Origin of the sequence: Pontibacterium sinense (assembly GCF_015209595.1) — a bacterium.
Lineage (GTDB): Bacteria > Pseudomonadota > Gammaproteobacteria > Pseudomonadales > Balneatricaceae > Pontibacterium > Pontibacterium sinense.
Genome location: NZ_JADEYS010000002.1, coordinates 171,821 through 227,940 on the forward strand (window position 1 = coordinate 171,821; position 56,120 = coordinate 227,940).

Below are 56,120 nucleotides of genomic sequence, written 5' to 3' on the forward strand. Positions count from 1 at the left end.
TATTTTTTGCCTGCGAATTGTCGCCACCGAGTGGAGTGGACACTGGAGGAGCAACCCACCATCTGGTTGGCATTACATCTTAAAGCCGACTGAGCATTCCGACGGTGGCCTCAAAAAGGGTTGGGCGTATATGACACAAAAGATAGAGATCGTTGTTGGAGACATTACTCGACTGCAGGTAGACGCCGTTGTAAATGCGGCTAACAGTAGCTTGTTGGGTGGTGGCGGTGTGGATGGCGCTATTCATCGCTCAGCCGGTCCGGATCTATTGGCGGAATGTCGTACGCTGGGAGGCTGTGATACAGGAGATGCTAAGTTAACGGCAGGCTATAACCTTCCTGCAAAATACGTCATTCATACGGTTGGTCCCGTGTGGCGGGGAGGTGAATCAAATGAGGCTGAAATGCTGGCAAGCTGTTACCGGTGTAGTTTACGCTTAGCAGCAGACGCGGGTGTTCAGAGTATTGCCTTTCCGGCGATCAGTTGTGGTGTCTATGGGTATCCTTTGGAAGCGGCGGTAGGTATTGCGATTGCAGCAGTGAGGACTGAACTGCTGAAACTGTCTTCGATAAAACGTGTTGTTTTTTGCTGTTTCAATGATGAGATGGAGCGGCTGTATCTGCAACAGCTCGCCCCTTAGCCTGTCCCAAAAAGTGCTAGAAACGAAGTTGAGGTTACTCGACCGATTTCTCCACCGGAATCCAGTATTCCAATACTGAATCGGGATGCTCAAACGCGAATCTTTCGTCGTAAAGTTCCAATTCAGGGCCACCGCTATGACGGTATTCGCTGTTAGGCAACCAATCGCGGAAGATCGCTGACAATGTGCGTTCTATCTCGCTGATTGGACCACGGTGGATAAAACACGCATACGTCTGCTCGGGCACGTCTAAACGCTCCATTTCCTTGCAGGGCTGAGCTTTTTCGCTTTCAAACGCTGTCCAGTAAGTCAGTCCTTCAAGCTGATCATTGGCGGTAGATGAGTCTACAACTCCCCAGAATACCTTCTTTTGTATCTGTTTTTGATCCAGCTGTTTTTGAAACCTGCGCCAAAGATCGGGTAATACCTGCATATTGTTTGGTGCTGAAGAGCCGGGCGCGTTAAAGCGGGTGTTCATGCCCCACAGTGTTTTAGCGGCGTGGGTGACGATCATAGGTTCCATGAGGGTATCTCCATATGAGTGGACAAAAAGTGTTGGATCCAATCGAGGAAAAAGACCAATAAGCTCGCCGCGTAATCGATAACGCTTGGGAGCCAATCCAAAGTACTGGTTAAAGGCACGACTGAAGCTTTGTTGGTTATCAAACCCAAAGGTCAGGGCAATATCCAGAATCTGTTGCTCAGTATGTATAAGACAGATCGCGGCGGCACTAAGGCGACGGTGACGATAATATTGCGCCACGCTGTAACCAAATCGTGTCTGGAAGGTACGCTGTAGTTGCCAGCGAGACCAGTTTACAGATTCCGCCAACTGGTCAACATACAGGGATTCCGATAGGTGATCTTCTATAAAATCAACAATCTTGACCAGGCGATGTTGAGCGTTCATCTATTTTCCTCGATGAATAATTCTTCGCCCAGTATGCCTGAGGGCTGGGAAGTGGTTTTGTCTGTTTGGAGCATGTTAACGGGAAAAATAAAAATGGGCCGCATCGGCGTCCCATTCATTATGGTGATGATAAGCACCTGGATTGTCAGGTACCTGTCATATCCCGCTTAACGTTCTATCTTGATCGAACGGGGTTTCATCGCTTCCGGGATTTCACGAATGAGATCTACATGCAACAGGCCGTTTTCCATATGCGCTTTCATGACTTTGACATGATCCGCCAGTTGGAAACGACGCTCAAAGTTACGTGCTGCAATACCCTGGTATAGATACTGATGCTGATCTTTGTCGACGTGTTTAGTGCCTGCAATCAGTAAGGTCGAATTTTCGCTTTGTATGTCCAGCTCTTCGATGGTGAAACCTGCGACCGCCATCGTGATGCGATACGCGTTTTCGCCCAGGAGTTCGATGTTGTAGGGCGGGTAGCTTGGCTGGTTGTCGTTGCGGCTGGCGTTGTCGAGCATAGACGCTAAACGATCAAAGCCAATAGCGGAACGATAAAGGGGAGAAAGGTCGAAATCACGCATGTACATATCCTCATCAAGCAATATGGAACTTCAGATAGTGTGCCTGCCCTTAAGCGCTGCATATCATCAATGCCAGCAGTTATTAGGTCAGGTATGGAAGCGGGCCTTACAGTTAAGCACCCGCTTAATCACTATCTGTGGGCTGAATAGGATATTTCAAGGATCAGCGTGTAAGGGAATTAACTTTTACCGCTAAATTCGTCGACATCGTTGGTGATGTTGACCTCTGTAAACGCTGAAGGGATACGATAATCGTGTACACGCTCCCAGCCGTCACCTTCCGGTGCACGCTCCCATACAGTGCCTGCGTTGTATTCAACCAGATCTGTAATGGACGGGTCGAGTTTGACCATTTTATCTACGTCCACCGGAATCAGGTTGGTTATTTCATCTTCCAGATATTCTGGTGTTTCGTAGCCAGTGAACATACGCCATCCGGTATCATTCAGATGCTCAGGTACGGTTTTATACATGAAGCGTACTGGGAGCTTCTCTTCAAAGACCATTTTTGACACCAGTGCCAGAAACCCATTCTTGGTCTGGTTGGTTTCGTCGTCAGCGGAAGCGGGCTTATCGATATCAGGTGATTTCATAACATCTCGTCGTGGCGGGTAAAACAAGGTGCATATTGTAATACGTGTTCCGGGCAAGGGAAACGAAACCAAGGCTCATAATGCGCGCTGAGGCTGTGAAGATAGTTAGACTTTTTGCTAGGGTTGAGTATCAATATATTGTAATGCGAATCGTTCGCATATAAGGTTTGCGCCTAACCCCTTTAAATATTTAACTTTTTTACTTTTGGATCCTGGGATGGGTAGCTTTCAGAAAGCGTCAACGACATGGATTGGATCTCAACAAACCCTATCGTCAGCAGATTCACTTGATGAAGCACTAGGTGTTACACATTACAGTGCTGAGTATCAGCCCATCGTTAGTTTGAATAGCCAGCAGGTGTTTGCGTATGAGGCACTGGCTCGGTTTTATAACGTCAATCAGGCACCCGTATCGCCGATCACCGTGTTTCAGGCGTTACACAGCAACAGTAAGTTACTGGGGCGTACTGAATTACAGCTTAAGTGGTTGCAGATCGCGGCTGCGCCCGCAAATACACATCTGTTCATTAATCTTGATCCTCATGCCCTAACGGAAGAGGTTCGGTCATCCATGCTGGAGCTTCTGACGCCGACTAAAAGGCTGGTGGTCGAGCTAATCGAAAACTGTGATTTACAGGATTCTCACGCCAGCATGATGTTGCTCGAATCGCTCCATGATCAAGGGATCAGCAGCGCACTGGACGACATTGGGGCGAGTGAATCAATGTTATCAATCGATTTGATGGTGGCGGTCGATTATATGAAGTTTGATAGGCGGTGGGTTGCGTTGCTGGATGAGCCAGATTACGAAAGACTCTTTCGTCATCTGCTAACGTTTGCGCGTGCCAGTGGCCGAAAAACCGTACTGGAGGGCGTTGAGACCGAGGCGCAGTTGATGCGTTTACAGGATTACCCATTGGATTTCGTACAAGGATTTTTATACCGCGCTCAATTTTTGAGTACCCCACGCTTTGATCTGGGGTTGAGCTGGGATCACTGATGCTGTCAGAAAAGGAGCGTGTCTATCGTGGAATCAATAAAAATAATATGGGCAGCACTGTCATAGTGCTGCCCATATAGTTTTGTAGGTCTTTCGGGTGAAGTCAGACCTTAAACCGAGATGTCATGCTTTGTAGATTGCTCGCCAGCTGAGACAGTGAGGCCGAAGCATTCTGCGTTGCCCGGCTACCCTCAACAACAGTACTGCCCAGCGATTTAAACTGCTGAACTTTGCCTCGGACTTCTTCCATATCATTACGTGCATCACTTGCCAGCGTCGCAGCTTCTTCGCATTCGCCGCTCAGGCTGTGAATGGTATGTTGGATAGAAGACAAGCTTTCGACGGTTGCCTGGGCGAGCTGTACAGAATCCCGTGCTTTAGATTGGTTAGATTCCATTGTATTCATGGATGCAGTAATCGAGGAAACAATGGTCTCCAGCATGGCGTTGATCTCAACAGTCGACTGGTGAGTACGTGTCGCCAGCGTACGTACTTCATCGGCAACGACCGCAAAACCACGACCGGATTCGCCCGCACGGGCAGCTTCGATTGCGGCGTTGAGCGCCAAAAGGTTGGTCTGATCAGCGATATCTGCAATGGTGCTGACAACACTGGAGACCTGATCGCCGGCATCACGCAACTCCATCAGCATGCTAGCCGTGGTTTCGATATCGCCCGCCAGCGCTTCGATGCTAGCGGAGGTGCGTTCAACTTCACCGGCGCCTGACTGAACCTCAGACGCGCCTTTGCGGGCGGACTCCGAGGCTAGGGCGGAGCGTTCCACGCCACGTTCGATCTGCTGCTCAAGCTGCATCATGACATCCATCAGGTTGTCGATTTGCTGATTCAGGTGGTTGATCGCCTGATCTGAACTGGACGCCGTATCCGTGAGTGAGGTGACTGAGGAGCTGATACCTTTAGTGGCGCTGGATACTTCAGCCATGCCATTGCGGAACAGTTCCAGTAATTCGTTGATGCTGCTGGATGCACGACCGACTTCATCGCCACTTGTCTGAGGCAGCTGAATCGTTAAATCCTGATCGCGAGATACTTTAAGTAAACCCGTTGCCAGTTCACTGATCGGGTTGGCCACTTGCTTGCGGGCAAAGATATAAGCAAGCAGGGCAACGATCACAATGCTTGATACCAGTAAAATAATCAGCTGCACGGTTCCGGCCATATCATCGATGATAGTCATCGAGCTGTCGCTGGCCGATTTGCTCACTTGTGTATTGATCTGACTGAGCTGTTCTAGCGCGCTGCTGGCATTTGCGGAGAGTGTGCCGAGTTCGTTACGTGCACTATCCCAATTGATCGTGCCTGCGGACATAGTATTACGCAATTGATCCAGAGATTGGTCCATATCATTCAAGCTACGGGAGAGGCTCTCAAGGCGGATGCCACCGCTGGACTGTAAAGCACGAACAGCCTGACCACGTATCTGATTGATGGTGTCGCGGCGTTGGTCGTACGTCGCCACGTCGATAGTTGTGCCATACAGGGAATACGCTGCGATCTCTAATTTACCAACCGATGCACTAATGCGCTCCAGTTGACTTAGCTGTGGTAACGTCCGGTCAACAAAGGTGGTTACCTCACTTTGTACGGAGCGTGTTGTATTGGTCAGTGCGAATGCAGCGATCACGGTGATCACCAGCACGGCGGCATATCCTAAAAAGACCTTGGTACTGATAGATCCGAAAATCTTCGCCATCTGTTGCTTCCTTTATTACTATGCTTTTGCACGTATTATTAGAGACCTGTCTCATCGGCTTCACCAAGAAGCCACGAAACTGACAATAACCAACTGTAATCTATAGATTTTGTACAGATTTCAGTAAATCGCAACCACCTTACAGAGATAATTGGATGAATATACCTGATCAAAACTTCGATCCGACTCATATAGAAGGGTATCACGCCCACATTTATTACGGTGATCAGGTTCAGCGTCAGGTTGCAGCAGATATTCGTGACGCAATTGAAACGTGTTTTGATGTTGTGCTGGGGCGCTGGCGTGATAAACCGGTTGGGCCGCACCCTATGCCGATGTATCAGGTTGCCTTTGATAAGAGCGTACTGCCTGAGATTTTGCCATGGTTAATGGCCGTAAGAGGGCCGTTATCCATATTGATACATTGCTGTACCGGGCGTAGTGATCTGCTTGATCATACTGCTGGTGCGCTTTGGTTAGGCGATTCGTTAGTGCTGGATACAGCGTTTTTTGGCAATGAAGTTGGCCGTAGCGCTTGAAGTCGTCGAGATGTGCGGCAAGAGGCCAATAAATGAATCTGCAAGAAGAAGTATCCGCTGAATGTCCGTACTGTGGTGAAATTATCACGTTGCTGGTGGATTGTTCGGAGTCTAAACAGCAATATATTGAGGACTGTGAAGTCTGCTGTCGCCCAATGAACGTGAGTGTGATCATTGATCATGAAGGGTGGCCTCAGGTTCAGCTAAGCCACGAAAATGACTAATACACCAGTATCATCGGTAAGCGGTCACCAAAAAATGTTACTCTTGCCAGCCTAATTCCGATTCTACTCAGTTCAGGTGCCAGAATGGGCCGCTCCCTTTACGCTTCAACCGCAGTGACTCCTACCCAAAACACCGATCAGCATGAAACCGTATTAGCGTTTCTTGTCGCCCGTTTTCCCCGGATAACAGAACATGTCTGGCTGGAGCGCATGCAACAGGGGTATGTGCATTGGGAGGATGATAGTCTGATTAAAGAGGACACTCCTTTTAGAGCCAACGCAAAGGTCATGTATTACCGGGATGTGCCCGATGAGCCGGTGATTCCGTTTAAAGAGACGGTGATTTTTCAAGACGATGAACTGCTGGTGGCGTGTAAGCCTCACTTTCTGCCCGTTACCCCGGGTGGTGTATACGTAGAGCAGTGTTTACTAAATCGCTTGCGCCAGCAGACCGGTATTACTGCACTGACCCCGATACATCGTATTGATCGTGATACGGCAGGATTGGTGATGTTTTCTGTCAATCCGGAGACGCGTGGTTGCTATCAGCAAATGTTTGCGGAGGGGACAGTTAAAAAAACCTATCATGCAGTGGCTGCCTGTGACGATGATTCAATTGTGGATCAGCGATGGCTGATTGAAAACAGGATGGAGAAAGCAGAACAGTGGTTCCGTATGGCGATTACGGACGGAGATATCAATGCCCGTTCTACGGTGGCCTGTTTAAGCGTGCAGTCAGCGCGCGGACTGTTCGAGTTGAGTCCAATCACGGGAAAAACCCATCAGCTTCGTGTGCATATGGATAGTCTGGGTTTCCCGATCGAGAATGATCGTTTGTATCCTATTGCGTTGCCTCAGACAGCTGATGACTATAATAAGCCCCTGCAGTTGTTGGCGCGTGAAGTTACGTTTGTAGACCCGGTGACAGGTCAGGCTCGCCACTTTATATCCACCCGTGAATTAGCCTGGGGTGGTTAGTCAGCATCTGAAACCAAGCCCGTCATCAAATTTCCCTTTAGTTATTTAGCGTTCAATCGTAAAAGAAATTGTCGCGCCTTGATGGTTCCTGCCGCTTTCTCGTTTTTGGGCCGAAACCACGCCCTTTGCCTAGTTGGCGTGTGTTTGGTGTGACTGATAGTATGTTGTTGGATTGTATCTCAGCGAATTAGCTGAAGAAGGTGTTGTTTGATGATTGGTAGTACCTTGAGGTGGTTTGTTGCGGCGCTGCTATGTATTCAGGTGGCGTATGGCAACGACAAGGTTGTATTGCAGCTTAAGTGGGAACATGAGTTCCAGTTTGCCGGATATTATGCGGCACTCTGGCAAGGATATTATGATGAAGCAGGGCTTGAGGTAGAGATACGGCCTGCTTCTGGACCCGGTGGGCAGTTAAAAGCACCGGTAAAAGAGTTAGTTTCCGGTGAAGCGGATTTTGCAATTGGTGCGTTGGATATCCTCGTCCATCGTGACCGGGGCGAAGATCTTGTTGTGCTTGCCCCGATCTTTCAGCGCAGCCCTCATTCTGTTTTTGCACTGCCCGGTACCCAACTGACCAGTGTTGACGATCTTGCAAAACTGACTGTCGCGACCCCCTTTGATGATTTTACCCGTGCGGAAGTGCAGGCACTTTTTCACTCCCGTCATATTGATCTCGCCGATACCCGATTTGTCGATGACCCTCCCACCATTAGTACTTTGCTAGAGAACAAAGCCCAGGCTATCGCGACGTACAGTATTTCTGCCCAGTATGAAGCGCGCGAGCGAGGCATTTCATTACATGAACTTTCGCCATCTGAGTTCGGTCTGGATTTTTACGGCGATACCTTGTTTACCCACCAGCGCGTGATCGAATCCGATCCGGAAAAAGTTGAGCGTTTTGTGCGTGCCAGCCTGAAAGGTTGGGAATATGCGCTCACACACAAAGAGGAAATTGCGCAGCGAATCGCTCGTGAGTTACCCCGGTATTTGTTTAGCTATCAGGATCTGGAAGGGTATAACCTGGCCTTTTCTGATGTCATCGATACCTATATGGCGTATCCCTACACCGAGATTGGTCACAACAATAGCCTGCGTTGGGAGCGAATGGTTAGCAACCTGCGTGCTATAGGAATGATCAAGAAAGATATGGATGTTGATGACCTCATATTTGATATCAATAGTTCCGAGGAGCTGGACGTGAGCAGCACCCAGACACTGGTGCTAATCGGACTAGGCCTGTTGCTGATATGCAGTTTCTACTATGGGCGACGTCTTAAATATGTCTGGTTGCTCTATCTTTTGGCTCTGGGGGTGATCTATGTGGCTGAACAGAGTGTAGAAGCCCAGTTGGAACGGGACCATTTCAAAGATCTGGAAGTCGACGTGCTGCAGCAGTTGAATGCGGTTGCCGCGAATATGTCAGGTATCGTGAACCGAAACCTGGCATATGTCAGTGGTATGTCGGCACATGTTGCCGTCAATCCCGACATTGACCAGATTCAGTTCAATCGGTACAGCGAAGCGATTTTCCGACAAAAGCCGTTGTTAATTAACTTGGCGGCGGCTCCAGATATGGTGATCGATCTGGTTTATCCGCTAAAGGGTAATCAGAGAGCGCTGGGGCTGGATTATCGTACTAAGGCGGATCAGTTGGACGTGGTCATGCGGGTTCGTAATAGTGGTCGCTTGGCGGTCGCGGGTCCGATTGATCTTGTGCAAGGTGGATTAGCATTTATTGCCCGAGCCGGTGTGAAGTCAGTTGATGAGTTCGGTGAAGAGTATTTCTGGGGGATCCTGTCGGCGCCGTTTCTAGCCAATGATCTGTATCGCAAGGCGGGTCTGTTTGAACCTGATATTTCTGTCGATATTGCAATTCGTGGGCGTGATGGCTTGGGTCGAAACGGTGAGACGTTCTATGGTGACAGTGCATTGTTTGAGGATTCACGCTCACTGAGGTCAACGATTCGTGTTGGTGATGGAACCTGGCAATTTGCGGCCCGTCCGAAAGAGGGATGGAATTACAATCGCCAAGGTGTAGTACTGTTACGTGGCTTTGCCGGATCACTGGGGTTACTGCTATTTCTATTCCTCCTGTGGCAACGACGACAGATTGATGCGCAGCGTTTGTATGAGCAGAAGATTCATGACAACGAAGGCTTGCTGCGTGAGATGAGTAAGGTTGCGAATATTAACGGTTGGAAGATTCCTGCTGGCCAGTCGCAATTGCTCTGGAGTAGTCACGCGTCCAGTATTTTGGGTATCTCTGAGCGTGAGCAAGGCTGGGGTATGGAGAGTATCCTTGAATTGTTTGATGAACATCAGGCCAACAAATTAAGGCTAGCGTTGCTTGATGCAATGGAGCAGGGAAAATCCTTTGATATCGAGCTGAGCCTAAATATTACTGGCACCGAACACCGTTGGATACGCTGGATTGGAAATGCGGAACAGCGTGACAAGGGGCAATACGAAGTCACCGGTGCAGTGCAAGATATTACCGAGCGTAAAAAATTCAGTGAGGTGGTAGAGCGGCAGGCAAATTACGATCTGTTAACCGGATTACCCAACCGCTCCTACTTTTATGAAAATCTCAAATGGTCGGTGGCAGCGGCTCAGCGCACCAATACCCAGCTTGCGGTGTTGTTTATCGATTTGGACAAGTTTAAACCGGTGAATGACAACTATGGCCATGTTGCCGGTGACAAGTTATTGCAAAGTGTCGCTCAGCGCATTCGTAACAGTTTGCGGGAGTCTGATTTTGTAGCGCGTATTAGCGGCGATGAATTTACTGTTGTGTTGCGTCAGATTACTAATGAATACGCCCCCATTGATGTAGCAGAGAAGCTTCTTACTGAGATACGAAAACCCTATGCGATTATGGATCGTCAAATATACTGCGGTGCGAGTATTGGTATCTCGGTGTTCCCTGACGACAGCGTTGAAGCAGATAACCTGATCTCGAAAGCGGATTACGCAATGTACGAGGTCAAACGCAGTGGACGTAATGGCTGTCAGTACTTCACGCACGCCATGCAGGAACGCTCCGAGAGTCGTCATAAGCTATATACCCGTCTGCAACAGGCGATTGCTGATAAGCTGCTTTATGTTGTATATCAACCCATCATTGACCTTAGGTCTGGCGAAATTACTAAGTGTGAGGCGCTGGTGCGCTGGCGTGATATCGATGGGCGTGACATTCCACCTTCTGAGTTTATTGCTCTGGCGGAAGAGACCAGTCTGGTGAATGAGATAGATCGTTTTGTTTTGGCGGAGGCGGGCGATTTTATCTATCGCTTAGAGCAACATGTTGGACAGCGGATTGCGTTGTCCGTGAACGTATCACCACGGGTGTTTTCCTCTACCGAAGCGGCGATGAAAAGCTGGCTTCAGTTGGCGATGGATGTCGCGTCGCGCGTTGATCTCACCATTGAGATAACCGAACGCATGTTGATCGATGGGCCTGACAAGGCGTTGTGCGTACTGAACGAACTGAAAAACAGCGGAGCAACCATCGCAATCGATGATTTTGGTACGGGTTACTCTTCGCTGAGTTACCTGACGCAGCTGCCGATCGACTTTATCAAAATTGATAAATCCTTCGTACAGCAGGTCAACGAGAACAGATCGTCCCGCATGCTGGTGGACACGGTTGTGAACTTGGCAAAAAATCTCGATCTGCAATTGATCGGAGAGGGTGTGGAAACAACTGAAAATCTGAAAATGTTGCGGGATAAGGGGTGCGATTTTGCCCAGGGCTATTTGCTTGGTAAACCGATGACGGGTGATGAACTTCAGTGCAGAGTGGCTGAGTCATCTCCGGTATTTTGAGATCCGAACGGGGCTGCTTGAGTTCTACGTTGATCTGGATACTGCTTCACCGATGTATACTGGGGTAGTATGCAGGAAAAGAATAAGAATAAGCGGAGCACGGGAGGTGCTTATGAATCGCGTAACACGGCCTTTTCATCAGTCAGATTTACAGATTTTGGTTAACGATCTAGCGCCTTTGTACGGTGATCGTATCCATCTGTCGCAGGCGGTTCGAGAACAACATGGACAGGGTGAAGACAGTTACGGCTGCATGCCACCTGATGTTGTGATCTATCCCTTTTGTACCGAAGAGGTAGCGCAGATTGTGCGTCTCTGTCATCAGTATCATATTCCTGTGATCCCCTACGGTACGGGCACCTCTGTTGAAGGCCATCTTCTTGCCACACAAGGTGGGGTTTGTCTTGATCTGTCAGAGATGGATCAGATCGTCGAAATCAATCCGCAAGACATGGATTGCCGTGTTCAGGCTGGTGTCACCCGCGAAGAACTCAATAAAGCACTGCGCTACGATGGCTTGTTCTTTCCTATTGATCCGGGTGCAAATGCCAGTATTGGCGGCATGGCGTCTACACGTGCATCCGGAACAAATGCGGTACGGTATGGCACGATGCGTGAAGCGGTACTTGGCCTCACGGTCGTGACGCCTCAGGGAGAGATCATCCGTACCGGGACGCGGGCACGCAAAAGCGCGGCGGGTTATGACCTGACACGCATGTATGTGGGGGCCGAAGGCACACTTGGGGTGATTACTGAGGTGCAGCTTCGCCTTCATCCTGTGCCAGAGCAAATTCGGTCGGCTGTATGCAGCTTCGAAAACTTAGAAGGTGCAGTCTATACGGTTATCGAAGCGATGCAGGCCGCGATTCCCATGGCGCGAATCGAACTACTCAATAATTTGCAGATGAAAGCCTGTATTAAGTACTCAAAACTGGAAGGCTTTGCAGAAGCGCCTACACTGTTTCTGGAGTTTCATGGTTCGCCTGTAGGCGTTCAGGAACAGATTGATCTATTTGAAGAAATTGCAGGCAGTAATGGCGGCACCCAATTCCGCTGGGCAGACAACACCGAAGACAGAAACGCGCTTTGGACGGCCCGACACAACGCCTATTTTGCAGCCCAGTCGCTGAAGCCAGGGGCTAAAGCGATTACCACGGATGTGTGTGTACCTATCTCGCGGCTTGCCGATTGTATTCTGGCTGCGGAAGAAGCGGCGAAAGAAAGTGATCTGTTATGCCCAATCGTTGGGCATGTTGGTGACGGTAATTTTCATCTGCTAATTGTTTTCAATCCGGCTGACTGTGACGAGCTTGAAGCAGCACGGAAATTGTCTGCTAAAGTTGTTGAGGGTGCTTTGGCCGTAGGCGGCACCTGTACAGGTGAACATGGGATTGGGAGTGGTAAAAAAGAGTATCTGCGTACCGAACATGGTAATGCAGTGGAGATCATGGCGACGCTGAAGCGGGCGCTGGATCCGAATAATATTATGAACCCGGGAAAGGTGCTGGATATTTAGCATCGTTTGCAGTTGTTCTGGCAGCCTGGGCGGAGTTGTACGGGTGTATCGACGTTGTAATCTGCATCCGGTTGATATGGAGAATATCTATGGATGACCTGAGACCATCAGACCTTAATATCTTACTTGTAGAGCCCTCAAATGCTCAGCGTAGAATGATTGAGCATGAATTGAGCCGTGAGGGTGTGAACAACATTGACTTTGTGAGCGGTAAAGAAGAAGCGCTGGAACGGATAGATCAGATCTGTCCTGACTTAGTTATCTCCTCCCTGTATTTTGCCGATGGCAGTGGGCTGGATCTACTACGTGAGATCCGCGGACAGGAAGAGTTAGAAGATCTACCGTTTATGCTGATTACCAGTGAATCGCGCCGTGAGCGACTAGAAGAGTTTAAACAGTCGGGGGTTGTGGCGATCTTACCGAAGCCGTTCACGCATGAAAACTTGTCACGGGCAGTCAGTTCCACGCTTGATCTGCTGACAACCCAAGATCTGGATCTGGAATTGTATGATCCGGAAGAGCTGCGGGTGTTGGTCGTAGACGATAGCCGATTAGCACGTAAAGTGATTTTGAAGGTTTTGGGTAATCTGGGTATCACCAGAATGACTGAGGCAGCCGATGGATCTGAAGCGATAACTATTCTTGGCGGTGAGAGTTTTGATTTAGTGGTAACCGACTACAACATGCCTGAAGTAAACGGCGTGGAGCTAACTGAGTTTATTCGTGGGTCAGAAACCCACAGTCACGTCCCCGTGCTGATGGTAACGTCAGAAGCGAATCAGACTCATCTTGCCAATGTGGCGCAGTCAGGTGTTAATGCCATGATGGACAAACCCTTTGAGCCTGAAAGCGTCAGACGGTTGCTTGCAACAATCATGAACGATTAGTTTTCTGAGATCTTTGGTGTAACTAAAAACCCCTGAATATCAATGTATTGCAGGGGTTTTTTAATGTGTTTTTTAGGGCGTGATTACCCGTTGTAGTGCATATGGTTCAGGTAGCAATACGCAGTGATAAACGCAGGTTCCTGAAACTTTTTCAGGCCGGTTTCGCGGAAATCGATCATGATTGGATTTCGCTTCAACTGCTCTTTGATCTCAGATGAAGGAGTCATGACAACCTTAAGGCCTTCGATCAGCTGAATTGCTGCCTCCAGTTTAAAACCGACGGCGCTGCCAGAGAATTTGCCAGTCGTTGGACGCTGACGAATAACGGCGCACTCGACACCGTAGTCTTCCATAAGCTTGCGAAATGTAAACTGGAAGTGCTGAACCTCTTCCTGATTGTTTGGGTTGTGCAGGGTGAGCTTACGCTGGCGACAATCCGGAATATCAAACAGACCGTCGGAAAGCGAGAGGAGGGTAATGATAGCTTCGCTGCCGGTTAGCTCAACGCCACAAACTTTCATAATGAGATTTCTACCTGAAGATTAATATGAGGGCAGCATTATAGCGGACTCAGTAGAGCTTGCCGACCTGATCTAGATGGGTAAGGTACAATCGAAGATCAAACTCCAGCTGGTGGTAGTCCGGTTCCATGTGTTCACAGAGTTTGTAAAACGCTTTGTTGTGATCTTTTTCCCGTAGATGGGCCAGTTCATGGACCACAATCATACGTAAGAAAGCCTCTGGCCCACGTTTAAAGATTGAATCGATACGTATCTCGTTTTTCGACTTCAGCTTGTTGCCTTGTACACGTGAGATTTGTGTATGCAGGCCGAGTGCATCGCGTGTGACGCTGATCTTGTCGTCGTAGATCACTTTACTGACGGGGGCAGACTTGCGTAGGTAATCGTTTTTCAGGTCCATCGTGAACGCGTAAAGAGCACGATCCGTTCGTACTTGATGTTGCTGCGGATATTTACCTAACAGCAAGGGACCTAACTTTTCATCCTTCAGTAGCTGCGTCACTTGTTGCTTCAGGTGATCTGGATAAGCATTGAGATATTTTAGTTGTGACATCGATATAGTCGTCCGGTTGTTCAACCGCAGATCAGCAAATTTTTATTATTTCACAGGTATGCTGACCGATATGTACTTCGTCGCCCAGATATTTCTGTACCAGTTCAGCTCCTAGCGGTGACGCGGGTGAAATCACCGTAATCTGCTGCCCGCCTATCATGACCTCAACACCGCCGGCTGCTGGTCCAAGAAACAGGTGGCGAAGGTTGCCATTGTCTTCCTGTAAAAGAATCTGCGCACCCAGAGTGACGGGGGAGTCATCCCCGAATGATTTCTGCGGCAGCTGGTGGAACCGAGCAATGGCATCTTGTAGCTCGGCAACACGGCGAGATTGACCTTCGGCAAGGTAAGAAGCCTCCAGCCCGAGGGTGTCGTATTGCGTCTCTGCAACGCTTTCTTCATGCGTGGCTGCATGATGGGCTTCGTCTGCAGCGCGCTGGGTATCCGCTAGTGTGTGTTCTAGTTGAGCCAGAATTGCGGCGACTAGCGCCATGGTATCGGGTATTTGCATACTGAATGATCGATCTATTCGCTGGACGAATGTTCATGAACCTTCTTCACGACGATATTATCGACGGAACGTAGTGTGCGGGCCATCTCCCGAGCGAGGTTCATCATCAGCACGCCAAAGTCCAGCGGGGCTTTTTCGTGGAGGTTGTGAAATAGATGGGTATTGATCTCTAAAACGATACTGTCCTGTACGGCGATGGCACTGCCGACACGGTCGTGAAGCGCAATCATGCTCATAAAACCAATTTGTTCCCCCGCCTGATAGTCTCGGATGTGGGCATACTGTCCGTCATGGCATTTGTAGTACGCGATGGCGCCTTTCAAAATGACAAAAAACGCATCACCACGTTCGTTCGGTTCAAACAGAACCTCATTCGCGTCAAGCGCGTAAAGTTTGCCTTCTTGGAACAACCAGTTCAGGGTGCTATCGGAGAGTGCACCGAATGTCGATGCGCCTTTGAAGTAATCAATACTGAAGTGTGAAAGCACTTCGGGGCCCGTTAATACATGCATGCTTAACCCCTTTATCCAGAAAACTGTTCCTATTCATAAGACAACAGATTCCCGGTTATTTTCAACAAATTATTGCGACAGGCGGCCTCAGCTTTTGGTCGTAGGGGCGCGCTGCCTTTCAGTATCCGATGACGTTTAATCCAGTTTGATGACGCTGTTGAACGCGATAACGACCCTGTCTTCCTGACCAAAATACGGCAGGGCGGAGTGCTTGAGGTATGAAGGAAAGATCACAATCTGGCCTTCCGTCGGTTGGAAGTCCCAAAAGCCGTTGTTGTTGATGTAGGCCGTCCCAGCATCAAGGTACTGATCAGCACAGAAGCGTGGGTCGTAGAAACGGTTGCTGCCATTGCGCGTCACAATCTCGCATTCGCCGGCATCAACGTAATAGATACCACACCACGAACAGTTGGGGTGAGAGTGAGCATCGTGGTAACCGCCATTCTGGGTGATGTGATACCAGGATTCTGTTATCTCGGCAGTACCAATCGCCCCTCGGGGCCAGAAGTCTTGATTTACCGCGGTTGCCACTGTGCTCAGCATGTCTTCCACAAAACCGCGCAATTGGCGGATGGGTGGGATCGGCTGGGTCAGAAAGTCCAGCTTACTTTCATAGAGCCCGTGCTTAGCATCAGTAGCAACTTCACTTTCAATCGGCATTTGCTGCTGTTCCTGGTTGCTGTAAATCGCTTCCAGCAGCTCGGCTTTGATCGCATCGTGATCGGGATAATTCAGGGCGAACATCTGAGTTTGCCAAAGGTTAATATCTTCGATCATCACGTCAATTTCCGACATGCTTTCCTCTACTCGATTTGTTTATTAGAAACAGCCGGAAATGATATGCCATATCGTGGTTTAGGTCACTATTAACCCGGAGGGTTGATAGATTAGCTCAGGGATAAGCCAACATTGGACGCATAGGCCAATGCTTAGCCCCCGCAAAGCAAGTAATTTCGCAGAATTGCACCAGCTTGGAGGGGCAATTTGGAGAGGCAATGGACCAATGAGTACCTATTCGTCCGCTAGGTCACTAGTTGCGCCAGACGTCGATAGCTGTCCAGGCGGTCTTCATAATCATAAGTGACGGTTACCAGTGCCAGCTCATCGGTACGGTAACGTGCGGCCAGTGCTTGGAGGCGTTCGTGACATTGATCAACAGTGCCATGTACCACTGACGCCAGAGTCTCGTCAAAGTACGCCTGATCAGAAACACTGAGTTTGGCTTTTAAGTTGAGAGCATCTTCCGGACTGTTTAGCGGCTCACGAATCCCGTGGCGGAAGGCCATCACTTTCCAGTATGCCTGTGAAGCTGCGATCAGCGCCGCCTGCTCCTCTGTTTCAGCACACACGGCAGATATTGCAATCATGGATTGAGGATCTTCGGGATGACCGGCTTCACGCCATGCGGCTTCATACTCATCGACAATGCTCACAGGGCGATCTTCAGGACCAATGAAGAGCGCCAGTGCCATGTTCATCCCGACATGGCCGGCAAGGGATGCGCTGCCACCACTGGAACCCAGCATCCACATTTCAGGCGTTGGCGCATCATCAGGCATGACGCGCAGATCATGGTAGGGGTGTTCTGATGGGACTGACTTATCAAGAAATGCTTTTAGTAACATTGCCTGTTGTGCGTAGTTATCTTCGTGAGAAGGTGAATCCGGGAAAGCTAACGCGTGACTGGCAAGACCATCGCCCCCCGGCGCACGCCCAATCCCCAGATCGATACGATTCGGAAACAGCGTTTCCAGCAAACGAAACTGTTCAGCGACTTTGTAGGGGCTGTAGTGGGGCAGCATGACGCCACCGCTACCTACACGGATGCGTTCAGTAATGCTGGCGATATGGCTGATCAGGATTTCAGGCGCAGGTCCGGCAAAGTTGCCACTGTTGTGGTGTTCTGCAACCCAGTAGCGGCTGTATCCCCAAGTATCACAGGCTTTAGCCAACTCCGCTGAAAGCGCCACCGGACTGAGAGGGTGGGCTTTTCCCGGAACCGGGGACTGATCAACAACAGTAAGCTTAAGGGACATATGCAGGGCCTGTTTGGATATAAGAGGGGCTTTAAATTCAATTGGTTAAGTATAATTAGTCGAACTGATGTGAACTATAGGCATATATGCAATTTAACTTTTCAGATTTGGAAACATTCACGAAGATCGCTCATTTCATACAGACCTGACGGATATCATGTTTGCGGTTGCCCAGATATGGTTTCATGAGCGCCTCATGTGACTGTTTTGGCTGTAGAGAGCGTTGACCGTGAAACCAGATACCCCAACTGCAATGCGTAAATTGATTGACGAAGTACGAGATGCAATGCCATTCGAGATGCCTGTCGATCAGATGTGTAGTGGAATTTGTACCGGTTGTGCAAAGAAACTACTCGATTTTCTTGCTATACAGCTGGAAGAGTGGGAGATGCGGATCGATCAGGGAGAGGTGCCTAACCTGGGGGAACTCGATCAGTTAGGCAAAACCTGTCGTAAAGTGTATCGGGTGCTTGAGAAAAATGGTCTGGTTGGGGTTGATGTGGTCGCTCAGGCTAGCTGATGAGCGTTAAGTGTGGGGGGTTTCTTTAGCCGAACACACAGATAAACGAATAGCCCTCCAATAACGCCCGCGGCGTGTGATTCAGGATATGCCTGCCAATCGGTGTTCACCAATAGGGTTTGTGTCCGAAGAAGCTCCCATAACAACTTAGTGGCGCATACCAGCATCGGTAGCCACCCAATGAGTCCACTGGTTCCTCGCTGGTAGATGATGACTGCGAGTGTAAGGGGCGTAAAGAGCATGCCCGAGAGTCCGCAGTAGTAGCTCAAATCTGATAGCGGAGACAGCAGTAACAGGTTGACGCTGACCATACCCAACAACCATGCAGGAACAACTAAGTCGGGTTGTTTCCTTTCTAGATAAGCAGATACCGCTGCGAAGGTAATTACGTCCCAGAACAGGTGTGACGTATTGCTATGCACCAGATGGCTGGTTATCAGGCGCCACCATTCGCCGTTATGAACAATAGCCACGCGATCAAAGCAGAATTGCCCCAAATCTAGAGCTGCGAATAACAGGACTGTAATCGAGGCGATCAGCGTGCGTAAGGGCCACCGGAACCGCCAGAAGGCGGCTCCATGGTGTACTGGTGGAAGTGACATCTGGTTACGCATTTGCATCATCCGGATGTGAACGCAGGTACAGCGTGGATGCTATGAGGACGAGTAAGATCAGAATCATCCACGGGTCTACTGCGCCACCACCCGAGCGTCCACCTACTGTCGCCCGCTGTTTATCGAACATTGGCTGTGCTTTGTCAGCTCTGCGCTGAGTGATCGGTGCTTGCACGCGTTGCTCACGTGCCTGACGTTCTACCGCAACACGCTGTGCATTGGTTCGGTCGATGCCCAGTGCTTTAAAACGATCCTCTTCCAACACAACCATCGACGTATAGTCGGTGACTAATCCGTGATCTGTGGCGATGGAGGTAATTGCTTGTTTGCTGTCGCTGTCTGCACCGAGATAATCTATTTTAGCCTGGAGATTTTCGATGGTGGCATAGGCCCATAGGCGTTCCAACTCGGGGTTCAGCAATGACTGGTCAGGCAGCTGAATTTCTGTGGTATATGTCCGGCTCTCATGACCAATATCACCCGTTAGTGTGACTTTGACCGGTCCGGCTTTGCGGTAATGCCCTAACACTGTGAGCTGCTGCCCTCTATAAAGGCTACCAATTTGCTCCGGGGTCAGGTCGGCAATACGTCCCCCGTCGAAGTTGATGCTAATGTTCCGCAGCGCCTGATGACTCATTTTGTCGGCTGCCAGCATGATTTGGCCCATGATGTCGTCGGCATTTGACACCGACAGAGAAAAGCCTTGGGACACTTTGGTCATTTCGTTTAATAGGGGGCGGTTGGCACTGTTCCCCATGACAAAGGTATAGAGCCTAAGGTCTGCGGCTTTCAGCAGTTTCAGAAATGCGTTTTTTTCGGTTACACCGACATTGGCAACGCCATCGGTGACCAGCACCATCGCTGTGGCGCGGTCGCTATCCATCTTACGCAAACCCATTTTCATTCCCGCATAGAGGTTTGTTCCGCGACTGGGTTGGTATTGGTCGAGTTTATCCAGCATTGGGGTAATGCGTTCTGGCGTCGCGGGCAAGAAGCCACCGCTGAAATCGTGGGCGGAGTCATTGAACAGAACGATGCGGAATCGGTCGTTCGGACTGAGCTGCGCCAGCCCCTGCCGTATGCCTTCGGTCAGAGCTGAATATTTACCGGCCATCGACCCTGATACGTCCAGAACGAAGATCCAATCACGTCCACTCTTTAGGGGAGACAGGTCATCACCGGGGGTCAGCGTCAACATAAAGGTGCCTGCTGCCTGACTGTCTTTTTTGTAGGTCGTCATTTCAAGGCTACCCGGCAACGCGTCGGTATGGCGCCAATACAGTAGAAGGTCTTTATCCAGTTGGGCGGCAGGTGTGCTTGGTGGTGTATTGTTTACCTGCGGCGTTTGAGCGCTTCTATCATCATCGGTTGATGGGCTGCGGGTATTTCCACTGTGTGCAGCACTGAGTAATTCGACATTCCAGTTGTATGCGTCTGAATGTGTGATATTAGCAGAGGGCTGGTGGGGCATACGAAGACCGTCAATCGGGTAGCTGTTACGCAGATGTACGTTAAAACTGAACTGTTTCTGGACTTGTTCGTTGCGGTTCCAGAATGCCTGTTTCGCTTCATCAACACCGCCGTCCTCCAACGGATACACGTAGCGTCCGACACCACTGTCGACGTGGGTGGGTTGTACATACACTAGGCGTACACGTACGTCGGTGTGTGGCTGGATAGCCGCTACACTGATATCGAACGTTTTGTAGCTGTCCTTCTCTACAATGGCGACATTGTGTCCGGCTTGTTTTTCCTCACGATAAATTTCACGTGCTTTCTGCTTTTTAACGACCTCTCCCGTGACGGGCTTACCGTTTATCCAATAGGTGAACTCGCCTACGGCCGCTTTATCAGGTACGGGAAAGGAATAGATGGCATCCAAGGGTTGAGTATTAGGGTTGCTAAAGACCTGTTCGACTTGGGTGACGGCGTAACCATCCTGAATGATGACATCAACGTCATGCTGTTGAATCAAAAGGTCAGGCAAAGTGCCGTTTGCAGGCTTGAGCGATCCGGCGGCATGCGTTGAAGCTGAGGCTAATAAAGCGGCGGACAAACTGAATTGGCAAATGGAACGAAGCAGAGACATAGAAATTACCCTCGTGATGAATATAAGGGCAGTGTCACCATCGTTGCTGGGGTGATACAGAAAACGCGTTAAAGTATTAATGTTCACGACCTGAAGTTGCAGAATGCGACACTTCAGATCCGGCTCGGTTTATTTCTTACGGTAGTTATTGAATAGGCTGTACTGCCATTGTCGCAAAGCCAGAACCATTGTTGTGCCTTTACGGTCGGTCAGCGGCAGCTGGGCATCCCGTTTCATGATGGCGTTAAAATCATGTGCGAGCGTTTGCATTTTTCGTTGCAGTTCAGCATTGGCGGCAGGGGAGAGTACCGCATTGAGGACGAGAAGTTTTTCGTTCTGCTTGTCGAATCGGGAACGGAAGAAATCCTGTTCAACTTTCTCTTGGAAAAACTTCTGGATGGGACCGTTGGGCAACCAGTTAAAGTTGGGTGAGACCAGCAGGCGGATACGGTTACCCGGAAGCAGTTCGATTAATTTTAGGCGATCTAGCTTCGCCAACTTCTGGACACATTCAGGTTCACCAACGTCGTACTGCTTCAGTAGATCGTCGAAGGAAAAACCGTTAATTACACTTACCGCGATCAATAACAATACGACATCTTCAGCGACCTCCTTTTCCTGTTCGAGGGTGAGCTGGGTAAGCGTTTGTTGCTGCTGGGCCATCTTTTCAATCAGATCGGTAAACGTAATTCCGATCGAATCACAAATCATCTCCAGTCGATGTAGAGAGAAGTTGTTCTCGGAAAATAAACGCTTAACGGACGCTTCACTGAGTTGTAGGTCTCGTGCGATATCGGCGTAGGTTTTACCGCTGGCTTTTAGTTGTTGTTTTAGTGTTCCAACGAGTGCTGAGGTCTGCAGCATGGTCGTTCCTTGTCATGAGAATGGAGAACGGTTTTCTAATTTGCTCAGTATAACCATAGTGTTACAGGAGTAAAAAAACAGAGCTCCAATATAATTTATACCGTTATCTTATTTGATAAAGGGTTCATTCCAGGTACAAAAAAACGTAGTCAGGGCAGCAGGAGAGGCGGGCGGGCTTGATATATATCAAACAAATGTTTGAACGATCGTTTTAATCAGGTTATGTTAAGAAAAATCACATTGAAACAAATGCTTAACAGAGTAGCGTTAGCATTCCACGAAATGCATAGCTGGGTTAAATCGGTAGTTTAAATTGCTCCTGCCCCCCAGTTGACGTTGTTAATGTGGCGAAGGTTAGACCAACGTCTATATTCTTGAATGATTTCAAGTGTTGAAGTTTTTTTAGTTATATAGATATTATCTAACGGATGTTTGAATTGAGCGATTTAATTGATCAGATCAGTAAGGAAAGTGAGATGGCTAAACAATCCGCATTGAAATTTAAACAACTCTTTGCACTGGTAGTAGCTTCTGCATTTGCTGCAGCGGCTGTGTTCATGGGTGTATCAATGTATGTTGACCTCAACGCAGATGGAACTGCAACAACGGCAATGGTTGTGTTTAAGGCTGTAAGCGTTGTTGTCTCAATTCTTTTCAGTGTAGCGAATGCCAAGATGGCAATGCTTGCACGCGAAGAACGTATGAACGTACAGACCGCCTGAATGGATGGCTAACGCCACTCGACAGGTAACCAGGAAGATAACGAGGATGGAACAGTCACAGTAATCGCTTGAGGGAAACAGGCGGTGCAACTAAGTTCCACAGGCAGTAAGCCATTTTCTCCTTGTGAGAGTCAGGCCCCACACGATTGTTCGGATCTAATCCGAATAACTGTTTGGGGCTTTTTATTTTGGATAAGTTTTCAGATCGCTCCCCTTTGTTAGTCCCTCTTACATGCATCAACTAATATCATTGATAACAGCCCTATGCATGCGCACCCATGCTACGTTTTGTTGATGTGATCTGGTATGGTGGCGCCTCTTTAACAAATTCTCCCCGAGGTAAAGTACGTTGGCTCAGATTGGTCGTATGAATAAGCTGGAAGTTGTCCGTGAGGTAGGCTTTGGCGTGTACCTGGATGGCGATGATCTTGGGGGGATTCTGCTGCCAAAACGTTATGTACCAGAGGGCTGCAAACTGGGTGATCGGCTGGATGTATTTGTCTATATGGATTCCGATGAGTTTCCTATTGCGATTACCGACGCGCCTCTGGTTCAGTTGGGTCAGGTCGCATCGTTGAAAGTTGTATCGGTGGAGAAGGTTGGCGTCTTTCTTGATTGGGGTTTGCCAAAAGATCTGTTTTTACCCTACAGCGAAATTCGCAGCCAGCACCCTGAAGTGGGCCAGCATGTCATGGTGTATGTCTATCTAGATAACACCAATCGTATTTGTGCATCAGCGCGCCTTGACCGTTTCCTGGATAAGACGCCAGCAGATTACAAACGAAATCAGCAAGTTGAGCTGGTGATCGCAGCACAAACAGATTTGGGTTATAAGGCGGTTGTTAACGGCACCCATTGGGGCGTGCTTTATCACGATGAAGTTTTTCGCAAGCTCCGTCGGGGTTATAAGACACGCGGCTTTATTAAACAGGTGCGTCCGGATGGTAAGATCGACCTGTCTCTGGACAAGCCAGGCTATGCCAAAGTGGATCGCCTGCAACAAAAAATCTTGCAGCACCTGGATGAACACAATGGATACAGTCCGTTAAACGATAAGAGTCAGCCGGAGCAGATCTACAGCACATACGGTATTTCTAAGAAAGCATACAAAATGGCGATTGGGGGCTTGTATCGCCAGCGCCTGATTACCATCGATGAAGATGGTATCCGCTTGGTGGAAGGTAACTGATAGGGCGTTTCAAAAACGTTCTATAGGGTTTCCACAAAAGGTGGCAGCAGCATCTGTTTTAGCTCGGCTGTCACTAGCGCGGACATATGCGCCGCTGCGGGTGTTAAAGAGCGCCCTTTACGTCGAATCAAACATATCTCCCGGCTGATTGCAGGCCCCGTCAGCGGTATAAATTTCAGACCTTCAAACGCGGTTGTACCTGCTGCCAAAGCGGGCAACAACGATATACCCATCCCTTCACTGATCAGAGCGGCTATTGCGGCCGGATTGCTGGCTTCAATGACGGGCCCGTCCAGTTCTATGTTGAGAACCCCTTGTTGTTTAAACTGCGCCAGTTGTACACGTATACCAGTGTCTGTGGTCAGGTAAATAAGCTGCTGTTGCTCCAGAGCATCCCACGGAAGCTCAGCTTTCCCTGTCGCTAAAGGATGGTTGGCGCAGCAAACCACACCGTAGCGATCGCTCAGTAAGGGGTGATAGCTGAGGTCTGGATGAGAGGAGTGGTTGCTGGCTACGCCAAAGTCCACTTCGTTGTCCAGAATACGCTGTTCGATTCCGCCCGCACCGTCGTCCCGTAGATAGATGCCTATATTGGGATACTGCTGCTGATAACGTTTGACGATCGAGGGTAAGAGGCGGGATATAGTGGACGGTGATGCTGCGATCCCGACCTGACCTTGTTGCTGTTCTGAAACGGCTTTGAGATCCGCCAGCGCCGTATCAAAGTCTGACAATAAACGTTCAGCGACAGGTAGGAACCGTTTCCCTTCACTGCTAAGCAACACACTTCGGGTCGTCCTATCCAATAACGTCAGACCCACCTGTTCTTCCAGCTGCTTAATTGTTGCGGTCAGCGTTGACTGAGTGAGATGAAGGCTTTCCGCCGCGCGGGTAAAGCTCCCGTCTTGAGCAACAGCATAGAATGCCCGCAGGTGTCGAATTGACAGATTATTCATATTTATCAATTAATCTATTTGATTTTATTGTTTGATTGATAAATAAGGATTCTGCATGATAGCGGCCATAATTACAAAGCCCGCTTGATCGTTAAACTACGTGTTAAACGCGCAGTGCTAAGCGCTATTTCGGCAGGGCATTACGGTTTACTTCAATTTTCAAGGATCTACCAACACCATGATTCCACGTATATCTGAGATCGACGCGACACAACAGCTGTATTTGCAGTTTATTGAGCGGCTGAAAGCGGACGGGTTTGAAGGGGATCTAAGCCCGGATTACGCAAACCGTGTTGTTTTGGCAACAGATAACAGCATCTATCAAATGTTGCCGCAGGGCGTTTTGTACCCGAAAACGCTGGCCGATCTTGTACGCATCGCCAAGTTGTCGGATCAGCCTGAATATACCGAAGTGGTATTAAGCCCACGCGGTGGCGGCACAGGTACGAACGGTCAGTCTCTGACCGACGGCTTGCTGGTGGATGTGTCCCGTCATATGAATCAGGTATTGGAGATCAATGCGGATGAGCGTTGGGTCCGTGTGCAGGGTGGGGTGGTTAAAGATCAGCTGAACGCGGCACTTAAACCGTATGGTTTCTTCTTTGCGCCTGAATTGTCGACCAGTAACCGGGCTACTGTGGGCGGTATGATCAATACCGACGCCAGTGGTCAGGGTTCATGTATGTACGGTAAAACCCGCGACCATGTTCTGGAGCTAAAGTCTGTATTCCTTGATGGCACAATTTGGGAATCGGCTCCGATCACGGCGGATGAGCTGGACACAATTAAGCAGCGTAATGACCGGGTGGGCGAAGCTCATCGTGTAGTTGATGAAATTTTTACCACCAAGAAAGAGCAGATTGAGGCGAAGTTCCCGAAGTTAAACCGTTGTCTGACCGGTTACGATCTTGCTCATATCTATGACGACAATGGTCAATTCAATCTGAATTCTGTTTTGTGTGGCGCAGAAGGGTCACTGGCGTTTATTGCTGAAGCGAAACTCAATGTGCTGCCGATCCCCAAATATGCGGCGTTGGTCAACGTTAAGTACGACAGCTTCGAAACCTCTCTACGCGATGCGACGACGTTAATGGAGTATGCCCCAACGTCGATAGAAACCGTTGATTCCAAAGTATTGAACCTGGCAATGGGCGATATTATCTGGGACACCGTTGCGGACTACTTTCCTACATCTGAAGGTGAACCTGAGATCAGTGGGATCAATCTGGTGGAATATACCGGAGATGATGAAGCTGAGCTGCGTGCCAAGGTCGAGAAACTGACCACACACCTGACTGAAGTAGCAGGTGATACCGGTAAGAGCTTTGGTCATTCTGTCGTGTATGGCGCCGCAGAGATCAGCAAAGTCTGGGCAATGCGTAAAAAGGCGGTTGGTCTATTGGGTAATGCCAAAGGCCAGAAGCGTCCAATTCCATTTGTCGAAGACACGGCTGTACCGCCGGAAAACCTGGCTGACTTTATTATGGAGTTCCGTGCAGTGCTCGATGAGCGCGATCTGGCGTACGGTATGTTTGGCCATGTTGATGCGGGTGTCCTACACGTCCGTCCTGCAATGGATATGAAGGATGAAGTGCAGGAACCGCTCATTCGTGAAGTGACGGATCAAGTGGTTGCGCTAACCCAAAAATATAAAGGTCTGCTGTGGGGTGAGCATGGCAAAGGCGTGCGTTCCGAATATGCTCCTGAATTCTTTGGTGAACTTTATGCGGATATTCAGCGTATCAAAGGCTGTTTTGACCCGCGTAATCAGCTGAATCCGGGCAAGATTGCGACCCCCGCGATCGACGGTGCTGAGCTGCTGAAGATTGATGCGGTGCCAACCCGTGGACAGTATGATCGCCAGATCGATCCGAATACATTCCAGTATTATGATGCAGCGATGTACTGTAACGGTAACGGTGCTTGCTATAACTACGATCCGAATGATGCGATGTGTCCATCCTGGAAGGCTACACGTGAGCGTGTCCACTCGCCGAAAGGGCGTGCGTCATTGATTCGTGAATGGACACGCCTGATGTCTACACAAGGTGTCGATCTGGTCGCGGAAAGTGCAAAAGTGAAGTCGGAATCTTTCATCCGCAGTTTGCCGCGCAAGCTTAAAAACACATTGTCCAAACGCCGTGGTGAGTACGACTTCAACCATGAAGTATACGACGCAATGAAGGGGTGTCTGGCGTGTAAATCCTGTGTTGGGCAGTGTCCGATTAAGGTGAACGTTCCGGACTTCCGCTCTCGCTTCCTTGAAAGCTATCACGGTCGTTATCTGCGTCCCTTGAAGGACTATATGGTGGGCAGTCTGGAGCTGATGATTCCGTATCTGGCGAAATTTCCGGCACCTTATAACTGGGCCATGCGCAATGGAACCATGCAGGAGCTGTTTCATAAATATATGGGCATGGTCGATAGCCCGTCCATATGCACTCATAGCCTGAAACAGGGAATGGAGCAGCGGGGCGTTGATTTCGCGACGATGGACCAGGTTAGCCGTATGAGTGCCGCCCAGCGTGAGAAAGCGGTCATTATTGTTCAGGATGCCTTTACCAGCTATTTCGAAACTAAGCTGGTGCTGGATCTGATCGATCTGCTGAATAGCCTCGGGTTCTATGTGTTGGTTGCACCGTTTAAGCCAAACGGTAAGCCGCTGCACGTACACGGCTTTATGGATCAGTTTGAGCGTATTGCAAAGCAAAACCGAGCAATGCTCAACGAACTTGCAGATACCGGTATCGACCTGATTGGTATCGATCCGTCTATGACGCTGACGTACCGACAGGAATACAGCTACGGCAATAGCGACACGCAGCCACCGGTGAAGCTGATTCAGGAATGGTTGGCGAGTAACTTAACGATGCTCGAAAACGTAGCAGGTATCCTTCCTGACGGTGAGTATAAGCTGATGGCACACTGCACAGAGAAAACCTCTGCAGCACCGTCAATTAAGAACTGGCAGGCAATTTTCAGTGCGTTGGGGCAAAAGCTTGACGTTGTGTCAACAGGCTGCTGCGGTATGTCAGGAACTTACGGGCATGAAGCAGATAACTACGATACGTCCCGTAAGATTTACGAAATGAGTTGGGCGGATGTGGTGAATAATCCGGAGAATAAGGGCAAATTAGTCGCCACAGGTTATTCTTGCCGTTCACAGGTGAAACGTCAGGATGACCAGCAGTTACCTCATCCGGTGCAGGTATTGTTGGATGTGGTACAGCGCGTCAGTTAAAAACTACCGTTCTGTGCTTTGGCTCGCACTGATCATTTCATGATGATCTGATCAGTGCGGCTTGTCCGTCCTCATTAGATAGAGAGATCTCATTGAATGTCCGCCAGTCAGGATAAGTGGAATGCCCGTTACCGAAATAAAGGTACGCAACGTCGTCCTTCTGTACCGGGATACCTGCAACACCGTTTTAAGCAATTGCGCGCGGGTTCCGTCCTTGATGTTGCATCCGGTGATGGTGCTGCAACGCTGTATCTGGCTGAACACGGCTTTGAGGTTACTGCGCTTGATATCGCTGAGCAGGGTCTGAAACGTCTGCTGGGTTTTGCTCAGGAGCAGGGGCTGCAGGTAAACACTCATGTCCGGGATCTTGAGCAGCCGAATGCATTGAAGGGATTAGCGCAGTTCGACAATATTGTTATCACGCTTTATAAGCCAGAGATAGCTCTTTGGCCTGAATTGGTTGACCATCTGAACCCTGATGGTCGTCTGTTGCTGACAACGTTCAATCTGACCCATCATGAAATGACCGGGTTTTCCCGGCGTTTTTGCCTTGCACCCAATGAGCTTGAGGCGATACACCCGAATCTGGAACTGCTTGAGTACAGTACGACCAATAATGACAACAGCGGGATGGATCACTACCTTTTTCAGCGTCGCTGATGTCGTATCTTGTTGAGTTATATCCGTTAATGATCGGTTTCCACCCTAAGGTTGTAGTGCAATTGCACAATAAATGGGACACACTGCGTTCTCTTTAAAAGAGACCAGAGAGTCTCTGCTGAGCCAGACGAGCTTTCGTCTACAAGGGTATTTACACATTATTATTTGTATAAAAGGAGCACGCTGTGGAAGATTTGCTGCCTGAACTTTGTGATCAGTTCCCTGAGCTGGTACAGGTTGTAGAGCCTATGTTTGGTAACTTCGGTGGCCGCGAACGTTTTGGAGGTGAAATCGTTACCCTGAAAGCGTTTGAAGATAACTCGCTGGTGCGTGAGCAGGTTGCACTGCCAGGTGAAGGTAAAGTGCTGGTTGTTGACGGCGGTGGTTCTATGCGTCGTGCGATGCTGGGCGATATGCTGGCTGAAAAGGCAACCAAGAACGGATGGGCAGGGATTATCATCTACGGTTGTATCCGTGATGTAAATGCGATCAGCGATCTGGATCTTGGTGTGCAGGCTTTGGGTGCACATCCGATGAAAACCGACAAGCGTGGCTTGGGTGATCTGAATGTGGATGTAACCTTTGGTGGTGTGACGTTCCGTCCAGGTGAATACGTATACGCGGACAACAACGGTGTACTGGTTTCCCCTCAGAAACTGGAAGTTGCTGAGTAATAGGTAATTCGCTTGTTAGAACCGGGCATGCTTTCTGCCCGGTTTTTAATTCTGACCCTCCTAAACACCCATCATGATACTGATGTAGGTTTTAGCCCCTATACCAAAGAGGGTTAAGCCTGCAATCAATCCCAGAAAGATTAGCTTACCTACCTTATCCGCCTGAGCTTTTATCGATACGTGCCATACTGTCCATAGCTTCAGCACGACCATGCCGATTAATGCTGCAAAGACCCATAACTCTGCATCAGTCCAGATGACCATTATTCATACTCGCCACAATAAAATGTAATTGAAAAACATGTTATTCTGAACTATAACATGGTTTGTAAATACATTATAAGCATTTGTTGCGTGCACAAGGGGGAGAGATGAGTAACAAACAACGTATCGACACGACCAATTTTGACACGCTCCATAGCGACTGGATGAATGTGACAAGCACTGCCGTGAATCAGGTTCACCGAGCAGATGGATACAAGGGGAAAGCTCAGACTGAGCTGATCAGACCAAAAGCGTCATACAGACGGAAAGTAAAATGAAGCGATCGGCTGCGCTTACGCCGTTGAGTCGGGAGCATCATCAGGCGTTGGCGATATCAAAGCGGATATCAGATTTGGCAAGCCTATCTGACGATAGCCTGACTCATTACTGGCAGCAGGTGAGAGACACATTTGCTGAGGAGCTATATACGCATTTTCTACAAGAGGAGGAGGGCTTTGGCGCAGTTCTGGAAGGAGGGCTTAAACAGCGCTTTCTTTCTGATCACGTGCAGCTGCGCGATTTGTTACAGAAGACGGATAGGGCGTCGATTTTATTGTTTGCTGAATGCTTGAAGGCACATGTGCGTTTTGAAGAGCGTGAGCTATTTGGGTGGTTAGAACAGCATCATTCTCGATTGCTTGCGGAGGCTTTTATTTCCCATTCATAAACTGGCGAAGGAGATTCGGATGATCAAAACTGATGTCGTTATCGTTGGTGCAGGCCCTTGTGGGTTATTCCAGGTGTTTGAGCTCGGGTTGTTAGGGATCCATGCGCACGTTATTGAAGCGCTTCCTTATGCCGGAGGACAGTGTATTCAGCTTTACCCAGACAAGCCCATCTATGACATACCAGCAATTCCAGAGATTTCAGCTCGGGGATTGGTCGAAAACTTGCTGGCCCAGATCAAACCCTTTGCCCCAGAATTCCATTTTGAACAGAGAGTCGTACGGATTCAGGCTTCGCCCGACGGGCGGTTTATCCTTGAAACTGATGGCGGTGCTCTGTTTGATGCAGGAGCCGTTGTTATTGCCAGTGGTGCAGGGGCCATTCGGCCAATACAGCTGCGCGTTGATGGGATTGAACGGTTTGAACATGAGCAGCTTTTTTACGGGGTGACCGACGAAACCCGACATCAGGGTAAGCGGCTTGTCGTGTTGGGGGGCGGTGATTCTGCGCTGGATTGGGTTCTGCGCCTACAACCAGATGCTGAAAGTGTTGTCTTAATTCATCGTTCAGACCGGTTTCGGGCGCAACCTTATGCCGTGCAGCAAATGCACGATCTTTGTGAAGCGCAGAAAATGCAATTCCTGGCAGGACGCGTTGTGGACTACATGCTAGTGGAGGATAAGCTGCGTGGTGTAAAGGTTATGTCTCAGGATGGAGTGATTCGGCAGCTTGAGCTTGACCACTTGTTGGTGTTTTTTGGTCTGTCGCCAGACAATGGAACGCTTGAAAGCTGGGGGATTGAAACTGAGAGAAAACAGGCGAAGGTCGATACTGAGTGCTTTATGACCAGCTGCCCTGGAATATACTCCGTGGGCGATAGTAATTGGTACCCGGGGAAGAAAAAGCTGATCTTAAGTGGTTTTCACGAAGCCGCATTGGCGGCGTTTGCGATTAAGGCCCGTCTTAATCCAGATGAAAAGGTTCATCTGCAATACACCACGACCAGCCCTGCATTGCATAAGCGGTTGGGCGTTTCTCCGGACCTTAGCGACCTTTGGTAATGAGTTCTGCCTGCAGCTGAGGGCTTTCGAGCATCTGAGCCAGGGTGTATTTACGCAGAGTATTCATAAAAGCTTCCTGTGCTTCCTTGAATACCGATTGCAGGCTGCAAAAACCGGTGAGCTTACAGTCCTGTCCCATGCAATCAACGAGCGGGGCGATGCCTTCTGACTGAGCGATGACGTCGCCCAGGTTGATATCTTCAGGGGCTTTCGCAAGACGAATACCGCCATTTTTGCCACGAAACGTCTGTAGATAACCGGATTTGGATAAGGCGTGAACGACTTTTCGCAGATGCTCAATCGATATCTCGTAAAAGCCTGCAATTTCAGCAAGTGTAGTCAGGCGATCATTATTGACGGCGGTAAAGAAGAGTACCCGGAGAGTGTAATCAGTGAATCGACTAAGTTGCATATTAGCATTTGCTCACAAAAGGTTGCCGTGAATATACGTAAGGTCACCCGAGACTGCAAGCCGAAAGAAGTCGTATAACAGCCTGCTGTCGGTTTGATTTAGCATACGATGACAGAGCTCACCATCTTGTTGGATACAGTTAAGATTACGCTCTGTTGTTCATGGTAAAGCGTGCTCCAACAGAGGATGAACGGATGCCGAAATAGGTCGACATACATCCTTTATATTAGCCCGAATAGTAGACCTTAAAGCGCCTATATTAGTTGCATGTAATATTGAATGATTCATCTTTATCTCAATATCTGCAAGAATAGGCGCAGGTTTGTAATTGCTTTTTTGATTCGTACGCGTGTGGGTTTTATCAGTTGCTCTGATAAAAAAGAATACTGAAACCGTCATACAGGGATATTAAGGCTTGGATCATTTTCCGGCTTTTCAGTTACCCTGAACAATTAGAGTTCAGAATACATGGATAATAAGAAGATCATTTTTGTCGGTCCTGTTGGGGCGGGCAAAACAAGTGCAATACAGGCGGTCAGTGAGATAGATTGCGTGAATACAGAGGCTAAAATTTCAGTTGATGAAGTGAAAAGCCATAAAAGTACTACCACGGTTGCGATTGACTACGGGCGAGTGACCACAGATGCGAATGAAAAAGCGCACCTATATGGCGCGCCAGGCCAGTCCCGTTTTGACTTTATGTGGGACATGCTAAGTGAGGAAATTGCTCACGATGCGAGTGGTGTTGTTTTGATGCTGGATAATGCACGGGAATGCCCGCAGGAAGATCTGAAATACTACTTGAATGCGTTTTCCCGTTTGATCAAAGATCGTCAGCTGGTCGTAGGTGTAACGCGTTCTGATGTACAGGCGAATCCATCGCTTGATGATTACCAGCAGTGGTTGGCCGATCTGGATATCGAAGCGTCTGTCACCTTTGTTGATGCGCGTGATCGAAGTGCGGTATTTGCCTTGGTCGAGCCATTGTTAGGTCCTTTGACGCGTGCCGCATCTGCAGTGGGTGTGTCTGTCGGTGCTTCTGGAGCACAAGGCGTTGCGACTGTTTGAGCTCTGGATGGTTGGCAGGTCATGAAAAAAACCGCTTTGAAGCGGTTTTTTTGTGTCCGCATGCTATCAAGTGACGTTGATAGCATGCGGCGAGGGCATAGGAAGGGTAAGCAAATTAGCGGTTGTCGAACACGCGCTTTGCTTTACCTTCAGAGCGAGGAATTGAACCTAGGGGAACAATGTCTACTTTAGTGCTGATGCCAACCACTGACTTGATGTGGTGCTGCAACTCTTTGATCGCTTGATCCTGATTCGCAGACTGTGCATCCGGTGCCAGCTCCACTTTCACCTGTACTTTGTCCAGGTTGCCGTCTTTGGTGACTACGATCTCGTAGTGCGGTGCCAGTGCAGTGATCTTCAGAATCTGTTCTTCGATCTGCGTTGGGAAGACGTTTACACCACGGATGATCATCATGTCATCGGAACGGCCGGTGATCTTATCGATACGACGCATCGGACGTGCGGTACCCGGCAGCAGGCGGGTCAGGTCACGGGTGCGGTAACGGATGATCGGCAGGGCTTCTTTGGTCAGAGAGGTGAACACCAGCTCGCCGTATTCGCCATCTGGCAGCACTTCGCCAGTATTTGGGTCGATAATTTCAGGGTAGAAGTGATCTTCCCAAATAGTTGGACCATCTTTGGTTTCGATGCATTCCATCGCCACACCCGGACCCATCACTTCAGACAGACCGTAGATGTCGACTGCATCGATACCCAGGCGGGTTTCGATATTCTTACGCATCTCATCGGTCCAAGGCTCTGCACCGAAGATGCCCAGACGTAGTGCGGTATCGCGAGGGTCCAGACCCTGACGTTCCATCTCATCAATCAGGTTCAGCATGTATGACGGTGTCACCATGATGATATCCGGATCGAAATCACGCATCAGCTGAACTTGTTTCTCGGTCTGACCGCCAGACATCGGAATAACCGTACAGCCCAAACGCTCGGCACCGTAGTGCGCACCCATACCACCGGTAAACAGACCGTAACCGTAAGAGATGTGAACTTTGTCACCGTAGTGACCGCCGGCCGCACGAATAGAACGCGCCACGACATCAGCCCAGGTATCGATATCGTTCTGGGTATAGCCCACAACGGTAGGCTTGCCGGTGGTGCCGGAAGAGGCATGGACACGTACCACTTCGTTCATCGGTACCGCAAATGAGTCGAACGGATACGCGTCGCGCAGGTATGCTTTGGTGGTGAACGGGAATAGTTTCAGGTCGTCCAGTGTTTTCAGGTCAAACGGGTGAACACCGTGCTCATCGCACAGGCGTTTGTACGCCGGTACGTTGTTATAAGCGTGCGCGATACTCCACTGCATACGTCCCAGCTGCAGATCACGCAGCTCATCGATGCTAGCGGTTTCAATCGAGTCGAGCGCGCCGCGTAGTGGTTTGTCGTTAAGCATAATTATTATTGTCCTGTCTCATTGATCGTTGTTATCTCAGAACTCATCGTCCTAGGGACGAAAAGAGGGGCCTAAGGCTTAGGGGCATTGGCTCCCTCTTAAGGCGTTTAGTTACGCCGCTTTTTAGAGCTGCTTAAACGCGCTCAATGATGATCGCGATACCCTGACCGACACCAATACACATGGTGCACAGGGCATAACGACCACCGGTACGATGTAGCTGATACATCGCGGTTGTGACCAGACGTGCGCCACTGGCACCCAGTGGGTGGCCCAGAGAGATTGCACCGCCATTCGGGTTCACGTTTTCCGCATCATCCGGCAAACCCAGATCACGCATGACAGCCAAACCCTGAGAAGCAAAGGCTTCGTTCAGTTCGATGACATCCATCTGATCCAGTGTCAGACCGGCTTTCTCCAGCACTTTCTTGGAGGCAGGCGCAGGACCAAAGCCCATAATGCGCGGTTCAAGACCGGCTGTTGCCATAGCCACTACACGGGCTTTCGGAGTCAGGCCATTTTTCTCTGCTGCTTCTTTAGACGCGATCAGCAGGGCACAGGCACCGTCGTTAACACCGGACGCGTTACCCGCAGTCACAGAACCGCCTTCACGGAACGGAGCACGCAGCTTGCCCAAACCTTCTAATGTCGTAGAAGCGCGAGGGTGCTCATCGGTATCAACGATAACGTCATCGCCTTTACGCTGAGGAATCACCACCGGGCAGATCTCTTCGTTGAACAGGCCTGCTTCCATTGCTGCTGCGGTTTTCTGCTGGCTGCGGAACGCGAACAGGTCCTGATCTTCACGGGAGATATTGAAATCTTCAGCCACGTTTTCGGCGGTTTCAGGCATGGAGTCCACGCCGAATTCAGCTTTCATCTTTTTGTTGATGAAGCGCCAGCCGATAGTGGTGTCGTAGAGACCGTTTGGATTACGGCTGAATGCGGATTCCGCTTTGCCCATGACAAACGGGGCACGGGACATGGATTCACAGCCACCGGCGATCATCAGGTCGGTTTCACCGGACTTGATGGCACGTGCGGCCATGCCGATCGCATCCATACCGGAGCCACACAAACGGTTAATGGTTGTCCCAGGAACAGAGGTAGGCAGACCGGCCAACAGCGTAGACATACGCGCAACGTTACGGTTGTCTTCACCCGCCTGGTTGGCGTTGCCGTAGATCACATCGTCTACGGAAGACCAATCGACATTCGGGTTACGATCCATCAGTGCTTTCAGGGGCACGGCGCCCAGATCATCAGGACGTACCGGGGCTAGACCGCCGCCATAACGACCGAAAGGGGTGCGGATCGCATCGCAGATATACGCATCTTTCATCAGATTCACTCCTGTTACTCTGAGTCAGACTCAGGCAGCACGCTGCCTTTAATCTGGTAGGACTTACCACGGAACAGGGCCAGTTCTTTGCCGTCCTGATTCGTGATGGTGATGTCATATACGCCCGTGCGGCCTGAACGTGTACGCTCAACCGCTTCGGCGGTTAACAGATCGCCTTCAAAACCCGGTGCGGCATATTCGATGTTACAGCCGCTAGCAACGGTTACCTTGTTGTACGTGTTGCAAGAATGCGCAAACGCCGTATCGGCCAGAGCGAAGATCATACCGCCGTGGCACATATTGTGGCCATTCAGCATATCTTTTCGCACTGTCATTGTCAGGCGGGCATATCCCGGCTTTACTTCAATGATATCCATGCCCAGAGCTTGTGCAGCGTTGTCACGCTCATGCATAGATGCGCTACATGCTTCAGCCAGTTGCTGATCGTTCATATCGACACTGCTCATATTACTGGCCTCCAGCAACCTTACGGCGCAGCAGTGGTGATGCGCGATAGCGGTCTTCACCGTAGGCAGCAGCCAGGTTATCCAGTGTGCTCAGGACATTAGCCAGACCGATATTGCTCGCCCATGTAATTGGGCCGCATGGGTAGTTCACACCACCTTGCATAGCGATATCGACGGCTTCTTCATTACACACTTGCTGGTTAACGGCGTCAAAGCCTTCGTTTGCCAGCATGCAAACGGTACGCATGACGGCCATGCCTGGAATGTCGTCGATGATGCTGACATTCTTGCCGATTGCCTGGAACAGGCCGGTAGCCGCTGCAATGGCCGCTTCGCTTGCCTGATCGGCTGGCGCCAGTGCCATGCGTGTCGCTTTGCTGTAATCCAGTGCCAGATCAAACTGCACCAGATTTGGGTTGCTTTCTGCTTGTGCACGAGCGGTAGAGAAGTGGCCGCTGGTCAGTTTCAGCGTCGCTTCACCAACGATGATGGAGCCGTTGCCGTCGGTACGGTTCACAGAAATGCCCGCGTCTTCGATTAACGCGACCAGTGGTTCTGCAACACCCAAGTTGCCTTCTACCGTTACCTGTGTCGGTTTTGCGGCTTCTTCAGCATTAGAAGCAGTCGCTTTCACCGCACCTTCGCTGTAGTCGTAGAAACCTTTGCCCGATTTGCGGCCATAGTGACCGGCATTCACCAGCTCAAGCTGAACCAGAGAAGGCAGGAAGCGCTGATCCTGGTAATACGCATCGAAGACGGAGCAGGTGACCGCGTAATTGACATCGTGGCCGATCAGATCCGTCAATTCAAAAGGCCCCATGCGGAAACCACCGCACTCTTTTAGCAGGGCATCGATGGTCGCAATGTCTGCACCGCCTTCCTGAAATACGCGGAAGCCTTCAGCGTAGAACGGTCGAGCAACACGGTTAACAATGAAACCCGGAGTAGACTTAGCCTTAACGGGTTTTTTGCCCCATTTCGCAGACAGAGCGTAGATCTCATCGGCGATTGCTGGATCGGTATCCAGACCACTGATAACTTCCACCAGCTTCATGATCGGTGCTGGGTTGAAGAAGTGCATACCAACCAGATTCTGCGGGCGCTTCAGCTTGCTACCGATAGCGGTGACGGAGATCGAGGAAGTGTTGGTTGCGATGATAACGTTTTCACCGCAAATATCTTCCAGATCGCCAAAGACTTGTTGTTTGATGTCCAGACGTTCAACGATTGCTTCGATGATCAGGCCGCACGGTGCCAGATCTTGCAATGAGGATGCAACCTGAATACGGCCGGTGAGGGCGTCAACGTCTTCCTGAGACATTTTGCCACGTTCTACCAGACGTCCCAGACCTTTTGCGATACCTTCCAGACCTTTCTGTCCAGCGCCTTCCATTGCATCAAATAGCATGACTGGATGGCCTGCTTTAGCTGCAACTTGAGCGATACCTGCGCCCATGGTACCAGCGCCGATAACGCCGATGACGGATTCATTTGTGAGATGGCTCATGGTGTTCTTATGCCTCGCTGAAAGCTTACTGGCCTTTAAAGTTGGGTTGACGTTTTTCCATGAAGGCGGCTACTCCTTCACGGTAATCGTCAGTGCGGCCTGCCAGTGTCTGCAGATCACGTTCCAGATCCAGCTGCGCGTCCATATCGTTGGTCGCGGATGCATTGATCGCACGTTTGATCAGCGCCAGACCTTTAGTTGGCTGAGTTGCCAGATGCTTAGCCAGTTTCATGGCTTCATCTTTCAGCGCTTCATCATCAACTGCTTTCCAGATCATGCCCCACTGTTCTGCCTGCTCAGCTTTCACTTTGTCACCCAACATTGCCAGACCCATTGCGCGTGCGCGACCGACCAGGTTTGGCAGGCTCCAGGTGCCGCCGCAATCCGGTACCAGACCGATTTTGCAGAATGCCTGAATGAAAGATGCAGACTTGGCAGCCAAGACAATATCGCAGGCGAATGCGATGTTTGCACCGGCACCTGCGGCCACACCGTTAACAGCGCAGATGACTGGCATCTCCAGACCCATCAGAGTGCGGATCAGCGGGCTGTAGTTTTTCTCGATTGATTCACCCAGGTTAGGCGCTTCGGTGCCTGGCGCAACATTACGGTCGCTCAGATCCTGTCCTGCACAAAAACCACGGCCATTGCCGGTCAGAACCAGGCAGCGGACTTCAGCACTCTTTTTGACAGTCTTCAATGCATCACGTACTTCGGCGTGCATGTCGGTGTTGAAGCTGTTCAGGCTCTGTGGGCGGTTGAGTGTCAGGACAGCAACACCCTCGGTGATTTCAAATTCAATCGTTTCGTAAGCCATGTTGTTATTTTCCCGTGAAGTTGGGTTTACGTTTTTCCATGAAAGCAGCAATGCCTTCATTGCGGTCTTCAGTGGCAGCCAGCATAGTGAACGCTTTGCGTTCGAGGTTCAGGCCACTGTCGAGCGTTGTTTCGTAGGATTTGAGGATAGCTTCCTTTGCCAGACGCACAGCAATAGGTGGTTTGGTCGCGATCTTCTCAGCCAGTTGGCGGGCGCGTTCCAGCGTGCGCTCAGGGATAACGACTTCGCTCACGAGGCCAAAATCACGACCTTGTTCAGCGGAGATAAACTCGCCTGACAGTACCAGCTGCATCGCCATAGATTTGCCTACCGCGCGCACCAGACGTTGTGTACCACCAGCGCCTGGAATAATACCCAAGTTGATCTCTGGTTGACCGAACTGTGCATTGTCGCCTGCAATGACGATGTCACAATGCATCATCAGCTCGCAGCCACCACCCAGTGCAAAACCGTTAACGGCTGCAACCATGGGCTTTGGGAATGCGTTAATGCGACGCCAGTAGGTCGGGCGAGGGTCGTTCATGACACCCACGGCATCCAGAGACGCCATCTCCTTGATATCTGCACCTGCAGCAAATACTTTTTCGCCACCGGTTACCAGTACGGCTTTAACGTCGTCGTTGAGTACTGCCGCATCCAACGTATCCGCCATTTCTTGAAGCAGGTTAGTACGCAACGCGTTGTACGCTTCAGGGCGATTGAGGGTAATAGTCAGAACGCCTTTTTGAACGTCTGATACGATGATGTCCTGTAAATCTTGCATGAGTGTGCAAAAGCTCCAGATTGTGAACCGGTAGATGGAGTAAAGCCCCGGCTGTGCTGCGCTCGTGCAACAAAGTTAATGTGCAGTCGTCGTGCATAGCAGGGGCTTGCAATTATGTTTGAAGGGCGTTTATGCCACTTCAGGGACATTCAGACCTAAGCGGGTCAGAACGTCATTTACCAGACCTTCCCATTCATTCAGGCGCTGATCATTCGTTTTGGTGATCAGCCCGTAAGCGCGGAAACGGTCATTGTGTTGTGAGTCGGCACGACCAAAGGTCGCAGCAACTTTTGGATACCAGTATTCGACGGCAACTTGGGCGGCATCGGTGCCGTTGCGATCGATCAGATCTTGCAAGCCGCGCTCGCCCAATTCGGCATGACGTGATTCGCCCTCAGCAATCTCGCGCATGGCATCCGCCAATGGTGCATAAGAAGCATTGCGTAGCTCTTTCAGTTGAATGCCTGATGCGGCTGCCATCAACGCATTCATGACCAGTGCATCTGTCCAGCCCTGCAGGGGGTAGTGGAATACATTCAGGCGTTTGTCACCGCCAACCCGGCGATTACCCAGATCCAAATAGCGACTCAGGCGTGCTTCCCAGGCATGAGAGGCAATATAAAGGCGGTTGTCGATACCGAATTCCTTCAGCAAGGTTAGTACTTTCTCTGCATGGTCGAACTTGTCTGCAACAATTTGTGCCGCCACCTGGCGTTCACGCAAACCGGGGCCTTCATTAATTTGTTCAGCGAAGCCAGCAGCGCCTGCCAGTTCAGAATCGACGAAGACAACCATCAAACGCATCAATTCAGCACGGTAACCGGAAGAGATCTCCTCACCCGCCTGAATTTTCTCACCGTTAGCGATACGCTCGATCAGTTTTTTGTCATCCATTGCCATAGAAACCTCGCTCGTTTAAAGGATAGGCCGCGTAACCATGTGCAGCACGCCTTAGTATTCTTGTCGCAAAGAGAATGCGCTTTGGGTACAGGTTAACCTAAAATCCAAAAGGGATACAAGAAATATACAGCTAATTTGCTTTTCGTATCACAAGGTTTGGTGTATCTTTCGTAGCATAAGATCGCGATTAGTGCAGATGCGTTAAATCGACTGCATACACCATAGCTCAAACACAATGAGCCTTGATGAGCAGTGACGGTATCTATATATAGCAAGCACATATCGCTGAACGTTCAGCAATGCTAATCAACAACCCGGAACGCAGGAGCGTCGACAAGGGGTGAGAGAGGGATTATGACAGATATTGCGATTCTGGTCGGTACTGAGTCGGGCAATGCGCAAATGGTGGCTGATGCTCTTCAGGAAGTGATGGAAGAGACACATGATGTCTCATTGCATGAAGAGCCGGACTATGACGAATTGGACTTTACCCATCGCGATGTTTTGATCATTAGCTGTTCGACCCACGGCGATGGTGAATTGCCAGACAATATCATTCCCTTGTGTGATGCGCTGAAGGAGCAGAAACCGGATCTGTCTCACATTCGTTATGGCATCGTTGCGCTGGGTGATCAGACTTACCACCAGACCTTTTGTCAGGCAGGTAAGGATATTGATGCATTGCTGGCCAGCTTGGGTGCGGTACGCGTTGGTGAGCGTTTTGAAGTCGATGCATGCACGCAGCCTTTGCCTGACGAAGATGCCCGTGACTGGGTGCGTGAGTGGTCAGCGCAGCTGTAATCTCGTTTGGTCTTATACATATTCGCGGCTGAAGCTAATGAATAGCTTTAGCGGCACATAAAACGCACAACACTTGCTCAGATAGGCGAGTGTGTGCAGAACACTAGATATAAAGTAGCCATTCCATCATCAACACCGAAGCGTCATATCACCAGATATTGATGACGGTAGCGGGGAGCCCCATGAGCCAGAACCTGTTTGAGAAACACCAGGACACCCTGAAGGGTGCATTGAACGCCATTCACTCACGTGATTACTTCAGCCCTTACCCGGAAAACCCAAGTCCGCGTAAATACGGCGAAACTGCGAATAAAGACGGCGAGAACGCCTTCAAAGCGTATATCGGTCAGGCGTTTGAGCTGGATATGCCGGGTATCACCGGCAGTGCGGGCAGTGAGAAATCCCCGTACGGTTTTGATCTGGACGTTCAGTACCCGCTGGTTGATCTGGATGTTCTGCTACCAGCGATGAAAGATGCGCAGAAAGCATGGCGTGATGTGGGTGTTGAAGCCCGTGCCGGTATCTGTCTGGAAATTCTGGAGCGCATCAACAAGCGCAGCTTTGAGATCGGTTATGCGGTGATGCATACCTCCGGTCAGGGTTTCATGATGGCGTTCCAGGCCGGTGGCCCACACGCACAGGACCGTGGTCTGGAAGCGGTGGCTTACGCCTATGAAGCGATGACCTCTGCACCGGGTGTTGCGACCTGGACTAAACCACAGGGTAAGCACGATCCGCTGGTGCTGGATAAGAAATTTACCGTGGTCGGCCGTGGTGTCGGTCTGGTGATCGGTTGCTCCACGTTCCCAACGTGGAACACCTACCCGGGTCTGTTTGCTTCTCTGGTAACCGGCAACCCGGTTGTGGTTAAGCCACACCCTGCAGGCATCTTGCCTGCTGCAATCAGCATCAAGATTGCGCAGGAGGTACTGGTAGAGAACGGTCTGCCGGCACACCTTGTCTCTATGGTTATCGACGAAGACGCAACCAAGCCATGCACCATGGAGCTGGCACAGCGTGATGAAGTTCGTCTGATCGACTTTACCGGCAACACCTGGTTTGGTGACTGGCTGGAAAACAACTGTCCGCAGGCGCAGGTGTACACCGAGAAAGCGGGTGTAAACACCATCGTCATCGACTCCACAGATGATTTTAAAGGCATGGTGCGTAACCTGTCTTTCACCCTGAGCCTGTATTCCGGTCAGATGTGTACGACACCGCAGGACATCTTTGTACCCGCGGGTGGTATCGAGACCGATCTGGGTCACAAGTCCTTCGATGAAGTGGCTGAAGCGATCTCTACCGGCGTGACTAAGTTCCTGTCCGACCCTGAGCGCGCTGCAATGGTGCTGGGTGCGATTCAGGCGCCTGTAACCGCGCAGCGTATCGAAGACAGCAAAAGTCTGGGTACTGTCGTTCGCGATTCCGAGCCGATGGAAAACCCATGGTTCAAAGATGCGCGTTTACACAGCCCGCTGATCATGACCATCGATGCAGACAAAGAAGAGACCTACATGGAAGAGCTGTTTGGTCCGATCTCCTTCGTGATCAAGACTGACAGCACTGAGCAGAGTATTGCGCTGGCGAACAAAGCGGTGAAGAACCACGGTGCGATCACCATGGGTTGCTACTCTTCCAGCGACGATGTACTAGATCAGATCGAAGAAGCTTCTCTGGATGCGGGCGTTGCGTTGTCCTGCAACCTGACCGGCGGTGTCTTCGTAAACCAGAGTGCTGCGTTCTCTGACTTCCACGCAACCGGCTGCAACCCAGCGGCAAATGCGTGTCTGTCGGATCTGGCCTACGTTGCAAACCGCTTCCGCGTGGTACAGAGCCGCCGTCACCCGAAGTAATATCGGGCGCCTGAGACGCATATGCAGGGGCAGGTGACTGCCCCTTATGAAGAATAACTGAGCAAGGATCAAAGCATGAGCTACGAATGTATTCTGGTTGATGTCAAAGATGGGGTCGGCACGATTACCCTGAATCGCCCGAAAGTGATGAACGCGTTGAACGTCACGCTGACCCGTGAAGTGGGTGAGGCGATTGATACATTGGAAGCGGACGACGCTGTAGGTTGTATCTTGCTGACCGGTGGTGATCAGGTGTTTGCGGCAGGTGCGGATATCAAGGAGATGAAGGACCAATCCTTCGTTGATCTGTACCAGAAAGACTTCCCGTATATTCAGCGTGATTGCTGGCGTGCGATTGATGACGCGCGTAAGCCGGTTATCGCAGCAGTTGCTGGTTTCGCGTTGGGTGGCGGTTGTGAGATGGTGATGGCGTGTGACTTCATCATTGCTGCGGATAACGCCAAATTTGGCCAGCCGGAGATTGGTATTGGTACGATGCCGGGTGCTGGCGGTACTCAGCGTTTAACCAAAGCCATTGGCAAAGCCAAAGCGATGGAGATGTGTCTGAGTGGTCGAATGATGGATGCTGAAGAAGCAGAGCGCTCGGGGCTGGTGTCTCGCATCGTAGCTGCTGAGGAGCTGCTTGAGGCGGCATTCAAAACTGCACGTAAGATCGCATCCAACTCGCGTCCGGCAGTTACTTACATCAAAGAAGCGGTCAATATGGCTGTTGATGCGAACCTGAGAGACGGTTTGCGCTTTGAGCGCCGTGCATTTGAAGCGACTTTTGCTTTCGAAGACTGCAAAGAAGGTATGGCGGCGTTTGCGGAAAAACGCAAGCCGGAATTCAAGCATCGCTAGGCGTTAAATCTGGTTATGCTATCGCCGCCACCTGCTTAGTTGCTTGTGGCGGCGTTTTTGTTTGTGGCGGTTTTTAAGCACTAGTATTGGAATGTCCACGATAAATCGGAGTGCAGCATGGGTATCACAACAGTTGAGATGACATACGCTGAATGGGAAGTGAGATTTCAGCCCAAAGTGATCAACAGCTCGGGTGAAAACACCCTGTTGATAGAAGATGAGTTTGAAGCTGAGTCGCTGATGTCAGAGGTAGGTGAAACCTATATCTGGACGCGGAAGTATGCAGATGAAGGTGAGGGCGAACTGATCGTGAATGGTTTGTGGTCCGTGGGTGCGGTAGGATTTATGGTTTCCTCTATTGCTTATTCTGAAGATGAAGATTACGTGGTAACAATATGAAGTTAAAAGATAAAAAGGTATGGATTACCGGTGCAAGTAGTGGGATCGGCGAAGCAACTGCAAAGCTGCTGGCGTCCGAAGGCGCGCATGTGGTGTTATCTGCGCGTCGTCAGGAAAAGTTGGAAGCTTTGGCGGAGACGATAACCGCCAGTGGGGGCAGTTGCGAAATTGCTGTCGTTGACGTCTCTGATCGCGCGGGTATGGAGGCAGTTGGGCGGCAGCTGGCAGAAAAGGGTGGTATCGACATCCTGATCAATAATGCCGGCACTATGCCAATCAGCCCGATTTTATCGGGTCGCGTTGATGAATGGGATCGGATGATCGATGTAAATATAAAAGGTGTGCTTTATGCTATCAATGCCGTTTATCCGGGTATGGCTGAACGTAAAGATGGGCACATCGTCAATATCAGTTCAGTTGCCGCACGCCTGACTTATCAAAGCGCGGGCGTGTATGGCGGAACTAAGCATGCGGTTCGTGCAATCTCTGATACCTTGCGTAAAGAGGCGATTCGCTTTGGTGTGCGGGTTACAGACATTCAGCCAGGTTCTGTCGATACTGAGCTGCCCGATAGCATTGCGCATGAGAAAATCCGTAGTGCAGTGAAAGATAATATGTATGCGGAAGAAAGTCCTATCTTGAAGCCGGAAGATATCGCCAATGGCATTATGTACGCGATTTCGCAGCCGGCCTACGTAGACGTCAGTGAATTGTTGATCCGCCCGGTCATTCAAGAAAACTGATCTGCCTGCAGCGTTTGTAAACACAGGCGCTGCTTATCGTTGTTTTCGTTTCTTATGTCTTTAACCCTCTGTTTTTCGGGTTCTTCCGTCATATCTTTGCAGGCATAATAGATAAGCTGTAACGCGATCAGGTTTAGCTACTGCGTGGCTATACGTATCGCTGCGCTTGCAATGATTAATTTTTGGAGTGTCATTTTGTATAAGTTACTGATTTTCGACTGGGACGGAACCATTATTGATTCTGCTGCTCGTATCATATCCAGCATGCAGGCTGCTGCCCGTGATCTATCATTGGGTGAGTTGACTGATGATGCTGTGCGGAACATCATCGGGCTCGGTTTGCCGGAAGCGATTCGTGAGCTTATACCCTTTGTCACGGATGAGCAGATACAGCAGATGCGCGAGCGTTATGGCCACTATTATTTGGGTGTAGATACGACACCGACCCATCTTTTTGTTGGTGCGCAGCAAAGTTTGGAGCGCATGCATAGCAAAGGGATTCGGATGGCAGTTGCGACGGGTAAGAGTCGCAGAGGTCTGGATAGGGTTTTTAATGACACTGGACTAGGCTACATATTTGAAACATCTCGGTGTGCGGATGAAACTACATCGAAGCCGGATCCTCATATGCTAGAGGAAATTCTGGCAGAGACTGGGGTCAAAGCATCAGAAGCATTGATGATCGGTGATACTGAGTTTGATCTGGATATGGGGCGGCGAGCGGGTATGGATGTGATTGCCGTCAGTTATGGTGCGCATCATGTTGATCGTTTGATGAAATACGATCCGGTACTGTTGGTGCATCACTTTCCTGAGCTGGAAGCCTGGATCGAAAGTCGATATATATTGGAGGAACGAGTTTAGCGATGTCTGACAATCACTGGAATGAACCGGAAAAACCCAAAACGCCGGCCTCTGATGCGCTGGATAAAGTACGTCAAAAGCAGGAAGGCAAGGAATGGCGTCTTCTAGAGCGCCTGGTTGATGGCTCTTATGTTGAACAACGACGTGCCCGCCGTTGGGGTATCTTGTTCAAATCGCTGACATTTATCTATTTGTTTGCATTGCTGGGAATGGCATTTTTCGGCAATTCGCTATCCGATTCGTCTCCAGATGTAGCCGAGCATACAGCGGTTATCAATATTCAGGGGCCAATTTCGGCCAGTGAAGAAGCCAGTGCGGACAACATCGTTTGGGCTTTGCGCAAGGCATTTGAATCAGAAGAGTCAAAAGCGGTCATCATGCGTATTAATAGCCCCGGTGGCAGCCCTGTGCAGTCCGGCTATATATATGACGAAGTAAAACGTCTGCGTGTGCTGCATCCGGAGAAGAAGGTCTATGCAGTGATTGTTGATATCGGTGCGTCGGGTGCATATTACATTGCAGCCGCTGCTGATGAAATTTATGCAGATAAAGCCAGTTTGGTCGGATCAATTGGTGTAGTCGCTGGCGGATTCGGTTTTGTTGATCTGATGGAGAAAGTGGGTGTTGAGCGTCGCTTGTACACTGCAGGTGACCACAAGGCATTTCTTGATCCGTTTAGCCCACAGAATTCGAACGAAACCAATTTGTGGCAGCAGGTGTTGGATACGACTCATCGACAGTTTATTGAGCAGGTGAAGAAAGGTCGTGGCGAGCGCTTAAAAGACAACGACAAAATGTTCAGCGGTTTGGTATGGACCGGAGAACAGGCGCTGGAACTCGGATTGCTGGATGGTATCGGCAGTAGTAGTTACGTTGCCCGCGAAATTGTTGGTGTTGAAGAGATGGTGGATTACACCTCTCAGCCTCAGTTGTGGCAAAAGATTTTAGATCGTGTCAGCACAACTTTTGCGAAAACGATTAGCGCTGAAATGGGCTTGAATAACAACAGCTGGCAAATGCGCTAAACACCGTATGCAGTTAGTGTCAGGTTGAAATATAAGGGGGGCTTAGGTCCTCCTTTTTTGTGCCTGCTATTGGTGATGAGTTGCGAGTCTAGGTCTCAATAAGCCTCGGGCCAAAATACTAAATCCTATATATGGGAATTAGGGTTTCATTCAGCGCTCTTTATCCTCTATGTGAGATCTTTATACTTCCAGCATAAAGTTACATGCTTCGTTTTTTGAATCATTGGGGTATACGCATGCAGAGTTCCGAGCAAGCCGCAGAATCATCGTCACCGGTGACCGTCGTTATTTCTCGCCGAGTAAAGGAAGGGTGTGAAGATGCGTTTGAGCAGCTCAGTGCCAAAATGACCGAGGCGGCTGCACCGTTCCCTGGATATATGGGGACTAATCTGTTTCGCCCCACGGCTCCTACTGACCCTGAATACCGCATTATCTTCAAATTTCAGTCGCAGTATGATTTAGAGAATTGGCACAACTCTTCGGAGCGAGCACAGTGGCTCAAGGGTATTGAGTGTCTGCTGGAGACTCCGAGCAAGGTTGAAGTGACCTCTGGATTGGTGACCTGGTTTTCATTGCCGGGTCAGAATCCTGTACAGCCGCCGCCTAAATATAAGATGACGATTGTAAGCTGGCTGGCACTTTGTCCAACAGTAACGCTGATATTTTGGTTGTTTGGTGATGTTCTGGCGGAATTGCCGCTAGTCTTGCGGACGATGCTGATAACGGCGGTGGTAATGTTGCTAATGAGTTATGTGCTAATGCCGCGTTTTAGTAAATGGTTTGCGTTTTGGCTATTCCCGAAGGAGGGAAGGGATATCCGTTAATGAGTTAAAGCACTCGGTGTGTGTAGCGGATCTGGAGTACTTAGCGACAAAGTGTTGTACAGGGGGGAGGGGGCTGTTTAAAAATCGCTGCCCCGAATCACCTTTATACTCTAAAGCGTTATTAGCCGATGACCTGATGGTTTTCATTTTCCAGCATACGGATCAGACGAATTAACGGAAGCCCAATCAGTGTATTGGGATCATCACCCTCAAGCTTTTCAAATAGAGCAATGCCCAATCCTTCGGATTTAAAGCTTCCCGCGCAGTTATAAGGCTGCTCTGCTTGCAGGTAGTTTTCAATCATTGCATCGCTGAGTGTGCGAAAATGAACAATGAATGGTACGACTTCACTTTGTACTGATCCTGTTTTGCTATTTAATAGAGCCAGTCCGGTGTAAAAAGTGATTTTATTACCTGACGCTGATTTTAGCTGGCTTGTCGCATTGGTATGGGTGTGTGGTTTACCAACGATCCCTTGGTTGATAACTGCAACCTGATCGGAACCAATAATCAAGGCGTCATGATGCTCTTTTGCTATTGCCTGTGCTTTAGCGATTGCCAAACGTTCAACAAGCTCTATAGCAGATTCGTTATCTAACGGACTTTCATCAATATCAGGTGAGCTGCAATCATAATTCAGATTTAACTTATCAAGTATTTGACGTCTGAAGGGTGAGCTGGAAGCAAGAACGAGTGGTTGCATAGGGGGATGTAGGCCTTAAATATACTAAACAGTAACTGGATTAGAATATTAACGGTTTTATCCTACATTTAAAGCACTTAAGGCTTTGACAGATGGGCAATTGGTCCCTAGAATTGCGCGCTTATGTCGTATAGACCATTACCAAAAAAAGTTGACCCGCGTAAGCTTGCTGAGCGGGGAGTACGAATTGAAGGTTTAACTACGCCAAAAGACCTGCCTCGGTTGCTAACTCTCCTGTGTAGTGATGAGGGAGAATTGAAGGTAAGTCTGGATTTTGGCAAAGACGAACAACGATTCCGTACCATACAGGGCAGTGCAAAAGGCCATGTCTTTATGACATGCCAGCGTTGTCTCGAACCGGTTGAAGTCGCAGCAGAAGCGACAGTCAATCTGGCAGTTACCCTGAACGATGATCAGGTGAAAAAATTGCCTCGGATCTATGATCCGCTTCTTCTGGAAGAGGAAGAGATTGAACTGGCAACGATGATAGAAGAGGAGCTGATTCTCAGCCTACCTCCGTTTGCCTATCATGATGACTGCAGCGTACAGACTTCGTTTGGTGAAAAAGAGACGACGCAAAGTACCGATAAACCGAACCCATTTAGTGTATTGGCCCAACTAAAGGCCGGTAACAGTAAGAAGCCGAACTAGGAGCTATTTAATCATGGCAGTACAGAAGAGCAAGAAGTCTCGTTCCCGTCGCGATATGCGTCGTTCCCACGATGCCCTGAGCGGACCGACTCTGTCTGTTGACGCAACAACTGGTGAAACTCACCGTCGTCATCACGTATCAGCAGACGGTTTCTACCGTGGCGAACAGGTAGTCAACAAGCAGGGCGACGAATAAGCTTGTCACGCTACTACACCATTGCAGTTGATGCGATGGGCGGGGACTTCGGTCCCCGCGTTACAGTTCCTTCCAGCATGCAGGCACTTGCCCGTCATCCTAACCTGACGATCCACCTCATAGGTCATCAGGACGAAATCACCCCCCATATCCGAAAGCTCAATTCCGATATCGCTAACAGGCTCGAAATCGCTCATACCGATCAGTTAATTGGTATGGATGAAAAGCCTTCTATGGCGCTGCGCCATGGAAAAGGTTCTTCTATGCATCTTGCGCTTAAGCAAGTGTCGGAGGGGCAGGCTAACGCATGTGTCAGTGCAGGTAATACCGGCGCGCTGATGGTGCTGGGGCGTTCGGTGTTGAAAACACTTCCAGGGATTGATCGTCCCGCTATTATTTCTGCAGTCCCTACGCTACGTGGCCACTCTTATATGCTTGATTTGGGCGCAAACGTTGATTGTGCCGCAGAGCATCTGATGCAGTTTGCTATCATGGGGTCGGTCATGACTCAGGCGGTTGAGCAGATTGCTGAGCCGAAAGTGGGGTTGCTGAATGTGGGGCAGGAAGAAATTAAAGGTAATGAGCAGGTAAAACTTGCTTCGCGTTTGATTTCTGAGCATGGGGAACTAAATTACATCGGTTATATCGAAGGCGATGACATCTTTTCGGGTCGCGCTGATGTAGTGGTATGTGATGGTTTTGTGGGTAATATTGCTCTCAAAGGTAGCGAAGGTTTAGCTAACCTGATTCGGAATAAAGTGCGCTCTAGTTTTAAAAAGGGGCTGTATCGTCGCCTTCTAGGGCTGCTGGCAACACCGGTTCTGGCTGAGCTGAATCGTCAGATGGATCCATCTCGCCGAAATGGGGCGAGTTTATTAGGACTGCAGGGGATTGTGGTAAAAAGCCACGGAGGCGCAAATAAAAAATGTTTTGGTTATGCGCTGGATCAGGCAGTCTCTGAAATAGAAATGGATCTGCCAATACGTATTAGTCGACACATCGAGAATCAGCTAACCTGATCGATCAGAGCGGCTGTTTTAATTGGTCGTGAATACTGTACACTACGGCAGATTCGACCTTTATATCAGGTTAATTTATTGGAGTTAAAGAGGAAACCATGTCTCAGTCTCTAGCGTTTGTTTTCCCCGGACAGGGTTCCCAGCAGGTTGGTATGCTGGCAGAGTTGGCTGAAGCCAATCCAGTAATTAAATCTACTTTCGCTGAAGCATCGGAAGTACTGGGCTACGATCTGTGGGATCTGGTTCAGAACGGGCCAGCGGAAGATTTGAATCAGACAGACAGAACTCAGCCCGCGTTATTGACGGCGGGTGTTGCTCTGTGGCGTTTGTGGCAGGAAAAAGGCGGTGAACAGCCTTCTGTCATGGCTGGACATAGCTTGGGTGAGTACACTGCGCTGGTATGCGCAGGCGCAATTGATTTCGCTGATGGCGTGAATCTGGTCAAGCTGCGCGGTGAGTTTATGCAGCAGGCAGTTCCTGCAGGAACTGGTGCCATGGCCGCGATCCTTGGCTTGGCAGATGACGCGATTGAGGCGGCTTGTGAAGCAGCAGCGGAAGGTGATGTAGTCTCTCCTGTGAATTACAACTGCCCAGGTCAGATTGTGATCGCGGGTGAAAAAGCAGCTGTTGAGCGTGCTATCGATAAATGCAAAGAGGCGGGTGCGAAGCGTGCGATTCCGCTTCCGGTGAGTGTTCCGTCTCACTGTGCACTGATGAAGCCGGCTGCTGAAAAAATGGCAGCAGAACTGGCCCATATTGAAGTTAAACTTCCAGCGATTCCGGTGCTGCAGAACGTTGAAGCGTCTGTCGCAGAATCCGTTGAACAGCTGAAAGACAATCTGCTGGCTCAGCTATATAGCCCAGTGCTTTGGACCAAGAGTGTTCAGGCAATGGTCGAGCAGGGTGTAGAATCCACTGTTGAATGCGGCCCGGGCAAGGTATTGTCTGGACTGAACAAAAAAGTACACAAGCCGCTCAGCGTTGTTGCTATTAACGAACCGGCAGGTCTGGATAAGGCCCTCGGTCAGTAATTTCCGGAGCAAGGAACTTAGTAATGAGCATTGAAGGTAAAGTTGCGCTGGTAACCGGCGCTACCCGTGGTATTGGTAAGGCGATCGCTACAGAGTTGGGCCGTCAGGGCGCAGTTGTTGTCGGTACAGCAACCAGCGAAAACGGTGCAGCGACTATCTCCGAATATCTGGCTGAAGCGGGTATCCAGGGGACGGGGCTGGTGCTGGATGTGGCGTCTCCTGAATCTGTAGAGTCTGTTCTGAAGACCGTGCAGGGTGAGTTCGGTGCGATTGGTATTTTGGTCAATAACGCCGGTATTACTCGTGATAACATCATGATGCGCATGAAAGATGACGAATGGGATTCAGTGATGAATACCAATCTGAACTCTGTCTTCCGTCTGGTTAAGGGCTGCCTGCGTGGCATGACGAAAGCGCGCTGGGGGCGTATCATCAGCGTGAGCTCTGTGGTTGCATCCATGGGTAATGCAGGTCAGGCCAACTACGCAGCCGCTAAGTCCGGTATGGAAGGCTTCACCCGGGCGCTGGCTCGCGAAGTCGGCTCGCGTAATATCGCAGTCAACTGTGTCGCACCGGGTTTTATCGATACCGATATGACCAGCGGTTTGGCAGATGAGCACAAAGAAAAACTGCAGTCTCAGATCCCGATGAACCGTCTGGGGCAGCCGGAAGAGATTGCTGCCGTAGTTGGTTTCCTGGCGAGTCAGGGCGGCGCGTATGTGACGGGTGAGACGATCCACGTCAATGGCGGCATGTATATGTCCTGATCGGCGCATCAAGGAATTGTTTTTTTTCGCCAATTGGTGATAATGTGCCGTCAGCTAATAAGTAAAAAAACACCGCTGACATGCTTGAATCAGCGTGTCGGCTTCATTAGAATCCTGTGCCACATCATTATTGTGGTGATGTTGATAAGAAGATAGGAAGAGTTATGAGCAACATTGAAGAGCGCGTAAAGAAAATCATCGCTGAACAGCTGGGCGTTAAAGAAGAGGAAGTAGTGAACTCTGCAGCATTTGTAGAAGATCTGGGTGCTGACTCTCTGGACACTGTTGAGCTGGTGATGGCTCTGGAAGAGGAATTCGAAACCGAAATCCCTGACGAAGAAGCTGAAAAAATCACTACTGTTCAGCTGGCAATCGATTACGTTAACGCTAACCAGTAATCGAACTCAGTCTCGAATACCCGAAAAGCCGCAGCTATCTTGTATAGTGCGGCTTTTCTTTTTTCTGTAGGTAGCACATTGGGAGGATCATGATGTCACGCAGGCGAGTGGTTGTTACTGGTTTGGGTATGCTTACCCCGGTTGGTAATACAGTCCAGGACACCTGGGGAAACATCTTGGCAGGAACAAGTGGTGCAGCGGATATTGAGCATTTTGATGCTTCTACGTTTGCGACCCGTTTCTCCGCATCGGTGAAAGGTTTCGATGTCAGCGAGTATATGAGCGCCAAGGAAGCGCGCAAGATGGATCTCTTTATTCAATACGGTATGGCGGCTGCGATTCAGGCGGTAAGCGATGCCGGCCTGGAAGTCACTGATGAAAACGCACCACGTATTGGTTGCGCGATCGGTTCAGGTATCGGTGGTTTGCCGATGATTGAAAAGAATTGCGATGTACTTAAAAACAGCGGCCCACGCCGTATCTCTCCGTTTTTTGTACCGGGTAGTATTATTAATATGATTGCTGGCAACTTGGCGATCAAGTATGGCTTTAAAGGGCCAAATATTGCGATTACTACCGCATGCACAACAGGAACCCACAATATTGGTCAGGCTATGCGCATGATTCAGTACGGTGATGCTGATGTTATGTTAGCTGGCGGTTCCGAAATGGCAACCACTCCATTGGGTATTGGTGGTTTCTCCGCAGCAAGGGCATTGTCAACGCGTAATGATGACCCTCAACGCGCGAGCCGTCCATGGGATAAAGACCGTGATGGGTTTGTGTTGGGCGATGGTGCCGGAATCCTTATTTTAGAAGAATACGAACACGCTAAAGCTCGAGGTGCAAATATCTATTGCGAACTTGCGGGCTTTGGTATGAGTGACGATGCTTTCCATATGACTGCTCCTCCGGAGACAGGGGAAGGTGCCGCATTATCTATGAGTAATGCGATACGTGATGCTCGCCTAAGCGTTGATGAAGTGCATTATATTAATGCCCACGGTACATCAACACCTGCAGGCGATATTGCCGAATCCAATGCCGCCAAGCAGGTATTGGGAAGTGCGGCTGATCAGGTTCGCATGAGCTCAACCAAGTCGATGGTTGGCCATCTGTTGGGTGCGGCAGGTGCAGTTGAGGCGATTTTCTGTGCGCTTTCGATTCGTGATCAGGTGGCACCACCGACTATTAATTTGGATAATCCATCCGAAGGGTGCGATTTGAACTACGTGGCTCATGAGCCTCAGCAAGCAATGATAAAGGCCGCTATCTCCAACTCCTTCGGGTTTGGCGGTACTAACGGCTCGCTTGTCTTTAAGTCGCTCTGAACGTTCGCACCAAAGCGGAAGAGGCGTTGCTTCTTCCGCACCTTTCCTGCACATTATCCTCTAAACGATAATCCCATTCGGTTCAACGGCTTAAGGTGTTAACCTGATCCTCAAATAAAGGTTCGGGCAAAGCTATGACGCAATCTCTTTGGATAAACGGCCAGCAGCAATCGCAGATCGATGTGCGTGATCGAGGGTTTGCTTACGGTGATGGCATTTTTGAAACCGTTCAGGTTTTACATGGCAAAGCGCAGTTGCTTGAACGGCATGTCAGACGTATGAAGGAGGGTGCCCAACGACTGGGATTGCTCTCGTCCAGCGTTGATCAACTGCTTGCTGAACTTCGTTTAATTGAATTACCGGACGAGGCCGTCCTTAAGCTCACGTTGTCCCGCGGCGTGGGTGGTCGTGGTTATACGTACGATTCGACAGCAGGCGGCACTCGGGTCGTTATGTTGACGCCCAAGCCGACATACGGAGATCAGGCTGAGTCAGGAATTTGCCTACGTGTCTGTGATACACGTTTGGGACTGAACCCTGCGCTGGCCGGTATCAAACACCTAAATCGTTTGGAGCAGGTTTTGGCCCGCAATGAATGGTCAGACCCTGCGATTCATGAGGGTGTGGTGTTGGATTATGAAGGCTATATTGCCGAAGGCACGATGAGTAACCTGTTTTGGGTGAAAGATCAGTGTATTTATACCCCGCGGCTTGATCGATGTGGTGTTGCGGGTGTTGTGCGTGACTTTCTTGTTGAGCGGTTTTCCCAAGCGGGAGCTGATCTTAAGGTCGGTTTGTATGAGTTAGCTTCATTGCGGGATGCTGATGAGGTCTTTATTTGTAATAGTCTGATTGATGTCTGGCCGGTTCGTCAGTTCGAAGATGTGTCATATCAATCGGGTCCTGTAACGCAACGTGCGATGCAGTACCTTGTAGAGGAGTATCAGGCGTGAGCCGTCGTCTTGTTTTTGTATCGTTGCCAGTGGTATTGGCGGCAGGAGCAGCTGCAGTAGGGTGGCAGCAGTATCAAGGTTTTCTCGATACTCCAGTGAATGTAGCTGAGCCGTATGTACTCACCGTCAAAAAGGGCAGCAGTTACAATGCGGTTGTTTCCGATCTGGTCGAGCAGGGCCTGATCGACAAGCCGTTGTTTATGAAATTGTACGGCCGTCAAAGTGGGCTTGCTGCACGGATTCGTGCGGGCGAATATAAAGTCGATCCAGGTACAACGCCAGCAGGTCTGATAGATATTCTGGTCAGTGGGAAGTCGATCCAGTACAGCTTTACCGTTATCGAAGGTAGTACGGTTAAAGAGCTGTTGGCTCAGCTTAAACAGGATCAGGTTTTAGTACAAACGCTCGCTGACAAAAAGCCTGAAGACATAAAATCGGCGCTGGATGTTGAGAAACCCTCGCTGGAAGGTCTGTTCCTCGCAGAGACATATAACTATGAGCGTGGTACCACAGATCTGGAGATTCTTCAGCGAGCACAGCGTTTGCTGAATAAAAAGCTGACTGCGGCTTGGGCGGAGCGGAAAAAATCGTTGCCGTACAAAACGTCCTACGAGGCGTTGATTATGGCGTCAATTGTAGAGAAGGAAACGGGACGTGCAAATGAGCGACCTGAGATTGCGGGCGTATTTGTGCGGCGCCTGAACAAAGGTATGCGTCTGCAGACAGACCCTACCGTAATCTACGGAATGGGTGACAAATATAAGGGGAACATTCGTCGAGCTGATCTTAGGCGGCCAACTCCTTATAATACCTACGTTATTAATGGCTTGCCGCCGACCCCGATTGCGCTCGTGGGCGCTGAAGCGATTCAGGCAGCGCTTAATCCGAATGCGGGTAAGTCACTGTATTTTGTTGCTAAAGGTGATGGTAGCCATCAGTTTTCGAGCACGCTTAGAGAACATAACAACGCGGTGCGACGTTATCAGTTGCAGCGCCGAAAAGATTATCGGTCGACACCTTAATAGATGAATATGGTACAGCGTGGTCGCTTTATCACCGTAGAAGGCACCGAAGGGGTGGGCAAATCCACCAATATCGAATTTCTATGCTCGTTGCTAAAAGATAAAGATATTGAAATCGTATTGACTCGGGAGCCGGGCGGAACGCCGATGGCAGAGGAGTTGCGAAATATGTTGCTGCAGCCCCGAGAGGAAAGTGTTTCTGAAGATGCTGAGTTGCTATTAATGTTTGCAGCGCGAGCTCAGCATCTTGAGAACGTGATTAAGCCAGCACTTGAGCGCGGTGCCTGGGTGATCAGCGATCGATTTACTGATGCGACATTTGCTTATCAGGGCGGAGGTCGCGGGGTCGATGAAAACCAGATATTGATGCTTGAAACGCTGGTGCAAAAAGGGCTTCAGCCCGATATGACACTATTGCTGGATCTTGATGTCGAGATCGGTCTAAAGCGGGCCAGTGCGCGCAGTGCACCGGATCGCTTTGAGCAGGAAAAGGTCGCCTTTTTTGAGAAGGTACGTGCAGCTTACCTGGCGCGTGCGGCCAATGACCCTCTGCGTTTTGCAGTCATCGATGCATCTGTCTCACTGGACGCAGTGCAGCGCCAGATTGCTCAGGCAGTTAATCGCTTTGTGGAGTCAGATAATGGCTAAAGCGGAGGTCTTTCCGTGGTTAGGTGAGTGCTGGACTCACCTGTGTGGTTTGCACGAACGTCGACGCCTGCCGCATGCATTGATTGTGCATGGCGTGCAAGGCATCGGCAAATCCAACTTTGCCACTGCATTTGCTCATTATCTGCTATGCCAGTCACCGGTCGCTGATCAACCTTGTGGAACCTGTCGGGCTTGTGAACTGAACAACGCAAATGGGCATCCAGATCTATACGTGCTGGAACCTGACGAGCCGG

61 protein-coding genes (2 of these 61 running past the window's edge) are annotated in these 56,120 nt (G+C 49.9%); 37 read left to right on the plus strand and 24 right to left on the minus strand.

Translation table 11 applies throughout. The features are described from left to right. Positions 1-93, plus strand: the final stretch of a protein-coding gene (locus tag IOQ59_RS03030) for a cupin domain-containing protein (RefSeq protein ID WP_193951778.1). The gene continues 231 nt to the left of window position 1, outside the view; 93 of the gene's 324 nt are visible here — the last part of the coding sequence; its start codon lies off the left edge, out of view; the stop codon is at positions 91-93. 37 nt (positions 94-130) lie between these two features. After that, positions 131-640, plus strand: a complete 510-nt coding sequence (locus IOQ59_RS03035; RefSeq protein WP_193951779.1) for an O-acetyl-ADP-ribose deacetylase — start codon at positions 131-133, stop codon at positions 638-640. Positions 641-674: 34 nt separating this feature from the next. On the opposite strand, the gene IOQ59_RS03040 is transcribed toward IOQ59_RS03035, so the two are convergent. The 3 genes from IOQ59_RS03040 to IOQ59_RS03050 form a co-directional block, all read right to left on the minus strand. Further along, complete coding sequence (locus tag IOQ59_RS03040) at positions 675-1,550, minus strand: AraC family transcriptional regulator (RefSeq protein ID WP_193951780.1); 876 nt, start codon at positions 1,548-1,550, stop codon at positions 675-677. 167 nt (positions 1,551-1,717) lie between these two features. Next, entirely contained in the window at positions 1,718-2,137 is a 420-nt protein-coding gene (locus IOQ59_RS03045; protein WP_193951781.1) for an Hsp20 family protein, read from the minus strand. A gap of 179 nt (positions 2,138-2,316) precedes the next feature. Beyond that, positions 2,317-2,730 (minus strand): DUF2185 domain-containing protein, encoded by a 414-nt coding sequence (locus IOQ59_RS03050; protein ID WP_193951782.1) that lies wholly within the window; start codon positions 2,728-2,730, stop codon positions 2,317-2,319. Positions 2,731-2,947: 217 nt separating this feature from the next. Between IOQ59_RS03050 and IOQ59_RS03055 the strand changes: the two genes are divergently transcribed. After that, entirely contained in the window at positions 2,948-3,730 is a 783-nt protein-coding gene (locus IOQ59_RS03055; RefSeq protein ID WP_193951783.1) for an EAL domain-containing protein, read from the plus strand. A gap of 103 nt (positions 3,731-3,833) precedes the next feature. Here the strand turns inward: IOQ59_RS03055 and IOQ59_RS03060 are convergent, their stop codons facing one another. Further along, on the minus strand, positions 3,834-5,444 hold the full coding sequence (locus tag IOQ59_RS03060) for a methyl-accepting chemotaxis protein (protein ID WP_193951784.1): 1,611 nt from the start codon (positions 5,442-5,444) through the stop codon (positions 3,834-3,836). Positions 5,445-5,599: 155 nt separating this feature from the next. Between IOQ59_RS03060 and IOQ59_RS03065 the strand changes: the two genes are divergently transcribed. The 6 genes from IOQ59_RS03065 to IOQ59_RS03090 all read left to right on the plus strand — a co-directional run bounded on the left by IOQ59_RS03065 (position 5,600) and on the right by IOQ59_RS03090 (position 13,413). Beyond that, entirely contained in the window at positions 5,600-5,983 is a 384-nt protein-coding gene (locus tag IOQ59_RS03065) for a DOPA 4,5-dioxygenase family protein (RefSeq protein ID WP_193951785.1), read from the plus strand. Between the two features lie 32 nt (positions 5,984-6,015). Further along, complete coding sequence (locus tag IOQ59_RS03070) at positions 6,016-6,207, plus strand: CPXCG motif-containing cysteine-rich protein (protein ID WP_193951786.1); 192 nt, start codon at positions 6,016-6,018, stop codon at positions 6,205-6,207. 84 nt (positions 6,208-6,291) lie between these two features. Then, positions 6,292-7,185, plus strand: coding sequence for a pseudouridine synthase (locus IOQ59_RS03075; protein ID WP_193951787.1), 894 nt, complete (start codon positions 6,292-6,294; stop codon positions 7,183-7,185). A 210-nt stretch (positions 7,186-7,395) separates the two neighbouring features. Beyond that, the gene (locus tag IOQ59_RS03080; RefSeq protein ID WP_193951788.1) at positions 7,396-11,010 is read left to right on the plus strand and encodes an EAL domain-containing protein; all 3,615 of its coding nucleotides are present in this window, start codon (positions 7,396-7,398) and stop codon (positions 11,008-11,010) included. Between the two features lie 112 nt (positions 11,011-11,122). After that, positions 11,123-12,526, plus strand: coding sequence for an FAD-binding oxidoreductase (locus IOQ59_RS03085; RefSeq protein WP_193951789.1), 1,404 nt, complete (start codon positions 11,123-11,125; stop codon positions 12,524-12,526). 89 nt (positions 12,527-12,615) lie between these two features. Then, on the plus strand, positions 12,616-13,413 hold the full coding sequence (locus IOQ59_RS03090) for a response regulator (protein ID WP_193951790.1): 798 nt from the start codon (positions 12,616-12,618) through the stop codon (positions 13,411-13,413). Positions 13,414-13,496: 83 nt separating this feature from the next. Here IOQ59_RS03090 and IOQ59_RS03095 read toward each other — a convergent pair whose 3' ends face one another. The 6 genes from IOQ59_RS03095 to IOQ59_RS03120 form a co-directional block, all read right to left on the minus strand. Next, on the minus strand, positions 13,497-13,934 hold the full coding sequence (locus IOQ59_RS03095) for a DUF3010 family protein (RefSeq protein WP_193951791.1): 438 nt from the start codon (positions 13,932-13,934) through the stop codon (positions 13,497-13,499). Between the two features lie 49 nt (positions 13,935-13,983). Further along, positions 13,984-14,487 (minus strand): M48 family metallopeptidase, encoded by a 504-nt coding sequence (locus tag IOQ59_RS03100; protein WP_193951792.1) that lies wholly within the window; start codon positions 14,485-14,487, stop codon positions 13,984-13,986. Positions 14,488-14,518: 31 nt separating this feature from the next. Next, positions 14,519-14,998: a GreA/GreB family elongation factor gene (locus IOQ59_RS03105; RefSeq protein ID WP_193951793.1), complete on the minus strand. Its 480-nt coding sequence runs from the start codon at positions 14,996-14,998 to the stop codon at positions 14,519-14,521. A gap of 14 nt (positions 14,999-15,012) precedes the next feature. Continuing rightward, a complete protein-coding gene (locus tag IOQ59_RS03110) occupies positions 15,013-15,510 on the minus strand; it encodes a Crp/Fnr family transcriptional regulator (RefSeq protein ID WP_193951794.1) in 498 nt (165 codons plus the stop codon). Positions 15,511-15,645: 135 nt separating this feature from the next. Continuing rightward, positions 15,646-16,305: a TIGR02466 family protein gene (locus IOQ59_RS03115; RefSeq protein WP_193951795.1), complete on the minus strand. Its 660-nt coding sequence runs from the start codon at positions 16,303-16,305 to the stop codon at positions 15,646-15,648. Between the two features lie 227 nt (positions 16,306-16,532). After that, complete coding sequence (locus tag IOQ59_RS03120; protein ID WP_193951796.1) at positions 16,533-17,546, minus strand: LLM class flavin-dependent oxidoreductase; 1,014 nt, start codon at positions 17,544-17,546, stop codon at positions 16,533-16,535. Between the two features lie 229 nt (positions 17,547-17,775). Between IOQ59_RS03120 and IOQ59_RS03125 the strand changes: the two genes are divergently transcribed. Further along, positions 17,776-18,066, plus strand: a complete 291-nt coding sequence (locus IOQ59_RS03125; RefSeq protein WP_193951797.1) for a hypothetical protein — start codon at positions 17,776-17,778, stop codon at positions 18,064-18,066. Here IOQ59_RS03125 and rrtA read toward each other — a convergent pair. From rrtA to IOQ59_RS03140, 3 genes are all read right to left on the minus strand, one after another. Next, the gene (gene rrtA, locus IOQ59_RS03130) at positions 18,054-18,689 is read right to left on the minus strand and encodes a rhombosortase (RefSeq protein ID WP_307726987.1); all 636 of its coding nucleotides are present in this window, start codon (positions 18,687-18,689) and stop codon (positions 18,054-18,056) included. The two genes, IOQ59_RS03125 and rrtA, sit on opposite strands and share 13 nt — an antisense overlap. Next, complete coding sequence (locus tag IOQ59_RS03135; protein WP_193951799.1) at positions 18,673-20,769, minus strand: VIT and vWA domain-containing protein; 2,097 nt, start codon at positions 20,767-20,769, stop codon at positions 18,673-18,675. The genes rrtA and IOQ59_RS03135 overlap by 17 nt, the downstream gene beginning before the upstream one ends. Positions 20,770-20,898: 129 nt before the next feature. Further along, positions 20,899-21,633 (minus strand): helix-turn-helix domain-containing protein, encoded by a 735-nt coding sequence (locus IOQ59_RS03140; RefSeq protein ID WP_193951800.1) that lies wholly within the window; start codon positions 21,631-21,633, stop codon positions 20,899-20,901. Between the two features lie 476 nt (positions 21,634-22,109). Between IOQ59_RS03140 and IOQ59_RS03145 the strand changes: the two genes are divergently transcribed. Together IOQ59_RS03145 and IOQ59_RS03150 are read left to right on the plus strand one after the other, a co-directional pair. Next, positions 22,110-22,355 carry a hypothetical protein gene (locus IOQ59_RS03145; protein ID WP_193951801.1) on the plus strand — a complete coding sequence of 82 codons (246 nt, stop codon included), beginning with the start codon at positions 22,110-22,112 and terminating at the stop codon, positions 22,353-22,355. A 349-nt stretch (positions 22,356-22,704) separates the two neighbouring features. Beyond that, complete coding sequence (locus IOQ59_RS03150) at positions 22,705-23,544, plus strand: CvfB family protein (protein ID WP_193951802.1); 840 nt, start codon at positions 22,705-22,707, stop codon at positions 23,542-23,544. A gap of 20 nt (positions 23,545-23,564) precedes the next feature. On the opposite strand, the gene IOQ59_RS03155 is transcribed toward IOQ59_RS03150, so the two are convergent. After that, on the minus strand, positions 23,565-24,500 hold the full coding sequence (locus IOQ59_RS03155; protein WP_193951803.1) for a LysR family transcriptional regulator: 936 nt from the start codon (positions 24,498-24,500) through the stop codon (positions 23,565-23,567). 178 nt (positions 24,501-24,678) lie between these two features. On the opposite strand from IOQ59_RS03155, the gene ydiJ reads away from it, so the two are divergent. From ydiJ to rraA, 3 genes are all read left to right on the plus strand, one after another. Next, positions 24,679-27,741, plus strand: a complete 3,063-nt coding sequence (gene ydiJ / locus IOQ59_RS03160; protein WP_193951804.1) for a D-2-hydroxyglutarate dehydrogenase YdiJ — start codon at positions 24,679-24,681, stop codon at positions 27,739-27,741. A 96-nt stretch (positions 27,742-27,837) separates the two neighbouring features. Next, positions 27,838-28,401: a class I SAM-dependent methyltransferase gene (locus IOQ59_RS03165; protein ID WP_193951805.1), complete on the plus strand. Its 564-nt coding sequence runs from the start codon at positions 27,838-27,840 to the stop codon at positions 28,399-28,401. A gap of 185 nt (positions 28,402-28,586) precedes the next feature. Further along, a complete protein-coding gene (rraA, locus tag IOQ59_RS03170; RefSeq protein WP_193951806.1) occupies positions 28,587-29,075 on the plus strand; it encodes a ribonuclease E activity regulator RraA in 489 nt (162 codons plus the stop codon). A gap of 60 nt (positions 29,076-29,135) precedes the next feature. Here the strand turns inward: rraA and IOQ59_RS03175 are convergent, their stop codons facing one another. Then, entirely contained in the window at positions 29,136-29,339 is a 204-nt protein-coding gene (locus IOQ59_RS03175; RefSeq protein ID WP_193951807.1) for a hypothetical protein, read from the minus strand. 352 nt (positions 29,340-29,691) lie between these two features. Between IOQ59_RS03175 and IOQ59_RS03180 the strand changes: the two genes are divergently transcribed. Beyond that, entirely contained in the window at positions 29,692-30,006 is a 315-nt protein-coding gene (locus IOQ59_RS03180; RefSeq protein ID WP_193951808.1) for a hypothetical protein, read from the plus strand. 19 nt (positions 30,007-30,025) lie between these two features. Then, a complete protein-coding gene (locus tag IOQ59_RS03185; RefSeq protein WP_193951809.1) occupies positions 30,026-31,066 on the plus strand; it encodes an NAD(P)/FAD-dependent oxidoreductase in 1,041 nt (346 codons plus the stop codon). Here IOQ59_RS03185 and IOQ59_RS03190 read toward each other — a convergent pair. Further along, positions 31,050-31,478 carry an RrF2 family transcriptional regulator gene (locus tag IOQ59_RS03190; protein ID WP_193951810.1) on the minus strand — a complete coding sequence of 143 codons (429 nt, stop codon included), beginning with the start codon at positions 31,476-31,478 and terminating at the stop codon, positions 31,050-31,052. The genes IOQ59_RS03185 and IOQ59_RS03190 overlap by 17 nt on opposite strands. 468 nt (positions 31,479-31,946) lie before the next feature. On the opposite strand from IOQ59_RS03190, the gene IOQ59_RS03195 reads away from it, so the two are divergent. Beyond that, positions 31,947-32,546 carry a GTP-binding protein gene (locus tag IOQ59_RS03195; RefSeq protein WP_193951811.1) on the plus strand — a complete coding sequence of 200 codons (600 nt, stop codon included), beginning with the start codon at positions 31,947-31,949 and terminating at the stop codon, positions 32,544-32,546. A 115-nt stretch (positions 32,547-32,661) separates the two neighbouring features. Here IOQ59_RS03195 and paaK read toward each other — a convergent pair whose 3' ends face one another. The 7 genes from paaK to IOQ59_RS03230 all read right to left on the minus strand — a co-directional run bounded on the left by paaK (position 32,662) and on the right by IOQ59_RS03230 (position 39,771). Continuing rightward, the gene (gene paaK, locus IOQ59_RS03200; protein WP_193951812.1) at positions 32,662-33,960 is read right to left on the minus strand and encodes a phenylacetate--CoA ligase PaaK; all 1,299 of its coding nucleotides are present in this window, start codon (positions 33,958-33,960) and stop codon (positions 32,662-32,664) included. Positions 33,961-34,093: 133 nt separating this feature from the next. Beyond that, a complete protein-coding gene (pcaF, locus tag IOQ59_RS03205; protein WP_193951813.1) occupies positions 34,094-35,302 on the minus strand; it encodes a 3-oxoadipyl-CoA thiolase in 1,209 nt (402 codons plus the stop codon). A gap of 14 nt (positions 35,303-35,316) precedes the next feature. After that, positions 35,317-35,769, minus strand: a complete 453-nt coding sequence (paaI, locus tag IOQ59_RS03210) for a hydroxyphenylacetyl-CoA thioesterase PaaI (RefSeq protein ID WP_193951814.1) — start codon at positions 35,767-35,769, stop codon at positions 35,317-35,319. Position 35,770: 1 nt separating this feature from the next. Then, positions 35,771-37,276, minus strand: coding sequence for a 3-hydroxyacyl-CoA dehydrogenase PaaH (gene paaH / locus IOQ59_RS03215; protein ID WP_193951815.1), 1,506 nt, complete (start codon positions 37,274-37,276; stop codon positions 35,771-35,773). 25 nt (positions 37,277-37,301) lie between these two features. Next, the gene (gene paaG, locus IOQ59_RS03220) at positions 37,302-38,093 is read right to left on the minus strand and encodes a 2-(1,2-epoxy-1,2-dihydrophenyl)acetyl-CoA isomerase PaaG (protein WP_193951816.1); all 792 of its coding nucleotides are present in this window, start codon (positions 38,091-38,093) and stop codon (positions 37,302-37,304) included. A gap of 4 nt (positions 38,094-38,097) precedes the next feature. Then, the gene (gene paaF / locus IOQ59_RS03225; RefSeq protein WP_193951817.1) at positions 38,098-38,877 is read right to left on the minus strand and encodes a 2,3-dehydroadipyl-CoA hydratase PaaF; all 780 of its coding nucleotides are present in this window, start codon (positions 38,875-38,877) and stop codon (positions 38,098-38,100) included. A gap of 129 nt (positions 38,878-39,006) precedes the next feature. Beyond that, positions 39,007-39,771 (minus strand): Phenylacetic acid catabolic protein, encoded by a 765-nt coding sequence (locus IOQ59_RS03230; RefSeq protein ID WP_228050652.1) that lies wholly within the window; start codon positions 39,769-39,771, stop codon positions 39,007-39,009. Between the two features lie 360 nt (positions 39,772-40,131). Here IOQ59_RS03230 and IOQ59_RS03235 point away from each other — a divergent pair, with 360 nt between their 5' ends. From IOQ59_RS03235 to IOQ59_RS03270, 8 genes are all read left to right on the plus strand, one after another. Then, positions 40,132-40,578: a flavodoxin domain-containing protein gene (locus IOQ59_RS03235; protein WP_193951819.1), complete on the plus strand. Its 447-nt coding sequence runs from the start codon at positions 40,132-40,134 to the stop codon at positions 40,576-40,578. Positions 40,579-40,760: 182 nt separating this feature from the next. Next, positions 40,761-42,431 carry a phenylacetic acid degradation protein PaaN gene (paaN, locus tag IOQ59_RS03240; protein ID WP_193951820.1) on the plus strand — a complete coding sequence of 557 codons (1,671 nt, stop codon included), beginning with the start codon at positions 40,761-40,763 and terminating at the stop codon, positions 42,429-42,431. 75 nt (positions 42,432-42,506) lie between these two features. Further along, positions 42,507-43,292 carry an enoyl-CoA hydratase-related protein gene (locus IOQ59_RS03245; protein WP_193951821.1) on the plus strand — a complete coding sequence of 262 codons (786 nt, stop codon included), beginning with the start codon at positions 42,507-42,509 and terminating at the stop codon, positions 43,290-43,292. Positions 43,293-43,409: 117 nt separating this feature from the next. Further along, a complete protein-coding gene (locus IOQ59_RS03250; protein ID WP_193951822.1) occupies positions 43,410-43,691 on the plus strand; it encodes a hypothetical protein in 282 nt (93 codons plus the stop codon). Next, positions 43,688-44,434, plus strand: a complete 747-nt coding sequence (locus tag IOQ59_RS03255) for an SDR family oxidoreductase (protein ID WP_193951823.1) — start codon at positions 43,688-43,690, stop codon at positions 44,432-44,434. Before IOQ59_RS03250 ends, IOQ59_RS03255 begins: the two co-directional genes overlap by 4 nt. A 195-nt stretch (positions 44,435-44,629) precedes the next feature. Continuing rightward, complete coding sequence (locus IOQ59_RS03260; RefSeq protein WP_228050653.1) at positions 44,630-45,298, plus strand: HAD family hydrolase; 669 nt, start codon at positions 44,630-44,632, stop codon at positions 45,296-45,298. 2 nt (positions 45,299-45,300) lie between these two features. Further along, positions 45,301-46,323, plus strand: coding sequence for a S49 family peptidase (locus IOQ59_RS03265; protein ID WP_193951824.1), 1,023 nt, complete (start codon positions 45,301-45,303; stop codon positions 46,321-46,323). A 236-nt stretch (positions 46,324-46,559) separates the two neighbouring features. Further along, positions 46,560-47,147: an antibiotic biosynthesis monooxygenase gene (locus tag IOQ59_RS03270; RefSeq protein WP_193951825.1), complete on the plus strand. Its 588-nt coding sequence runs from the start codon at positions 46,560-46,562 to the stop codon at positions 47,145-47,147. 121 nt (positions 47,148-47,268) lie between these two features. Here the strand turns inward: IOQ59_RS03270 and IOQ59_RS03275 are convergent, their stop codons facing one another. Then, the gene (locus tag IOQ59_RS03275) at positions 47,269-47,850 is read right to left on the minus strand and encodes a Maf family protein (protein ID WP_193951826.1); all 582 of its coding nucleotides are present in this window, start codon (positions 47,848-47,850) and stop codon (positions 47,269-47,271) included. 255 nt (positions 47,851-48,105) lie between these two features. Between IOQ59_RS03275 and IOQ59_RS03280 the strand changes: the two genes are divergently transcribed. The 11 genes from IOQ59_RS03280 to IOQ59_RS03330 form a co-directional block, all read left to right on the plus strand. Further along, complete coding sequence (locus tag IOQ59_RS03280) at positions 48,106-48,501, plus strand: YceD family protein (protein ID WP_228050654.1); 396 nt, start codon at positions 48,106-48,108, stop codon at positions 48,499-48,501. A gap of 13 nt (positions 48,502-48,514) precedes the next feature. After that, complete coding sequence (rpmF, locus tag IOQ59_RS03285) at positions 48,515-48,697, plus strand: 50S ribosomal protein L32 (RefSeq protein ID WP_193951828.1); 183 nt, start codon at positions 48,515-48,517, stop codon at positions 48,695-48,697. A gap of 2 nt (positions 48,698-48,699) precedes the next feature. Continuing rightward, positions 48,700-49,716: a phosphate acyltransferase PlsX gene (gene plsX, locus IOQ59_RS03290; RefSeq protein WP_193951829.1), complete on the plus strand. Its 1,017-nt coding sequence runs from the start codon at positions 48,700-48,702 to the stop codon at positions 49,714-49,716. 98 nt (positions 49,717-49,814) lie between these two features. Continuing rightward, positions 49,815-50,747: an ACP S-malonyltransferase gene (fabD, locus tag IOQ59_RS03295; RefSeq protein ID WP_193951830.1), complete on the plus strand. Its 933-nt coding sequence runs from the start codon at positions 49,815-49,817 to the stop codon at positions 50,745-50,747. 23 nt (positions 50,748-50,770) lie between these two features. Beyond that, entirely contained in the window at positions 50,771-51,514 is a 744-nt protein-coding gene (gene fabG / locus IOQ59_RS03300) for a 3-oxoacyl-ACP reductase FabG (RefSeq protein WP_193951831.1), read from the plus strand. Between the two features lie 164 nt (positions 51,515-51,678). Further along, positions 51,679-51,912, plus strand: a complete 234-nt coding sequence (gene acpP, locus IOQ59_RS03305; RefSeq protein WP_193951832.1) for an acyl carrier protein — start codon at positions 51,679-51,681, stop codon at positions 51,910-51,912. A gap of 92 nt (positions 51,913-52,004) precedes the next feature. Continuing rightward, complete coding sequence (gene fabF, locus IOQ59_RS03310) at positions 52,005-53,243, plus strand: beta-ketoacyl-ACP synthase II (protein ID WP_193951833.1); 1,239 nt, start codon at positions 52,005-52,007, stop codon at positions 53,241-53,243. A gap of 134 nt (positions 53,244-53,377) precedes the next feature. Further along, positions 53,378-54,196 (plus strand): aminodeoxychorismate lyase, encoded by an 819-nt coding sequence (gene pabC, locus IOQ59_RS03315; RefSeq protein WP_193951834.1) that lies wholly within the window; start codon positions 53,378-53,380, stop codon positions 54,194-54,196. Continuing rightward, positions 54,193-55,218, plus strand: coding sequence for an endolytic transglycosylase MltG (mltG, locus tag IOQ59_RS03320; RefSeq protein WP_193951835.1), 1,026 nt, complete (start codon positions 54,193-54,195; stop codon positions 55,216-55,218). Before pabC ends, mltG begins: the two co-directional genes overlap by 4 nt. A 9-nt stretch (positions 55,219-55,227) precedes the next feature. After that, positions 55,228-55,866: a dTMP kinase gene (gene tmk, locus IOQ59_RS03325; RefSeq protein ID WP_228050671.1), complete on the plus strand. Its 639-nt coding sequence runs from the start codon at positions 55,228-55,230 to the stop codon at positions 55,864-55,866. Then, positions 55,859-56,120 carry the 5' end (the start) of a DNA polymerase III subunit delta' gene (locus IOQ59_RS03330; RefSeq protein ID WP_193951837.1) on the plus strand. Its footprint extends 728 nt past the window's final position, so 262 of the gene's 990 nt are visible here — the first part of the coding sequence; its start codon is at positions 55,859-55,861; its stop codon lies off the right edge, out of view. The genes tmk and IOQ59_RS03330 overlap by 8 nt, the downstream gene beginning before the upstream one ends.

Coding starts and splice junctions, on each gene's coding strand:
- IOQ59_RS03035 (WP_193951779.1), top strand. CDS start 131: ATGACACAAAAGATAGAGATCGTTGTTGGAGACATTACTCGACTGCAG.
- IOQ59_RS03040 (WP_193951780.1), bottom strand. CDS start 1,550: ATGAACGCTCAACATCGCCTGGTCAAGATTGTTGATTTTATAGAAGAT.
- IOQ59_RS03045 (WP_193951781.1), bottom strand. CDS start 2,137: ATGCGTGATTTCGACCTTTCTCCCCTTTATCGTTCCGCTATTGGCTTT.
- IOQ59_RS03050 (WP_193951782.1), bottom strand. CDS start 2,730: ATGAAATCACCTGATATCGATAAGCCCGCTTCCGCTGACGACGAAACC.
- IOQ59_RS03055 (WP_193951783.1), top strand. CDS start 2,948: ATGGGTAGCTTTCAGAAAGCGTCAACGACATGGATTGGATCTCAACAA.
- IOQ59_RS03060 (WP_193951784.1), bottom strand. CDS start 5,444: ATGGCGAAGATTTTCGGATCTATCAGTACCAAGGTCTTTTTAGGATAT.
- IOQ59_RS03065 (WP_193951785.1), top strand. CDS start 5,600: ATGAATATACCTGATCAAAACTTCGATCCGACTCATATAGAAGGGTAT.
- IOQ59_RS03070 (WP_193951786.1), top strand. CDS start 6,016: ATGAATCTGCAAGAAGAAGTATCCGCTGAATGTCCGTACTGTGGTGAA.
- IOQ59_RS03075 (WP_193951787.1), top strand. CDS start 6,292: ATGGGCCGCTCCCTTTACGCTTCAACCGCAGTGACTCCTACCCAAAAC.
- IOQ59_RS03080 (WP_193951788.1), top strand. CDS start 7,396: ATGATTGGTAGTACCTTGAGGTGGTTTGTTGCGGCGCTGCTATGTATT.
- IOQ59_RS03085 (WP_193951789.1), top strand. CDS start 11,123: ATGAATCGCGTAACACGGCCTTTTCATCAGTCAGATTTACAGATTTTG.
- IOQ59_RS03090 (WP_193951790.1), top strand. CDS start 12,616: ATGGATGACCTGAGACCATCAGACCTTAATATCTTACTTGTAGAGCCC.
- IOQ59_RS03095 (WP_193951791.1), bottom strand. CDS start 13,934: ATGAAAGTTTGTGGCGTTGAGCTAACCGGCAGCGAAGCTATCATTACC.
- IOQ59_RS03100 (WP_193951792.1), bottom strand. CDS start 14,487: ATGTCACAACTAAAATATCTCAATGCTTATCCAGATCACCTGAAGCAA.
- IOQ59_RS03105 (WP_193951793.1), bottom strand. CDS start 14,998: ATGCAAATACCCGATACCATGGCGCTAGTCGCCGCAATTCTGGCTCAA.
- IOQ59_RS03110 (WP_193951794.1), bottom strand. CDS start 15,510: ATGCATGTATTAACGGGCCCCGAAGTGCTTTCACACTTCAGTATTGAT.
- IOQ59_RS03115 (WP_193951795.1), bottom strand. CDS start 16,305: ATGTCGGAAATTGACGTGATGATCGAAGATATTAACCTTTGGCAAACT.
- IOQ59_RS03120 (WP_193951796.1), bottom strand. CDS start 17,546: ATGTCCCTTAAGCTTACTGTTGTTGATCAGTCCCCGGTTCCGGGAAAA.
- rrtA (WP_307726987.1), bottom strand. CDS start 18,689: ATGATGCAAATGCGTAACCAGATGTCACTTCCACCAGTACACCATGGA.
- IOQ59_RS03135 (WP_193951799.1), bottom strand. CDS start 20,769: ATGTCTCTGCTTCGTTCCATTTGCCAATTCAGTTTGTCCGCCGCTTTA.
- IOQ59_RS03140 (WP_193951800.1), bottom strand. CDS start 21,633: ATGCTGCAGACCTCAGCACTCGTTGGAACACTAAAACAACAACTAAAA.
- IOQ59_RS03145 (WP_193951801.1), top strand. CDS start 22,110: ATGGCTAAACAATCCGCATTGAAATTTAAACAACTCTTTGCACTGGTA.
- IOQ59_RS03155 (WP_193951803.1), bottom strand. CDS start 24,500: ATGAATAATCTGTCAATTCGACACCTGCGGGCATTCTATGCTGTTGCT.
- ydiJ (WP_193951804.1), top strand. CDS start 24,679: ATGATTCCACGTATATCTGAGATCGACGCGACACAACAGCTGTATTTG.
- IOQ59_RS03165 (WP_193951805.1), top strand. CDS start 27,838: ATGTCCGCCAGTCAGGATAAGTGGAATGCCCGTTACCGAAATAAAGGT.
- IOQ59_RS03175 (WP_193951807.1), bottom strand. CDS start 29,339: ATGGTCATCTGGACTGATGCAGAGTTATGGGTCTTTGCAGCATTAATC.
- IOQ59_RS03185 (WP_193951809.1), top strand. CDS start 30,026: ATGATCAAAACTGATGTCGTTATCGTTGGTGCAGGCCCTTGTGGGTTA.
- IOQ59_RS03190 (WP_193951810.1), bottom strand. CDS start 31,478: ATGCAACTTAGTCGATTCACTGATTACACTCTCCGGGTACTCTTCTTT.
- IOQ59_RS03195 (WP_193951811.1), top strand. CDS start 31,947: ATGGATAATAAGAAGATCATTTTTGTCGGTCCTGTTGGGGCGGGCAAA.
- paaK (WP_193951812.1), bottom strand. CDS start 33,960: ATGCTTAACGACAAACCACTACGCGGCGCGCTCGACTCGATTGAAACC.
- pcaF (WP_193951813.1), bottom strand. CDS start 35,302: ATGAAAGATGCGTATATCTGCGATGCGATCCGCACCCCTTTCGGTCGT.
- paaI (WP_193951814.1), bottom strand. CDS start 35,769: ATGAGCAGTGTCGATATGAACGATCAGCAACTGGCTGAAGCATGTAGC.
- paaH (WP_193951815.1), bottom strand. CDS start 37,276: ATGAGCCATCTCACAAATGAATCCGTCATCGGCGTTATCGGCGCTGGT.
- paaG (WP_193951816.1), bottom strand. CDS start 38,093: ATGGCTTACGAAACGATTGAATTTGAAATCACCGAGGGTGTTGCTGTC.
- paaF (WP_193951817.1), bottom strand. CDS start 38,877: ATGCAAGATTTACAGGACATCATCGTATCAGACGTTCAAAAAGGCGTT.
- IOQ59_RS03230 (WP_228050652.1), bottom strand. CDS start 39,771: ATGGATGACAAAAAACTGATCGAGCGTATCGCTAACGGTGAGAAAATT.
- IOQ59_RS03235 (WP_193951819.1), top strand. CDS start 40,132: ATGACAGATATTGCGATTCTGGTCGGTACTGAGTCGGGCAATGCGCAA.
- paaN (WP_193951820.1), top strand. CDS start 40,761: ATGAGCCAGAACCTGTTTGAGAAACACCAGGACACCCTGAAGGGTGCA.
- IOQ59_RS03245 (WP_193951821.1), top strand. CDS start 42,507: ATGAGCTACGAATGTATTCTGGTTGATGTCAAAGATGGGGTCGGCACG.
- IOQ59_RS03250 (WP_193951822.1), top strand. CDS start 43,410: ATGGGTATCACAACAGTTGAGATGACATACGCTGAATGGGAAGTGAGA.
- IOQ59_RS03255 (WP_193951823.1), top strand. CDS start 43,688: ATGAAGTTAAAAGATAAAAAGGTATGGATTACCGGTGCAAGTAGTGGG.
- IOQ59_RS03265 (WP_193951824.1), top strand. CDS start 45,301: ATGTCTGACAATCACTGGAATGAACCGGAAAAACCCAAAACGCCGGCC.
- IOQ59_RS03270 (WP_193951825.1), top strand. CDS start 46,560: ATGCAGAGTTCCGAGCAAGCCGCAGAATCATCGTCACCGGTGACCGTC.
- IOQ59_RS03275 (WP_193951826.1), bottom strand. CDS start 47,850: ATGCAACCACTCGTTCTTGCTTCCAGCTCACCCTTCAGACGTCAAATA.
- rpmF (WP_193951828.1), top strand. CDS start 48,515: ATGGCAGTACAGAAGAGCAAGAAGTCTCGTTCCCGTCGCGATATGCGT.
- fabD (WP_193951830.1), top strand. CDS start 49,815: ATGTCTCAGTCTCTAGCGTTTGTTTTCCCCGGACAGGGTTCCCAGCAG.
- fabG (WP_193951831.1), top strand. CDS start 50,771: ATGAGCATTGAAGGTAAAGTTGCGCTGGTAACCGGCGCTACCCGTGGT.
- acpP (WP_193951832.1), top strand. CDS start 51,679: ATGAGCAACATTGAAGAGCGCGTAAAGAAAATCATCGCTGAACAGCTG.
- fabF (WP_193951833.1), top strand. CDS start 52,005: ATGTCACGCAGGCGAGTGGTTGTTACTGGTTTGGGTATGCTTACCCCG.
- pabC (WP_193951834.1), top strand. CDS start 53,378: ATGACGCAATCTCTTTGGATAAACGGCCAGCAGCAATCGCAGATCGAT.
- tmk (WP_228050671.1), top strand. CDS start 55,228: ATGGTACAGCGTGGTCGCTTTATCACCGTAGAAGGCACCGAAGGGGTG.